The sequence below is a fragment of the Streptomyces sp. NPDC038213 genome, assembly GCF_055600495.1.
This window is the reverse complement of sequence record NZ_JBVJYM010000020.1, coordinates 1-57,671: the sequence shown is the minus strand read 5'-3', so window position 1 is coordinate 57,671 and position 57,671 is coordinate 1. Positions and strand designations below refer to the sequence as shown.

Below are 57,671 nucleotides of genomic sequence, written 5' to 3'. Positions count from 1 at the left end.
TGGAGAGCGCCGACACGGTGATCGTCCCGCCCACGCACGCCATGGACGAGCTGCTGGAGGGGGCTCCCGTGCCGCCCGTGCTGGCCGCGGCCCTGGCCCGGATCCGGCCGGGCACCCGCATGGTGTCGATCTGCACCGGCTCGCACGTGCTCGCCGCGGCCGGCCTGCTCGACGGGCGGCGGGCCACGACCCACTGGCACAAGGCCGCGGAGTTCCGGCGGGCCTTCCCGCGGGTGCTGCTCGACGAGGACGTGCTCTTCGTCGACGACGGGGACCTGCTCACCTCGGCCGGGGTGGCCTCGGGCGTGGACCTGTGCCTGCACCTGATCCGCCGCGACCACGGCACCCCCACCGCCAACCTCGCCGCCCGGCTGTGCGTCGTACCGCCCTGGCGCGACGGGGGACAGGCCCAGTACATCGAGCGGCCGGTCCCGGAGCCGACGGTGTCCACCACCGCGGGGACCCGGGCCTGGGCGCTGGAGCGGCTGCACGACCCGCTGAGCCTCGCGCAGCTGTCCGCGCACGCGCGCATGAGCCTGCGCACCTTCACCCGCCGCTTCCGCGAGGAGGTGGGGCTGACCCCGGGGCAGTGGCTGACCGCCCAGCGGCTCGAACTGGCCCGGGACCTGCTGGAGTCGAGCGACCTCCCGGTGGACCTGGTGGCGCACCGGGCGGGGTTCGGTTCGGCCAACTCGCTGCGCCAGCACATGCGTGCTTCGCTGGGGGTCTCGCCGCTCGCGTACCGGCGTACTTTCCAAGCAAGGGGCGCATTCTGACGGGTCGTCAGATTAGCTCGGGAGTCGAGCGGAGTCACTTCTTCCCCAAGTGTCGTATTCGGACACGTTGTTGAGAGCCCCACCCGACCGGGTGATACTGCCCCTTCCGGGGGGCGATCTCCGTTCCCCGCGCGATGACCTCTCAACCGGGGGATGAATTGCGTAAAGGCATGAAGAAGGCGGGCGCGGCCTCGGTCGCCGCAGCCGCAGCCGTGGCCCTCCTCGCGGGGCTGACCACCCCGTCCGCGGCCGCCGCGACGACGGCCGACAGCCCGGCAGGAGCCCTCGCGGCGCAGTCCGCCGCCAAGGCCAAGGGCACCACCCGCGTCACCCTGATCACCGGCGACCGCGTCGTGGTCGACGCCCAGGGCCGGCCCGTGGGCATCGAGCCCGCGCCCGGCCGCGACCGCATCCCGGTCTCCGTCCACCGCACCGACGGCCACTCCACCGTCGTCCCGTACGACGCACAGCGCCTGATAGCCGCCGGCCGCCTCGACGCCCGGCTCTTCGACGTCACCGAGCTGGCCAAGCCCGAGTACCGGGCCGCGCGCGGCGACCGCCTCCGCCTGATCGTCGCCTACCAGGGCGCCGCCCCGGCCGCCAAGGCCGCGCTGCGCTCCGCCGGCGCGGACACCGAGGTCCGGCGGACCTTCACCTCCCTCAACGCGGAGGCCGTCTCCGCCTCCCCGAAGGACGCCGCGGAGGTCTGGGAGGCCCTCACCGACCGGCAGGCCGCCACCGGCCGCCGCGCCGCCGCCGCGGGCATCGCGACGGTCTGGCTCGACGGGGTCCGCAAGGCCACTCTCGACAAGAGCACCCGCCAGATCGGCGCCCACAAGGCCTGGGCCGCGGGCTACGACGGCAAGGGCGTCAAGATCGCCGTCCTGGACACCGGCGTGGACGGCACCCACCCCGACCTGGCCGGCCAGGTGCTCGCGGACAAGAACTTCACCTCCGCGCCCGACGCGAAGGACCGCGTCGGCCACGGCACCCACGTCGCCTCCATCGCGGCGGGTACGGGCGCCAAGTCGGCCGGGAAGCTCAAGGGCGTGGCGCCGGGCGCCAAGGTCCTCAACGGCAAGGTCCTCGACGACAACGGCTTCGGCGACGACTCCGGCATCCTCGCCGGCATGGAGTGGGCCGTCGCCCAGGGCGCCCAGATCGTCAACCTGAGCCTCGGCGGCGGCGACACCCCGCAGATCGACCCGCTGGAAGCGGCCGTCAACAAGCTCACCGCCGAGAAGGGCGTGCTCTTCGCCATCGCGGCCGGCAACGGCGGGCCCCAGAGCATCGGCTCGCCGGGCAGTGCAGAGGCCGCGCTGACCGTCGGCGCCGTGGACGACGCCGACAAGCTCGCCGGCTTCTCCAGCACCGGCCCGCGCACCGGCGACGGCGGCCTCAAGCCCGATGTGACCGCGCCCGGCGTGGACACCACGGCCGCCGCCGCCCCCGGCAGCCTCATCGCCCGCGAGGTCGGCGAGAACCCGCCCGGCTACATGAGCATCTCGGGCACCTCGATGGCCACCCCGCACGTCGCGGGCGCAGCCGCCCTCCTCAAGCAGGCCCACCCGGGCTGGCGGGCCGAGGTCCTCAAGGGCGTCCTCGCGGGCTCCGCGAAGGGCGGCCCGTACAACCCCTTCGAGCAGGGCAGCGGCCGCATCGCCGTCGACAAGGCCCTCAAGCAGACCGTCATCGCCGAGCCGGGCTCGCTGGGCTTCGGCCTCCAGCAGTGGCCGCACCACGACGACAAGCCGGTCACCAAGGAGCTCGCGTACCGCAACCTCGGCAGCTCCCCGGTCACCCTCGACCTGGCCGCCGCCGCCACCGGCCCCGACGGCAAGCCCGCCCCCGCCGGGTTCTTCACCCTCTCGAAGAAGAAGCTGACGGTCCCCGCCAAGGGCCGGGCGAGCGTCAAGGTCACCGCCGACACCCGCCTCGGCGGCACCGTCGACGGGGCGTACGGCGCCTACGTGACCGCGACCGGAGGCGGCCAGACCGTCCGCACCGCGGCCGCCGTGGACCGCGAGACCGAGTCGTACGACGTGAAGATCAAGTACCTGGGCCGGGACGGAAAGCCGTCCAAGCTCCACGCCACGTTCCTCATGGGCGTCGCGGGCCCCGCCAAGGACAAGGTGTTCCCGCTCTTCGAGGAGCGCGAGTCCGACACCGTGCGCGCGCCCAAGGGCCGGTACCTGCTGGAGAGCTCGGTCTTCGTCGACGCGGAGGGCGGCGGCATCGACTGGATCGTCCAGCCCGTGCTGACGGTCAAGGGAGACACCACCCTGACGCTGGACGCCCGCACCGCCAGGCCCGTGGACGTCACGGTGCCCTCGGCGGACGCCGTCCCGTCCCTCGCGAACGTCGGGTTCTCCCTGCGCACCGGTGAGGACGGGATCGGCGTCGGCTGGTTCATGGAGTCGTTCAAGACCATCCGCACCGCCCACCGCGGGCCCGACGCCGCCCCCGGCGCCCTCGCCTACCAGTTCACCGGGCAGTGGACCCGGGGCGCGGACGCCCAGTACCACGCGGCCTTCGGCGGCCCGGGCAACCGCTTCCCGACGGGCTTCGTACAGCACGTGAAGAAGGGCGACCTCGCGACCCTGGTCACCGGGCTCGGCTCGCCCGCCCCGGGCAAGGAGGGCTCGGTCACCGCGTACGGCCTGGTGCCCGGCACCGACGGGGCCAGCGGCGTGACCACCGTGCGCAAGGTCCCCGCCACCGCCACGCTCTACCTCGCCGGGGCCCCCGGCGTGAAGTGGGAGACCGCCTTCGACCAGATCGGCGGCCGCGACGCCGACGGCTCCCCCCTCTTCGAGGCCGCGTACTACTCCGGCGGCGCCAAGGCTTACGCCCCCGGCAAGACGTACAAGGAGCGCTTCAACACCGGTGTCTTCAGCCCCAAGGTGGACGCCGGGCTCGGCCTCGGCATCTTCCGCCTCGGCAACGAGATCTCGCCCTTCGTGCCGCTCTTCTCGGACGGCACCGGCCGCGTCGGCTTCTCGCAGCACACGAAGGCCGAGACGGTGCTCTACCGCAACGGCGTCGTGGCGGGCCGCAACGCCGACCCGCTGAACGGCGAGATCTTCAAGGTCCCGGCCGGCGCCGCCGCGTACAAGCTGACCACCAGGGTCGACCGCAGCGACAAGCTCTCCAAGGTCTCCACCCGGATCCAGGGCAGCTGGTGGTTCCGCTCCGCCGAGACGGCCGAGCCCACCGCGCTGCCCGCCTACACCGTCCGCTTCAGCCCCGCGCTGGCGCTGGACAGCACCTCCCCGGCCGGCCGCACGGTCTCCGTACCGGTGACCGTCGAGGGCGCCGCCGCGGGCGCCGGGCAGCTGAAGTCCGTGACGGTGTACGCCTCGTACGACGGCGGGTACACCTGGAAGCAGCTCAAGGTGGCCGGCGGCAAGGTCTCCGTGAAGAACCCGGCCAAGGGCAAGGCGGTCTCGCTGCGCGCCGTGGTCGTGGACAAGAACGGGAACAAGTCCGACATCGCCGTCGTCAACGCGTACTGCGCGCGCTGACCCACGGCCGGGGCGTACGGGCACCCGCCCGTACGCCCCGCACCCCGCCGGGACCCGGGCCGCGCGCCCGGGTCCCGGCCCCGTTCGCCCGGGTCCCGGCCCCGTTCCGGCCCCGCGGGAGTGCGAGCATGGGACCCATGGCTACCCATCTGATCACCGGCGCCGGATCCGGCATCGGCGCCGCCGTCGCGCGCCGCCTCCACGAGCGGGGCGACGAGCTCGTCCTGCTGGCCCGCGACGCAGCCCGCGGCAAGGAGCTCACCGCCCGCTACCCCGGCTCCCGCGCCCTCGTGGCCGACCTCGCCGACCCCGACCGGATCTCCTGGTCCTTCTCCCACCAGGCCCTGCCCGACCGGCTCGACACCCTCCTGCACATCGCCGGGATCGTCGACCTCGGGCCCGTCGGGGAGCTGCGCCCCAAGACCTGGCACCAGCAGCTCAACGTCAACCTGATCGCCCCCGCCGAGCTGACCCGGCTGCTGCTGCCCAGCCTGCGCGCCGCCCGGGGCCACGTCCTGTACGTCAACTCCGGCGCCGGGCTCACCGCGCACGCCGACTGGAGCGCGTACGCCGCCTCCAAGCACGGCCTCAAGGCGCTCGCCGACTCGCTGCGCCACGAGGAGAAGCCGAACGGCGTCCGCGTCACCTCCGTCTACCCGGGCCGCACCGCCACCCCCATGCAGGCCAAGGTGCACTCCCAGGAGGGCCGGGAGTACGACCCCGCCGCCTGGATCGACGCCGAGTCCGTGGCCACCACCATCCTCATGGCCGTCGACCTGCCGCGCGACGCCGAGGTCAACGACCTCACCGTCAGGCCGGGGCGCTGAGCCCGTGACCGCCACCGGAGTCGGCTCGCTGCCCGGCGGGGACGCGCGCGAGGCCGCCAAGACCGTCACGGGCACCTTCGAGGACCTCCCGTACCTGCCCGAACTGCCCGCCCGCGGCCCCGGCGCCGACATGATCGGCCGCTCGCTGGGGCTGCTCGTCGACATGTACGCCCGCGTCGAGCCCAGCGGCTGGCGGCTGGGCGACCGCCCCGGCCGCGACACCCGCCGGGCCCGCTCCTGGCTCGGCGAGGACCTCGACGCCCTGGAGGAGTTCACCCAGGGCTACGAGGGCCGGCTCAAGGTCCAGGCCGTCGGGCCGTGGACCCTGGCCGCCGCGACCGAACTGCACGGCGGGGAGGCCCTCCTCAAGGACCCCGGCGCCTGCCGAGACCTGGCCGCCTCCCTCGCGGAGGGGCTGCGGGGACACCTCGCCGAGGTCCGCCGCCGCATCCCCGGGGCCGAGGTCCTGCTCCAGATCGACGAGCCCTCCCTCGGGGCCGTGCTGCGCGGGCAGGTCAAGACGGCCAGCCAGTACCGGACGCACCGGGCCGTGGACCGGCAGACCGTCGAGGCGGCCCTGCGGGAGCTGTTCGCCGTCCACGACGGGCAGGTCCTCGTCCACTCCTGCGCCCCCGGGGTGCCCTTCGCCCTGCTGCGCCGGGCCGGGGCCACGGGCGTGTCGTTCGATTTCTCCCTGCTCACCGAGCGCGAGGATGAGGCGGTCGGGGAGGCCGTGGAGAGCGGCACGACCCTCTACGCCGGAGTGGTGGCGGGCACCGACGGCCCGTTGTCGGACCCGGCCGGTAGCGTCATGGGTGTCAGGAAGCTCTGGCGCAGGCTGGGGCTGGCCCCGGGGACTCTGGCGGAGTCCGTCGTGGTCACCCCGTCCTGCGGTCTGGCCGGTGCCTCGCCCGCCTACGCGCGCGCGGTGCAGGCCCACTGCGTCAGGGCGGCGAGGTCGCTCGCCGACAACCCTGAGTGACGGAAACGGGAGGACGGGCATGGCAGCCGAACAGAAGCAGGGCAGTGTGGCACCGGCAGAGATCATGGAGCAGCACGCCCTGCTCGCGGAGCAGGTGGAGGAACACCGCTTCCGGTACTACGTGAACGACCAGCCGGTCGTCAGCGACGCCGAGTTCGACCGGCTGCTGCGCTCCCTTGAGGCGCTGGAGGAGCAGTACCCCGGCCTGCGCACCCCCGACTCGCCCACGCAGAAGGTCGCGGGCGCCTACCAGACCGACTTCGCCTCCGTCGAGCACCGCGAGCGCATGCTCTCCCTCGACAACGCCTTCGACGACGAGGAGCTGTCCGCCTGGGCCGACCGGGTGGCCCGGGACGTCGGCACCGCGGACTTCCACTACCTGTGCGAGCTCAAGGTCGACGGCCTCGCCGTGAACCTCACGTACGAGAAGGGGCGGCTGACCCGGGCCGCCACCCGCGGCGACGGCCGCACCGGCGAGGACATCACGCCCAACGTCCGCACCATCGCCGAGGTCCCCGACCGCCTCAGGGGCGACCGGATCCCGGAGCTGGTCGAGATCCGCGGCGAGGTCTTCTTCCCGATGGAGAAGTTCGAGGAGCTCAACGCCCGCCTCGTCGAGGCCGGGGACAAGCCCTTCGCCAACCCGCGCAACGCCGCCGCAGGATCGCTCCGCCAGAAGGACCCCAAGGTCACGGCGACCCGGCCGCTGCACATGGTCGTCCACGGCATCGGCGCCCGCGAGGGCTTCGACATCGACTGCCTGTCGCACGCGTACGAGCTGCTCCACGAGTGGGGCCTGCCCACGGCCCGGCACAACAGGGTCGTGGACTCGCTGGAGCAGGTCCGCGAGTTCGTCGCGTACTTCGGCGAGAACCGCCACTCGGTGGAGCACGAGATCGACGGCGTGGTCGTCAAGCTCGACGAGATCCCCCTCCAGGGCCGCCTGGGCTCCACGGCGCGCGCCCCGCGCTGGGCCATCGCGTGGAAGTACGCGCCGGAGGAGGTCAACACCCGGCTGATCGACATCAAGGTCGGCGTCGGGCGCACCGGCCGGGTCACGCCGTACGCGCAGGTGGAGCCGGTGACGGTGGCCGGCTCGGAGGTCGAGTTCGCGACCCTGCACAACCAGGACGTGGTCAAGGCCAAGGGCGTGCTGATCGGGGACACGGTGGTGCTCCGCAAGGCCGGGGACGTGATCCCGGAGATCCTCGGCCCGGTCGTGGACCTGCGGGACGGCACCGAGCGGGAGTTCGTCATGCCCGCGCAGTGCCCCGAGTGCGGGACCGCGCTGCGGCCGATGAAGGAGGGCGACATCGACCTCCGCTGCCCCAACGGGCAGACCTGCCCGGCCCAGCTGCGCGAGCGGCTCTTCTACCTCGCCGGCCGCCAGTGCCTGGACATCGAGAACTTCGGCTCGGTGGCCGCCGCGGCCCTCACACGGCCCCTGGAGCCCGCCGAGCCCCCGCTGCTCGACGAGGGCGGCCTCTTCGACCTGACGATCGAGGACCTCCTGCCCATCAAGGCGTACGTGCTCGACGCGGACAGCGGGCTGCCCAAGCGGGACCCGAAGACCGGCGAGGAGAAGATCGTCACGGTCTTCGCCAACCAGAAGGGCGAGCCGAAGAAGAACGCCCTCGCGATGCTGGAGAACATCGCCGCGGCCAAGGAGCGCCCCCTCGCCCGGATCATCAACGGCCTGTCGATCCGGCACGTGGGGCCCGTCGCCGCCGAGGCCCTGGCCCGGGAGTTCCGGTCCGTCGAGCGCATCGAGGCCGCCTCGGAGGAGGAGCTCGCCGCCACCGAGGGCGTCGGCCCCATCATCGCCGCCTCCCTCAAGGAGTGGTTCGCGGTCGACTGGCACCAGGAGATCCTGCGCCGCTGGCGGGCGGCCGGGGTCCGCATGGAGGAGGAGGGCGCCGACGAGGAGGCGGGCCCCCGCCCCCTGGAGGGGCTGACGGTCGTCGTCACCGGCACCCTCGCCGGGCACACCCGCGACGGGGCCAAGGAGGCCCTCCAGAGCCGCGGCGCGAAGGTGACCGGATCCGTCTCGAAGAAGACCTCGTTCGTGGTCGTCGGAGACAACCCCGGATCGAAGTACGACAAGGCGATGCAGCTGAAACTGGCCGTGCTCGACGAGGCGGGCTTCGCCGTCCTGTTGGAGCAGGGACCCGACGCGGCCCGCGGGGCCGCCCTCCCGGTGGAAGGGGAATAGCACCCGCAAGGCCCCGGCCGGGCACCGCTGACCTGTCGGATCATCGGATGGGTGACAAAGCGGTCCTGAAGCGATCTCACCCGTTCGGCGGATACCTTACTGATGAGGATGGCTGGGTCGCATTCGGGCAACCGCTGCCGACCGCTGCCCCTGGAAGCCTTCCGCGGCCTACTGTTGAGGGGTGCGCCCGTCGTGCGCGGCTGCATGGTGCAATGTCCAGCCGTGACGGCACGTCAACGGGCCATCACGAGGCATCGGCACCGCCGGCTGTGAGAGGGACGGGCATGAAACCCACCGAAAGCGCCGACCCGTCACCCGAATTCGGCGGGCAGCCCCCGGCCGCCCGGGGCGGACGGCTCGGCGTCCTGGGGTCCAGGGCCCCCGGCGCCCACCCGCTGGACACGGGGGCCGGGCGGCGCACCGTGCTGCCCGCCCTCGTCATCGCGGCCGCCGCGGCGGTCCTCGGCGCGGGCATCGTCCGCGCCGTGGACGCGGGGCACGCCCTCTTCCCCGGGTCCACGGTCGGCTGGTCCCTGGCCCTCCTCAGCGGCATCATCGTCGGCCACCTGGTCGCCCTGGGCCGCGACCGCTGGTGGGGCGGCACCGGCTCCGGCGCCGCCCTCACCCTCGGCGTGCTGCTCCTCTACGGCTGGGTGCCGGCCGGACTGGTCAGCCTCGCGGTGGTCTCCCTGGTCGGAGCCGCCCGCCGGCACCGCTGGCGGCAGGGCCTGCTGCACGGCTCCGTCGACGTCATCGGCATCGGCGCCGGCGCCCTCGTCCTGGCCGCCTTCGGCGACGAACCCACCGTCGAGCAGCCCTGGCGGCCCATGGACTGGGGCCTCGACGCCATCCCCGAAGTGGTGCTGGTCGCCGTCGCCTACCTGGCCGTCACCCGCGTGCTCCTGTGGTGCGCCCTCGCCCCCCGCGGCGGCGGACTGCCCACCGTCGCCCGCACGGCGATGGTCCGTCAGGTGCTCGTCGCCGTGGCCCTGCTCGGCATCGCCCCGCTGATCTGCGTGGTCGCCGTCGCCCTGCCCGTACTGCTCCCGCTGTTCGCCGTACCGCTCATCGCCCTCGACTCCACCCTGTGGATCGCCCGCGCCCGGGCCGAGGAGCAGCTGCGCGACCCGCTCACCGGACTGCCCAACCGGCAGTGGCTGCTGGAGCGCGCCTGGACCGCCCTCGACGAGGCTGAACGTATCGGCACCCGCTCCGCCCTCGTCCTGATCGACCTCGACCGCTTCCGCGCGGTCAACGACACCCTGGGCCACCTGGCCGGGGACCGGCTCCTGCTCCAGATCGCCGAACGCCTGCGCCTCGCCCTGCCCCGGCACGCCGAGGCCGCCCGCCTGGGCGGCGACGAGTTCGCCGTCCTCCTGCCCGTCGCCGACTCCACCACCAGCGCCCAGCGCATCGCCCGCCACCTGGTGGCCGAGCTCAGCTCCCCCCTGGACCTGGACGGGCTCACCCTGGTCCTGGAGGCCAGCGCCGGGCTCGCCGTCTTCCCCGACCACGCCCTCGACGCGGAGGGCCTGCTGCGCCGCGCCGACGTGGCGATGTACCAGGCCAAGCGGGACCGCACGGGCGTGGAGGTGTACGAGTCCAAGCGCGACAGCAACACCCCCGACCGGCTCGGGCTCCTCGGCGACCTGCGGCGCGCCCTCGACGCCGGCGAGGTGGAGCTGCACTACCAGCCCAAGGTCCGCTTCGACGGGCAGGTCGCGGGCCTGGAGGCGCTGGTGCGCTGGGTGCACCCGGAGCGCGGCCGGGTCCCCCCGGACGAGTTCATCGCCATCGCCGAGACCTCCGGGCTGATGCCGCACCTGACCGAGTACGTGCTGGAGACCGCCCTGGCCCAGGTGGCCCGCTGGCGGGCCCAGGGCCTGAAGGTGCCCGTGGCCGTCAACGTCTCCCCGCGCGACGTCCACACCCCCGGCTTCGCAGGGGCCGTGGCCGCCCGGCTGGCCCGGCACGGGGTGCCCGCGGGCGCCCTCCAGCTGGAGATCACCGAGCACGTGCTGCTGGAGGACCCGCAGCGGGCCGCCGACACCATGGCCGGGCTGACCGGCCACGGGGTGAAGATGTCCCTGGACGACTTCGGCACGGGCTACTCCTCGCTGGTGCACCTGCGCCGGCTCCCGGTCAGCGAGCTGAAGATCGACCGGTCCTTCGTGGCCCGGCTGGCCGTGGACGCCCAGGACGCGGAGATCGTCCGCTGCACGGTGGACCTCGCCCACTCCCTGGGCCTGCTCGTGGTCGCCGAGGGCGTCGAGGACGACGAGACCTGGGAGCGCCTGCGCGACCTGGGCTGCGACGCCGTCCAGGGCTGGCTGGTCGCCGCCGCCATGCCCCCGGCCGAGGCCACGGCCTGGCTGCTGGCCCGCGGCGAGCGCGGCTGGCGCCGCCCGTCCGACATCACGGCCGACCTCTCGGCGGTGACCTCCTCCGAGACGCCGTCGCCGTAGGCGGGGACCGCAAGCAGGGCGCCCCGGGCCTCCGGGGCGCCCTGCCGCGTCCACAGCCCCGGGAGAAAAAGAGCACCATCGGAAAAAGTGTTATCCGCACACCCCTGTGCAGGTCTCCTCTCCAGCCGGACACCCCGGCGCAGCAGAGAACGGAGTCCCATGCCCCCGCACGACGCCCGTCACCCGTCCGCCCCCGGAGTACCCGCCGACGCCCCCCGGGGCCGCCACCGCCGCTCCCGGGGACGCGTGACCGCGCTGTCCGTCGCCGCAGCCTCCGTCGCGGCCACCGCCGCCGCCTTCGCCTGGCCCGCGGCCGGACAGGCCACCACGGCGTCCGCGGGCCGCCCCGCCGCGCCCGCCCCCGCAGCGATACCCGGCGCCCAGTCCGGCGCCGGCAGCGCCCCCGCGGCGGCCCGGGAGGCCCGGGCCGCGGCCGCACCCGCCGCCCAGGCCGCCCCCGCGAGCCCCGCCGCCACCCGGGCCGCCACGTACGCGAAGCAGGTCGTCGCCCTGGTCAACAAGGAGCGGCGCCGGGCCGGCTGCGCCCCGCTGAAGGCCGACAAGCGGCTCATGAAGGCCGCCCAGTACCACGCCAACGACATGGCCAAGCGGAACTACTACTCCCACACCAGCCCCGAGGGCCGCAGCGCCGGCGACCGCATGACCAGGGCCGGCTACCCCTGGATGCGCTGGGGCGAGAACATCTACAAGAGCCCCCGCACCCCCGCGAAGGCCATGGCGGGCTGGATGGCCAGCCCGGGGCACCGCGCCAACATCCTGAACTGCGCGTTCAAGGACATCGGGGTGGGCGTGAACCTGAAGTCCAACGGCCCCTGGTGGGTGCAGAACTTCGCGGCCCGCCGCTGAGGGCGACGGCCCCGGCGGGGGCCGTGCCCCCGGCTCCCGCCAAACCGTTTCGTGGTGTGACGGCTGCGCCCCATAGGATTGGCCGCGAAACCTACACGCTCACCACCCCCAGAGGATCGCTGCATGCCTGGCATCACGCGCGAGGAGGTCGCCCACCTCGCTCGGCTGGCGCGTCTGGAGCTCAAGGCCGAAGAGCTGGATCACTTCGCCGGACAGCTCGACGACATCATCGGCGCGGTCGCCCGCGTTTCCGAGGTCGCCGACCAAGACGTCCCGCCGACCTCCCACCCGCTGCCGCTGACGAACGTCATGCGCGCGGACGAGGTCCGACCGTCGCTCACCCCCGAGCAGGCGCTCTCCGGAGCCCCCGCACAGGAGCAGCAGCGTTTCAAGGTGCCGCAGATCCTGGGGGAGGACTAAGCAGTCATGACCGACATCATCAAGCTCACCGCCGCCGAGATCGCCGGGAGGATCGCCTCCGGCGAGCTCACCGCGGTCGAGGTCACCGAGGCCCACCTGGCCCGGATCGAAGCCGTGGACGAGAAGGTCCACGCCTTCCTGCACGTCGACCGCGAGGGCGCGCTCGCGCAGGCCCGCGCCGTCGACGCCAAGCGCGCCGCGGGCGAGGAGCTCGGCCCGCTGGCCGGCGTACCGCTCGCGCTCAAGGACATCTTCACCACCAAGGGTGTGCCGACCACCGTCGGCTCGAAGATCCTCGAGGGCTGGATCCCGCCGTACGACGCCACCCTGACGCGCAAGCTCAAGGAAGCCGGCGTCGTCATCCTCGGCAAGACCAACATGGACGAGTTCGCCATGGGGTCCTCCACCGAGAACAGCGCCTACGGCCCCACCGGCAACCCCTGGGACCTCACCCGGATCCCCGGCGGCTCCGGCGGCGGCTCCTCGGCGGCCCTGGCCGCGTACGAGGCCCCCCTCGCGATCGGCACGGACACCGGCGGCTCCATCCGCCAGCCCGCGGCCGTCACCGCCACCGTCGGCGTCAAGCCCACGTACGGCGGCGTGTCCCGCTACGGCATGGTCGCCTTCTCGTCCTCCCTCGACCAGGGCGGCCCCTGCGCCCGCACGGTCCTGGACGCGGCCCTGCTGCACGAGGTCATCGCCGGGCACGACCCGCTGGACTCCACCTCCATCGACGCCCCGGTCCCGCCGGTCGTCGAGGCGGCGCGCAACGGCTCCGTCGCCGGGATGCGCGTCGGCGTGGTCAAGCAGTTCTCCGGCGAGGGCTACCAGGCCGGCGTCGTCCAGCGCTTCAACGAGTCCGTGGAGCTCCTCAAGGAGCTCGGCGCCGAGATCGTCGAGCTGGACTGCCCGTCCTTCGACCTGGCGCTGGCCGCGTACTACCTGATCGCGCCCTCCGAGTGCTCGTCCAACCTGGCCCGCTTCGACGCCATGCGCTACGGCCTGCGGGTCGGTGACGACGGCACGAGGTCCGCCGAGGACGTCACCGCCCTGACCCGCGAGGCCGGCTTCGGCGACGAGGTCAAGCGCCGTGTCATCCTGGGCACGTACGCGCTGAGCTCCGGCTACTACGACGCGTACTACGGCTCCGCCCAGAAGGTCCGCACGCTCATCACGCAGGACTTCGAGAAGTCCTTCGAGCAGGTCGACGTGATCGTCTCCCCGACCACCCCGACCACCGCCTTCCCGATCGGCGAGCGCGCCGACGACCCGATGGCGATGTACCTCGCGGACCTGTGCACCATCCCGACCAACCTGGCCGGCAACGCCGCCATGTCGCTGCCCTGCGGCCTGGCGCCCGAGGACGGTCTCCCGGTCGGTCTGCAGATCATCGCCCCGGCGATGAAGGACGACCGCCTCTACAAGGTCGGTGCCGCCGTCGAGGCCGCCTTCAACGCGCGCTGGGGCCACCCGCTGCTGGAGGAGGCTCCGTCCCTGTGAGTGCACTGACCAAGGCCAAGGGCTTCAAGAAGTCCAGGTCCGGTACGTACCTGTCGATCGGCACCACCGCCTTCGGTGCCATCAGCGTGATCAAGCAGGCCCGCAAGGCCCGCACCGAGCACGACACGCTGCAGCTGGTCGACGCCGTTGTGTCCGCCGCCGCCATCGTCACCGGCCTCGCGATCCTGTACCGCGAGCTGAAGCGCCTCGGCGACGACGACGTCCTGCTGGGCTGAGAGGGAAAGTTTCACCGTGACCGTCACCGAACTCCTGTCGTACGACGCGGCTCTCGCGGCGTACGACCCCGTCATGGGCCTCGAAGTCCATGTCGAGCTCGGCACCAAGACCAAGATGTTCTGCGGCTGCTCCACCGAACTGGGCGCCGAGCCCAACTCGCAGACCTGCCCGACCTGTCTCGGCCTGCCCGGCTCCCTCCCCGTCGTCAACGCGATCGGCGTGGAGTCCGCCATCAAGATCGGTCTCGCGCTGAACTGCGAGATCGCCGAATGGTGCCGCTTCGCCCGGAAGAACTACTTCTATCCGGACATGCCGAAGAACTTCCAGACCTCCCAGTACGACGAGCCCATCGCCTTCAACGGCTACCTGGACGTCCAGCTGGAGGACGGCGAGGTCTTCCGCGTGGAGATCGAGCGCGCCCACATGGAGGAGGACACCGGCAAGTCGACGCACGTCGGCGGTGCCACCGGCCGCATCCACGGCGCGTCCCACTCCCTGCTCGACTACAACCGGGCCGGCATCCCCCTCATCGAGATCGTCACCAAGCCGATCGAGGGCGCCGGCGAGCGGGCCCCCGAGGTCGCCAAGGCGTACGTGGCCGAGCTCCGCGAGGTCATCAAGTCCCTGGGCGTCTCCGAGGCCCGGATGGACAAGGGCCAGATGCGCTGCGACGTGAACCTGTCGCTGCGCCCGAACGGCACCACGGCCTTCGGCACCCGCAGCGAGACGAAGAACGTCAACTCGCTGCGCTCGGTCGAGCGCGCGGCGCGCTTCGAGATCCAGCGCCACGCGGCCGTCCTGCAGTCCGGCGGCTCGATCGTGCAGGAGACCCGTCACTTCCACGAGGACGACGGCTCCACCACCTCGGGCCGCATCAAGGACAACGCCGAGGACTACCGGTACTTCCCGGAGCCCGACCTCGTCCCCGTCGCCCCGGCCCGCACCTGGGTCGAGGAGCTGCGCGCGGGCCTGCCCGAGATGCCGCGTGCGCGCCGCAACCGGCTCCGCGAGGAGTGGGGCATCAGCGAGCACGACATGCAGTCCATCCTCAACGCGGGCGCGGTGGAGTCCATCGTCGCCACCGTCGAGGCGGGCGCCGACCCGGTTGCCGCGCGCAAGTGGTGGATGGGCGAGCTGGCCCGCAACGCCAACGAGCAGGGCGTCGGAGTCGACGAGCTGGCCATCACCCCGGCCGACGTGGCCCGGGTGGCCGCGCTGGTCGCCGACGGCTCGCTCAACGACAAGCTCGCCCGCCAGGTCCTCGAGGGCGTCCTCGCCGGCGAGGGCACCCCGGACGAGGTCGTCGACAAGCGCGGCCTGAAGGTCGTCTCGGACGAGGGCGCGCTCGGCGCGGCCGTGGACGAGGCCATCGCCGGGAACGCCGCCATCGCCGACAAGATCCGCGGCGGCAAGGTCGCGGCCGTGGGCGCCCTGGTGGGCGCGGTCATGAAGACCACCCGCGGCCAGGCCGACGCCGCCCGCGTCAAGGAGCTCATCCTGGAGCGCCTGGGCGTCAGCGAGGGCTGATCCCCGGCGGGCGCCGGTCCGCCCGCAGCGGTACGCGCGAGGGGCGGGACCCCGGACTTCGGTCCGGTGGTCCCGCCCCTCGCGCGTACCCGCCCGCCGTACGGCTCAGAAGCCCTTGTCGGAGGCCTTCAGGAAGGCCAGCCGGGCCGGCTTCGCGGGGAGGTAGACCTCCGGCAGGTCGATCTCCGGCAGCACCACCTCGGCGTCCAGGGTGAAGCCGAACCGCTCCATCAGGGCCACGGCCTTCGCGTTGCGGGAGTCCGGCTCGACCACCACGCGCGGGGTGCCGGAGGAGAACACGAACTGCGTGAACACCTCCAGCAGCGCGAAGGTGAAGCCGTGCTGCGCCCCGCCCACGGCCGGGCCGATCAGCAGGTGCACCCCGGTGTCCCCGGGCTGCACCTCGTAGCACTCGCTGACCCGGTCCTCGGCGGCCTCGTAGGTCTGGAAGAGGGCCACGGGCAGCCCGTCCCGGTGCACGAGGAACGCGTGGTGCGTGGTGCGGCGGTCCACGTCCGCGTAGATCTCCTCGACGAGCTCCACGCTCGCCCCGCCCATGCCCCAGAAGCGGGCCCGCTCCTCGGTCACCCAGGAGTGGATCAGGGGGGCGTCGACCGGCGGGTCGACGGGGGTGATGGTGACGGTCCCGAAGCCGGGCACGTCCTGGACGTGCACGGGCTCGCGGGTCGAGACGGCGGCGGGGGAGGGCAGGGTCATCGGGAGTCTTCCTTGGTGAGCCGGGACCAGTCGGTGACGACGGGTACGAGGGCGCCGCGCGCCCAGTGGGAGAGCTGGTCGCGGTGGTGCGGGGAACCGGTGACCCCGTCCGCGCCCAGCGGCACCACCCACAGGCTGTCCTCGCGGCGCGCGAGGTCCCAGACGTAGCGGGCCGAGGGGCCGCGGGCGGTGAGGTCGGTGTATCCGGGCACGCTGGAGGTGGCCAGCACGCAGTCGTGGTCGCCGCCCAGCCCGGGCCACTCGGCCTCCGGGTCGGGCAGGGCCTGCCAGGGGGCGAGGCGGTGCACCTCGGCCCACGGCGCGGGCTCGGCGCCCTGTGCCGCGAGCTCCTCCAGCGCGGCCCGCACCAGCCCCGGCCGGTCGAGTCCGGGCAGCAGCCCGGTGGTGAGGATCCCCTCCAGCGCGTAGCCGGTCTTGGGGACCAGGTACAGCCAGGGGTGGAAGACCCCGGGGGCGCGGGGGACGCCCGCCAGCGCCGCGAAGGCGGGGTCGGCGGCGATCTTCCGCACCACGGCGGTGCGCAGGGCCGAGAACAGCGTGGCGTCCGTGCTGTCGGCCTCCATCCGCCGGTCCCAGGCCAGCAGCCGGGCGCGCACGGCCTGCGCCTGCGGGGACAGGTCCGCCAGCGGGACGAGCACGTCGAGCAGGGCGGCGGCGGAGGCCAGGTGGGTGTCCGTGTGGATCGAGGCCATGCCGGCCGCGGTCCAGTCCGCGGAACCGCTGATGAGCTCGCGGATGCGGTCGGCGCGGTGCGGGGGAGCGAACTCGACGCCGTACGGGGAGGCGATCCCGCGGGCGTTGGCCATCACGGCGAAGCCCTGGACCGGCTCGGCGGCGGTCTGCGCCCAGCCCTCCCACGCGTGGCCGGGCTCCCAGGCGGGGACCAGGCGCAGCCGGTTGTCCCGGGAGCGCAGCGGTACGGCGCCCGCGACCCGGTGCAGCAGGCCGCCCGCGGTGTCCGCGGCGTGGACCACGTTCACGGGCTCGGCCCACAGGTCGAAGGCACGGTCGACGTCCTCGACCGTACGGGCGCGCAGGAGCGCGGGCAGGGCCGCGAAGCCGAGGTCGCGGCGGACCCGGGGCGGGTAGCGGAGGCTGACGCGCTCACCGCCCTCCTCGATCCCGGCGAGGTGGCCGGCGATCACCGGGCCGCGGGCGGTCTCCAGGACCTCCACGGTGACCGGCTCGGCCCCGCGGACCTCGACGGTCTCCGTGTGGCCGCTGACGGGCTCCCAGGAGCCGTCGGGGCCCAGGGCCTCGAAGGTCCCGCGGGGGGTCTCGCGCAGCCGCTCCCGGTACAGGTCCTGGTAGTCGGCCATGGCGTTGGTGATCGCCCAGGCGGCGCCGCCGGTGTGGCCGAAGTGGGCGATGCCGGGGACACCGGGGACGGCGAGGCCGACCACGTCGAACTCGGGGCAGGAGAGCCGGATCTGCTGGTAGACGCCCGGGTCCTCGATGAAGCGGTGCGGGTCGCCGGCGATCAGGGCGGCGCCGGTGGTGGTGCGGTCGCCGGGGATCAGCCAGCCGTTGCTGCCGGCGGTGCCGGGGCCGTCGGTGGCGAAGAGGGTGGCCGCCTCGTCGCCGAGGGCCCGGGCGACCTGCTCGCGCCAGATCTTGGTGGGGAAGCCGGCGAAGAGGATGTGCGTGGAGAGCCAGATGCCGAGCGGCACCCAGGGCTCCCAGGGGGCGGTGTCCAGGCCGGTGGCGGCGAACCGGTGGTCGCGGGCGGCGCCGGCGGCCATGCCCTCGTTGACCCCGTCGACGTAGGCGCGTACCCATGCGGCGGTCTGCGGGTCCAGGGCCTCGAAGCAGCGGCGTGCGGTGTCGTCGAGCCGGGACTGCCGGGCGAAGGTGTCCCACTCCACCGACTCCGGGCCGAGGAAGGCGGCGGTCGTCCCCTGCGCGCGGCGCCGCTCCACCTCCAGCTGCCAGGCGCGGTCGGCGGCGGTGACCCGCCCCTGGGCCCGGGCGAGCGCTCCGGCGTCGGATGCGCGAAGATGCGGGATGCCCCAGGCGTCCCGGTAGACCTCGATACTCACACTGCTCCCCGAGTGCATTAGGTTAGGCTGGCCTAAGTGTAATCACAGAGTGTGCGAGGAAAAGGGGCGGGCGTGGCTGGTCATGGCTGGGAGGGCGTGGTCCTCAAACTGCTGCGGGGCAAGGACTTCACCTTCACGGTGACGGGGGCGGAGCAGGTGACGGAGCACTACCGCCGCGTCCACCTCGAGGACGGCGGCCTGCTCGCCGCCGCCGGAGTGCACCCCACGATGTGGGTGCGCCTGTGGTTCGACGACGGGGGCAAGCCGCACCAGCGGGCGTACACCCTGGTCGACCCGGACCCCGAACGCGGCCTCTTCTCCCTCGAGTTCGCCCTGCACGACGGCATAGCCAGCGACTGGGCCCGGCACGCCGAGCCCGGCGACACCGTCGAGGCCACCGTCCAGGGCACCGGCTTCACGGCCCCCGAACCGGCCCCGGCCCGCCTGCTCGTCATCGGCGACCCGGCCTCCCTGCCAGCGGTCAACTCCCTGCTGGACGCGCACCCGCAGACCCCGGCGACGATCTGGTTCGAGACCCAGCACGACGAGGACGACGAGCTGCCGGTGCGCCTCGACCCCGACCGCCACGAGCTGCGCCGGGTCCGCCGCTGCGGCGACGCGCTGGCCGACGCGGTCCGCGCCGAGCTCCCGGAGCTGGTGGGCGACCCGGCGCAGGCGTACGTGTGGATGGCCTGCGAGGCGGGCACCACCCGCACCCTGACCGCGTACCTGCGCAAGACCCTGTCGGTCCCGAAGCACCGCATCAACGCGCTCGGCTACTGGCGCGCCTGACCGCCGGCTCCGGATCCCCTCCCGCCCCCGGCCCGGCGGGGGTCCGCGCCCGGGGGCGGGCCTCAGACGCCCACGGTGCCGTCTACGGCCTCGCGCAGCAGGTCCGCGTGGCCGTTGTGCCGGGCGTACTCGTGCGTGACGTGCAGCAGCACCGTGCGCAGCGAGACCTCCCGGCCCCAGCGGGGGGCGAACACGGCCTCGTCCAGCGAGGCCGCCCGCGCCTCGATGCGGCGCGCGTGCGCGGTCTCGGCCTCCCAGGCGGCGAGGGCCTCGGCGCCGCCGGCGCCCTCCGCCTCGTACGCCGCCTGGAAGTCGCCGTCGGGCGACCACACGAGCGGTACGTCCTCGCCGTCGACCGTGCGCCGGAACCAGGCCCGCTCCACCTCGGCCATGTGCCGCACCAGCCCCAGCAGGGACAGCGAGGAGGGGGCGCAGGCCCGCCGGCGCAGCTGCTCGTCGGTCAGGCCCGCGCACTTCAGCGCGAGCGTGGCTCGGTGGAACTCGAGGAAGGACCGCAGGGTCTCGCGTTCGCCCCCGGTCATCAGCGGCAGGGGGCGGCCGTCCCCCTCGGGCCCGGCGCTCACCGGGCCTCCCAGACGTACTCGGCGGTGCCGCCGAGCATCTCGAAGCCCAGCCGCTCGAGGATCGGGCGGCTCATGGGGGAGGCGTCGACCTGGAGGTACGGGATCCCGTGCGCGGCGGCGATCCGGGCGCGGTACGCGACCAGGGCGCGGTAGATGCCCCGGCCGCGCCACTCCTCGGCCGTGCCGCCGCCCCAGAGGCCGGCGAAGGGCTTGCCCGGGTTCATCTCCAGCCGGGCCGCGCTGACCGGCTCGTCGCCGGCCATCGCCACGACCGCGGCGATCTTGTCGGGCTCCTCGGTGATCCGGGTCAGGATCTGGTGGTGCAGATCGGGGCGGACCCGGCCGAAGGCCCGGGCGCTGGCCTGCATCATCAGGTCCACGCCCGCGGCGTCGGTGACCGGCACCAGGCGGATGCCCTCGGGCGCTTCGGTCTCCGCGGTGAGCCGGGAGACCTCGGCCACCATCAGGGCCTCCGGCTCGCCCGCCTCGAAACCGGCCGCGGCCAGGCGCTGGGCGAGATCGGCGGGGCCGTCGTGGAAGTAGAGCTTCCACTCCCAGCTGCGGGCGCCGTCGGGCAGCCCGGCGAAGTGCGCCACCTGCTCGGCGATGGCCGCGTCGGCCGTGGACGCGTCGAGCTGCGACCAGAGCACCCCGTTGAACCCGAGCGGCGGCGCGGTCTGCCGCACCACGCTCCCGCCCGGCCCCACCCGCTCCACCACGGCCCCCGGCCCGTCCGGCGGGGCCCCCAGCCGCATCTCCCGGTCGTACAGCGCGCGCACCAGTTCATGATCCATCCCCCCACCCCACCAGCCCCCGGCACCCCCGGCAACCGGATTTCCGCCCGCTACGCTCCCCTCCCATGACCCCATCCGACCCGCGCATCCACACGGGCAACGCCGGCAAGGACGCCCCGCTCGACCACGGCTGGCTCCTCGGCCACTTCAAACCCCCCGGCGACCCCCGCCACAGCAGCGCGGTGGAGATCAAGTGGGGGGTGCACCCCCGCGGCGACCGCCGCGCCCGCTGGGTGGAGGGCGAGGCGCGGACCGCGCTGCAGGTGCTGGTCAGCGGACGGTTCCGGGTGGAGTTCCCCGGGGGCGACGTGGTCCTGGCCGAGCAGGGGGACTACGTGGTCTGGGGGCGCGGGGTCGACCACTCCTGGTATGCGGAGGAGGACTCCGTCGTGCTCACCGTCCGCTGGCCCTCCGTACCCGGGTACCAGGTGCCCCCGCCCGGCCCGTCCTGAGGGTCCGCGCGAGGGCGGGTCCCTCCTGCTCCGGGGGCCCGGGGCGAAGGGCGCCTACCGGCGCGTAACGCCTGTGACGATGCGCACGAAAGGGGCCAACGATCACGAATCGCTGCGAAGGTGTCCTCAGGCCGCTTGACTCGGTCGCCAGGTACAGCGTTCTTTGCATCGGGCGTCTCCCGGTAAAGATCCGAACCACCAGGGAGCTCGTCCGTTGGCAGCAATCGCACGGTGGTGCATGCAGCACCGCCTCGTCGCCGTCCTGATCTGGCTGCTCGCCCTCGGCGGCACCGCGACCGCCGCCACCGCCGCCGGGACCGCGTACTCCAACAACTACGAGGTCCCCGGCACCGAGTCCGGCAGGGCCACCGCCCTCCTGCGCGCCGGCTTCCCCGGCCAGGGCGGGGACACCGACACCGTGGTCTGGCGCACCCCCGACGGCCAGAGCGCCCGCACCCCCGGGGTCGAACAGCGGATGAGCCGCGCGCTCGACCGCATCGCCGACCTGCCCGGCATCGGCTCCGTCACCAGCCCCTACAGCCCCGAGGGCGCGGCCCAGATCAGCCCCGACGGGCGCACCGCCTACGCCGTCGTCACCTTCGACAAGGCCGCCGACGAGGTCCCCAGGGCCCAGGCCGCCGCCGTGGTCGACGCGGCGAAGGACGCCGAGGAGGGCGCCGGCGGGCTCCAGGTCGAGCTCGGCGGCCGGGCCGTCGGCCTGACCGAGGCCCCCACCTCCCACCTCGCCGAGGCCATCGGCGTCGCCGTCGCCGGCGTGGTCCTCTTCCTCGCCTTCGGCTCCCTCGCGGCCAGCCTCCTCCCCATAGCCACCGCGCTCGTCAGCGTCGGCACCGCGTACTCCGGGATCGTCCTGCTCGGCCACGCCATGCCGGTCGCCGACTTCGCGCCCATGCTCGGCATGCTCGTCGGCCTCGGCGTCGGCATCGACTACGCGCTCTTCATCGTCACCAGGCACCGCAAGGGCCTCAAGCGCGGACTCCCCGTCGAAGAGGCCGCGCGCAACGCCGTCGCGACCACCGGCCGCGCCGTGGTCTTCGCCGGCGCCACCGTCTGCATCGCCCTCCTCGGCATGCTGATCCTGCGCCTGAACTTCCTCAACGGCGTCGCGATCGCCGCCTCCCTCACGGTCATCCTCACCGTCGCCGCGTCGGTGACCCTGCTCCCCGCCCTCCTCTCGTACATCGGGATGCGCGCCCTGTCCCGCCGCGAGCGCCGCAAGCTCGCCGCGGAGGGCCCCCAGGCGGAGGAGCCCACCACCTTCAGCGCCCGCTGGTCGGCCTTCGTCGAACGCCACCCCAAGCTCCTCGGCGCCGTGGCCGCCGTCGTCATGGTCGTCCTCGCCCTGCCCACGCTCTCCCTCCACCTCGGCACCTCCGACCAGGGCAACAACCCCGCCACCTCCACCACCCGCCAGGCCTACGACCTGCTGGCCGACGGGTTCGGACCCGGGGTCAACGGACCCCTGACGCTGGTCGCCCACCTCGACGCCGCCGGCGACCGGCTCGCCCTGGAGCGCCTCGCCGACAGCGTGCGCACCACCGAGGGCGTCGCCTCCGCCGGGCACCCGGTCCTCAACCGCAGCGCCGACACCGCCGTCCTGACCGTGGTCCCCGAGTCCTCCCCGCAGTCCCGGGACACCAGCGCCCTGGTGGACCGGCTCCGCGGCGAGGTCATCCCGGCCGCAGAGCAGGGCAGTACCCTCCAGGTCCACGTCGGCGGCGTGACCGCCGGCTACGACGACTTCGCCGACGTCATCGTCGGCAAGCTGCCGCTGTTCGTCGGCGTGGTCATCGCCCTCGGCTGCGCCCTCCTCCTGCTCGCCTTCCGGTCCCTCGGCATCCCCCTGAAGGCCGCCGCGATGAACGTGGCCGCCGTCGCCTCCTCCTTCGGGATCGTGGTCGCGGTCTTCCAGTGGGGCTGGGGGAGCGAGCTGATGGGCCTGGGCAGCGCCGGCCCCATCGAGCCCTTCCTGCCGGTGATCATGGTCTCCGTGCTCTTCGGGCTCTCCATGGACTACCAGGTCTTCCTGGTCAGCCGGATGTACGAGGAGTGGCTGGAGACCGGTGACAACCGCCGCGCCGTCCGCGTCGGCCTCGCCGAGACCAGCCGCGTGATCAACTCGGCCGCCGTCATCATGATCTCCGTCTTCCTCGCCTTCGTGCTCAGCGGAGACCGGCTGATCGCCATGTTCGGCATCGCGCTCGCCGCCGCCGTGGCCCTCGACGCCTTCGTCCTGCGCACCCTCCTCGTCCCGGCCCTCATGCACATGCTGGGCGGGGCCAACTGGTGGCTGCCCGCCTGGCTGGACCGCCGCCTGCCCCGGATCAGCATCGAGCCCCCGGACGGCGCCCGGCAGGTCGCCCTCCCGGGCCAGCGGAGCGGCGCGGCCGACGCCGAGCCCCCCGTCCGCACCCGCTGAGCCCCCGGGCGCGGCCCGCTCTCAGACCGCTCTCAGATTCGGCCCCTACGGTGCCCAGCATGAACACGACCAAGACCGACGGCACGGCCCCCGAGGGCCCCGGCACCCCCGACGGGCCGGAGGACCGGACCGTCCGGGCCGCCGCCGACTCCGCCGCGGACCGGGACCTCCTCGTCACGCTGGACTCCGACGACGACGAGCCCGCCCCCGTCGAACTGGGCGAGGAGCTGACCGACGCCGAACTCACCGACGACTTCGGCACCCGCCGGCCCCCGGGCGTGGCCGCCGCGGCCGCCGCCCTGACCGGCGCGGGCCTGGGCCTCGTCTCCCTCAGCGGCAGCTGGGTCTCGCGCATCCTCACCGAGCGCCAGACCCTGATCGGCCAGATCGAGTCCGCCGACGCGGCCTCCACCCGCGAGAAGATCGCCGCCCTGTACGGCGACCCCTGGCACACGACCGCGCTGGTCAACGGCTGCTTCGCCGCCCTGGCCCTGCTCATCGGCCTCTTCGTGCTGGCCCGCCCCGCCTTCGGCCCCGCCGACCGCACCCCGCCCCTGTGGGTCCGCGCCGCCTCCTGGACCGCCGTGGTCCTCGGCCTCCTCGGCCTGCTGATCTCGGGCGTCATGTACACCGACGTGCTCACCCCCCTCCCCAGCGCCCCCTGACCCGCGCAGCGCACCCCGGCCGGGTCTTGGGGGGCCGCCCCGACCTAGCCGGCCCGGGACCCGGCCGAAGGACCCCCGGCCCGTACGGATGCGGCAGTCTCCCGATGTGCCGCACCCCCCCGCTGACGGCCGCGCCGGAACCCGGCCCCGGCCCACCGCCTCAGGCTCTTCGCCCCGCCGGCCCCGCCGTCCCGGAGGGTATGAGCCCGGACCCCGGCCTCCGGAGCCCCGCGGGTACGCTGCGCCCGCGATCCGTGCGGGCGGGTGCGGTGAGCGGGCCGCCCCGCTGCCGGGCGCTCACCGGACCCTCAGGGACAGCACCCGGTCGTCGGCCGGCTCCGGCGCACCGCGGCCGTCCGTCTCGCTCGTGACCAGCAGTATCCGGTCCCCGCCCAGGGCGACCACCGTCCGCAGCCGCCCGTACTCCTCCGTCAGGAAGGCCTGCGGCTGCCCGGCGGTCCCGCCGCCGTCCAGCGGGATCCGCCACAGTCGCTCGCCCCGCAGCCCCGCCATCCAGATCGACCCCTGCGCCCAGGCGATCCCGCTCGGCGAGGCCTGGTCCGTGCGCCACTGGGCCACCGGGTCGCGGTACCCCTCCTTCCCGGCCCTGCCCTCCGCCTCCGGCCAGCCGTAGTTCCCGCCCGGCACGATCAGGTTGAGCTCGTCCCAGGTGTTCTGCCCGAACTCCGCCGCCCAGAGCCGCTTGCCGGAGTCCCAGGCCAGGCCCTGCACGTTCCGGTGGCCGGAGGAGTAGACGACCGAACCCGGTGTCGGATTGCCCTCCGCCGGTTCCCCGTCGGGGGTCATCCGCAGGATCTTGCCGCCCAGCGACCGGGGGTCCTGGGCCAGGCCGGTCTCGCCGGTCTCGCCCGTGCCCGCATACAGCATCCCGTCGGGGCCGAAGGCGATCCGGCCGCCGTTGTGCACCACACCCTTGGGGATGCCCCGGAACACCGTGTCCGGGGCGCCCAGCTGCTGGCCCGGCGGCTTCTGCTCCTCGTACCTCATCCGGGCGATGCGGTTGTCCGACTCCGTGGTGAAGTACGCGTACACCAGCTTGTCCGAGGCGTACGAAGGGGACAGGGCCAGGCCCAGCAGGCCGCCCTCGCCGCCCGGCGCCGCCCCGGGGACCTCGCCGATCTCCGTCACCCGGCCCGTGTCCCCGTCCACCCGGCTGATCGTGCCCCCGTCCCGGGAGCCGACCAGCAGGTCTCCGCCCGGCAGCGGAGCCACGCCCCACGGGCTCTTCAGCCCCTTCGCGAGCTCGCCCGCCACCGTCACGGACCCCTTCGCCGCAGGCGCCTCGCCCCCGCCGGGCGAGGCGCCGGGGCCGTCCGACGCCCGGGGTGACGCGGCCCCCGCTGAAGAGGACCCCGCCGAGCCGGCGGGGAGTCCCGCGCCGCCCCCGGAACACCCCGCGACCAGCAGCGCACCGCACCCTGCCAGTGCCGCGGCCGTCACCACACCCCTCGTGCGCCTGTCCATGCCCCCCGCTCCCTTCCGTCCGCCCAGACCAGCCCTGTCCCGCTCGTGCGCCCTGCCTGCCTTGCTGTCCTGCCTGCCTTGCCTGTCCTGCCTACACAAGGAACAACCGCCGCCGGGCCCCGCCGAGTTCCACCGGTCGTACACCCGATCGAGTGGTCCATCCGGAACCACGCCTACCGGAGCGCAGGCCTCCACAATTCCCCCGGCGCCTGCCCGCCCGCCCAGGCCTCAGTCCCAGGCTCCCACCGCGGCCGCCAGCCCCGCGATCTCCGCCAGGTCGGCGGCCGTCAGCAGCACCTCCGCCGCCCGCGCGTTCTCCACCGCCCACCGCTCCTGCTTGGTCCCCGGCACCGGGACCACGTGCGGCCCCTGCGCCAGCACCCAGGCCAGCGCCACCTGCCCCGGGGTCACCCCGGGCCCGTGCCGCCGCGCGATCCTGCGCAGCCCCGCCACCAGCGGCTGGTTCGCCGCCATCGCCTCCGCCGTGAACCGCGGATGGCGCGCCCGCGCGTCCTGCGGCTCGAAGCCCTCCCCGGGCGTCAGGGTCCCGGTCAGGAACCCCCGCCCCAGCGGCATCGCCGCCAGGAAGCCCACCCCGCGGGCCGCACACCACGGCAGCAGGCCCGCGAGCGCCCGGTCCGCCCACACCGACAGCTCGGCCTGCACCGCCGCCACCGGGAACACCTGCTGCACCCGCTCCAGCTGGCGAATCGTCACCTCGTGCGGGTCGTAAGGCCGCTGCCGCGGATCCCGGTACTCCCTGCCCTCCCGCAGCACCCCGCCGCCCCGCGCCCCCACCGCGCAGAACCCCAGCGCCCGCACCTTCCCCGCCGCCACCAGCTCGGCCATGGCGCCCCAGGTCTCCTCCACCGGCACGTCCGGATCGGGCCGGTGGAGCTGGTACAGGTCGATGACGTCCGTCTGCAGCCGGCGCAGCGAGGCGTCGCAGGCCCGCCGCACGTAGCCGGGGCGGCCGTTCGCCACGATGTGCTGGTCGCCCGCCTGCAGGCCCACCTTGGTGGACACGAAGGCGTCGGCCCGCCGCTCCTTGAGCACCCGCCCCAGCAGCAGCTCGTTCGTGAACGGCCCGTACACGTCCGCCGTGTCCAGCAGGGCCGCCCCCAGGTCCAGGGCCGCGTGCACCGCCCGCAGGGATTCCTCCCCGTGCCGCCTCGAAGGGGTGTAGGCCCAGCTCATCGGCATGCATCCGAGCCCGACGGCCCCGACGGCCAGGGCCGCCGAGCCGAGAGTCCTGCGCTCCACCTGGTGGTACCCCTCCCTCTCCCGCTCCCCAAACTAACCTCTGGCCCGGTGGCCGGTTCGCATAGCCTCCTGACCATGAGCAACGACACGACCGACACGACCGCCGCCCCGCGCGAGGTCTGGCTGCCGATACCGGCGGACGAGATCGAGGGGCTCCCCGCGGGCCTGACCTACCGCTTCTGGGACGGCGGTCCGGACTTCCCCGCCGACCCGGCGGACTGCGCCTTCTACGTCGTCCCCTACATGAAGGGGCCCGCCGTCGCCACGCGCCCGCTCGCGCAGATGGCCTCCGTCCGCGCGGTGCAGACCCTCTCCGCCGGTATCGACCACGTGGAGCCCGGGATCGGTTCCCTCCGCCCCGGCGTGTCCCTGTGCAACGCCCGCGGAGTCCACGAGGCCAGCACCGCCGAGCTCACGCTCGCCCTTGTCCTCGCCGCCCTGCGCGACCTCCCCGGCTTCGTGCGCGGCCAGGACCGCGAGGAGTGGCGGGCCGGGTTCTATCCCGCCCTCGCCGACAAGTCCGTCCTGATCGTCGGGTACGGGTCCATCGGCGCGGCCATCGAGGACCGGCTCCTCCCCTTCGAGTGCGCGCGGATCACGCGCGTGGCCCGCTCGGCCCGCACCGCCCCTCACGGTCCCGTGCACGCCCTGGCCGACCTGCCGGAGCTGCTGCCCGCCGCCGACGTGGTCATCCTCTCCACCCCGCTCACGGAGGACACCCGCGGCCTCGCCGGGGCCGGTTTCCTCGCCCGCATGAAGGACGGGGCCCTGCTCGTGAACGTGGCCCGCGGCCCGGTCGTGGACACCAAGGCGCTGCTGGCCGAGCTGGAGTCGGGCCGGCTGCGCGCCGCGCTGGACGTGACCGACCCGGAACCGCTGCCCCAGGGGCACCCGCTCTGGCATGCTCCCCATGTCCTGATCACGCCCCATGTCGGCGGCAGCACCTCGGCGTTCATGCCCCGCGCCAAGCGGCTGCTGGCGGCCCAGCTCACCCGTTTCGCGGCCGGCGAACCCCTGGAGAACACCGTTCTGGTCACGGAATAAGTCCGGTTGTGCACGCTCCGGAGCGCTTCTGGTGCACCCCGTGCCCACAACTCCGCGCCTGGTCACGCAGCGTAGAGATCCTATGTCCCTGAGTGACGAAACTGGTGTATCGTCCGGACCAAGGGGCTGCGCCGGGAACGTACGGCGCTGGGGAGTGATCGGACACTTTGGGGGGCGACGGGCGATGCACGGCCAATGGACGAAAAATCCGACGCGGCGAGGACGCCGGAAGCGGTGCACGCGCGCGCCGCTTCCGGCCCGGGGGCCCCGGTGAGTGCCCCCGGGGCGCTCCTGACCCGGCAGCCGGCCTCCGGCGGCGGGAAGGGTCTGGGCGCCCAGCTCCTCCTGGCAGTGGTGTGCGGCGGATACGCCGTCGGCGCCGCACTCGGCTGGGGATCGGAGCAACTCGCCCTGATCATGGGCGATTTCGGACTGAGTGCGGCCGGCCTGCTGGCCGCGGTCTCCTGCTACAGGTACGCCCGCTCCGAGGGGATCCGGGAGCGGCCCGCCTGGCTGCTGTTCTCCTTCTCCTCCCTCATGGGAGCGGGGGGCAACGCCGTCTGGGGCTGGTACGAGGTCCTGCTGGACGAGCCCGTCCCCAGCCCCTCCCTCGCCGACTTCTTCTTCCTGTGCTTCGCCCCGCCCGCCATCGTCGGCCTCCTCGTCCTCGCCAAGCGCCCGGTCAACCGCGCCGGCTGGGTCTGCCTCGCCCTCGACTCCTGGCTCATCGGCGGCTCCCTCCTCACCCTTTCCTGGAGCCTGGCCCTCGCGCACACGGCCGAGTCCGTGGCCTCCGGCGGCACCGGCAGCGTCCCCCGGGCCGCACTCTCCCTCGCGTACCCCATGCTGGACATCGCGCTCGTCTCGATCGTCCTCGTCCTGCACTTCCGGCGCTCCGCCGCGAACCGCTCCGCGATCAACACGGCCATCGCCGCCCTCGCCCTCACGGTCCTCAGCGACGCCCTGTTCACCTCCCCGCTGCTGCGCGCCAGCTACCAGTCCGGGCAGCTCCTCGACGCCGGCTGGTTCGCCGGCTCGCTGCTCCTCGCGTACGCCCCCTGGGGCGCGCGGCGCCTGTACGGGCCCGAGGCGGCCGTACCGCAGCGCGGGGCCCGCCAGCCCGGCGGCCCCATCAGCGGCTCCCTGCCCGCCCTCACCCCGTACCTCGCCGCCGCGGTGTGCACCCTCGGCATCCTGTACAACGTGGTCGACGGCCGCCGGGTGGACCGCGTGGTGGTCTTCACGGGCTGCGCCGTGGTCCTCGCCCTGGTGGTCCGGCAGGGCATCATGCTCCTCGACAACATCGCCCTCACCCAGGAACTGGCCCAGAAGGAGAACCACTTCCGCTCCCTGGTCCAGGGCTCCAGCGACGTCATCATGATCGCGGCGCCGAACGGCGTGCTCCGCTACGTCAGCCCCGCCGCGGCCGGGGTCTACGGCCGCGAGGCGGAGGAGCTGGTCGGCACCGAGCTGTCCGCGCTGATCCACCCCGACGACCTGGGCCGGGTGGTGCACGAGGTCCGCCGCTTCCTCGCCTCCCCCCTCGCCGGGGAGCCCACCACCCGCATCGAGTGCCGCTTCGAGTCCGGCAGCGGCGAGTGGCTCAACGTGGAGTCCACGGTCAACCGCCACCAGGGCGGCCTGATCCTCAACAGCCGCGACGTCACCGAGCGGGTCCGCCTCCAGGCCCAGCTCCAGCACAGCGCCGAGCACGACCCGCTCACCGACCTGCCCAACCGCGCCCTGTTCACGCGGCGCGTCCGCCAGGCCCTCGGCGGCCGCCGGGCCGGCGACCACAGCACCGCCGTGCTCTTCATCGACCTCGACGGCTTCAAGGCCGTCAACGACACCATCGGCCACCAGGCGGGCGACGAGCTCCTCGTCGAGGCCGCCCGCCGCCTCCAGGACTCCGTCCGCGCCGGGGACACGGCCGCCCGCCTCGGCGGGGACGAGTTCGCTGCCCTCATCCTCGGCGACGGCAGCCGCGACCGCTCCGCCCGCGAGTTCCTGGTCCGCGAGATCGCCGACCGGCTGCGGGTCACGCTGTCGCAGCCGTACCGCATCGGCGGCGCCGAGGTCCGGGTCGCCGCCAGCATCGGCGTCGCCTTCGCCGACCAGGGCACCACCCCCTCCGACCTGATGCGCAACGCCGACCTGGCCATGTACCGCGCCAAGGCCGGCGGCAAGGACCGCGTGGAGCTCTACGCCCCGCAGATGCAGGCCGAAGTGGTCCGCAAGGCCGAGCTCGCCGGGCGGCTGCGCAGCGCCCTGGAGGACGGCGAGTTCGCCCTGCTCCACCAGCCCGTGGTGGCCCTGGACACCGGGCAGGTCACGGCCGTGGCCGCCCAGGCCCGCTGGCGCTCCGCCCAGGGCATCCTCTTCACCCCCGCCGAGTTCCTGAGGACCGCGGCCCCGGCCGACCCGGCGGAGGGCGGCGCCGGGCGGGCCGGCGCGGCCCGCGCCGCCGAGCTGGGCCGGCGGCTGCTGGAGGAGGCCGTGGAGCAGGCCGCCGAGCGGCACCGCGCCGGGCACGGGGTGCCGGTGACCGTGCGCATCCCGGCGCAGCGGCTGCTCGACCAGCGGCAGCCCTCCGCCTCGGTGGAGGCCCTCCTGACCCGGCACGGGCTCCCCTCCGGGTCCCTGGTGGTCGAGCTGGCCGAGAGCGACCCCAGGGTGCCCCTCGACGAGCTGGAGCGCCGTCTGACGGCCCTGCGCAGGCTCGGGGTGCGGATCTCCCTCGACGGCTTCGGAAGCGGCTACGCGGCCGTGAGCGCCCTGCGCCGGCTGCCCGTGGACGTGCTCCGGCTGGACCGCGGGCTGGTCGAGGGGGTGGTGGAGTCCGCCCGGCTCCACAAGATCACCGCCGGCCTCTTGCGGATCGCAAACGATCTGGGAATGCAGTCCGTGGCGGACGGGGTCGACCTCCCCGAACAGGTCCTGGCCCTGCGCGCCATGGGGTGCACGCACGGGCAGGGGATGGCGTTTTCCGGCCCCCTCGACGAGTACCGGCTGCGCCGTGCGCTGGTCCGCGGTACGTTCGCAGTACCTGGAGGAAATGCCATGGCAGTCCTGGCAGGCGGTTCGCTGGGGGGCCGGAGGGGCTCACATAATGAGACGTCCATCCCACCTACTTGACATCAACCTCCTGACAGAGGGAGGGTCTGTGCCATGCGCACCCGAATTCTCGTACTTGGAAAGCGCGTCGGCTGAAGCTGGGCAACTCATGTGCCCGCTGATCGCACCCGACGCGCTCCCCTCGCTTGCCTTCCGGCACGAGGGGTTTTTTGTTGCACTGGCAAAACCCAAAGACTCGCTAAAACCCTCAGCTTCGAGAAGAGAATGCCGATGACCGAGCAGGCCACCGGGGCCCACCATCCGCAGCCGCGGGCCCGTACCGGAGGACAGCAGACCGCTGCGATCGAGCACGTCACGGGTGCGCAGTCCCTCATCCGATCTCTCGAAGAGGTGGGGTGCGACACCGTCTTCGGCATTCCGGGCGGCGCCATCCTCCCCGCGTACGACCCGATGATGGACTCCGAGCGGGTCCGCCACATCCTCGTCCGCCACGAGCAGGGGGCCGGCCACGCCGCCACCGGCTACGCCCAGGCCACCGGCCGGGTCGGCGTCTGTATGGCCACGTCCGGACCGGGCGCCACGAACCTCGTCACCCCGATCGCCGACGCGCACATGGACTCCGTCCCGCTCGTCGCGATCACCGGCCAGGTCTCCTCCAAGGCGATCGGCACGGACGCCTTCCAGGAGGCGGACATCGTCGGCATCACGATGCCGATCACCAAGCACAACTTCCTCGTCACCCGCGCCGAGGACATCCCGAAGACGATCGCCGAGGCCTTCCACATCGCCTCGACCGGCCGCCCCGGCCCGGTCCTGGTCGACATCGCCAAGGACGCCCTGCAGGCGCAGACCACCTTCTCGTGGCCGCCCACCCAGGAGCTGCCCGGCTACCGCCCGGTCACCAAGCCGCACGCGAAGCAGATCCGCGAGGCCGCGAAGCTGATCGCCCAGGCCAAGCGCCCGGTCCTGTACGTCGGCGGCGGCGTCATGAAGTCCGGTGCGACCGCCGAGCTGAAGGTCCTCGCCGAGCTGACCGGCATCCCGGTCACCACCACCCTGATGGCGCTGGGCTCCTTCCCCGACACCCACCCGCTGCACGTGGGCATGCCGGGCATGCACGGCGCGGTCACCGCCGTCACCGCCCTCCAGAAGGCCGACCTGCTGATCGCCCTGGGCACCCGCTTCGACGACCGCGTCACCGGCAAGCTCGACAGCTTCGCCCCCCTCGCCAAGGTCATCCACGCGGACATCGACCCGGCCGAGATCGGCAAGAACAAGCCCGTGGACGTCCCGATCGTCGGAGACGCCCGCGAGGTCATCGCCGACCTGGTCCAGGCCGTCCAGGCCGAGCACACCGAGGGCAACACCGGCGACTACGCCGCCTGGTGGGCCGACCTCAACCGCTGGCGCGACACCTACCCGCTCGGCTACGACCTGCCCGAGGACGGCATGCTCTCGCCGCAGCAGGTCATCCAGCGGATCGGCCAGCTCGCCCCCGAGGGCACCATCTACGCCGCGGGCGTCGGCCAGCACCAGATGTGGGCCTCGCACTTCATCGACTACGAGCAGCCCCGGACCTGGCTGAACTCCGGCGGCGCCGGGACCATGGGCTACGCGGTCCCCGCGGCCATGGGCGCCAAGGTCGGCGCCCCGGACCGCGCGGTCTGGGCGATCGACGGCGACGGCTGCTTCCAGATGACCAACCAGGAACTGGTCACCTGCGCGCTGAACAACATCCCCATCAAGGTCGCGATCATCAACAACGGCGCGCTGGGCATGGTCCGCCAGTGGCAGACGCTGTTCTACAACCAGCGGTACTCCAACACCGTGCTGCACGCGGACGAGACGGGCCACGGCACCGTCGGCTCCCAGCTCGGCGAGTCCACCGCCCCCCGCAAGGGCACCCGCGTCCCGGACTTCGTGAAGCTGTCCGAGGCCATGGGCTGCGTCGCCCTGCGCTGCGAGGACCCGGCCGACCTGGACAAGGTCATCGCCGAGGCCAACGCCATCAACGACCGTCCCGTCGTCGTCGACTTCATCGTCCACGAGGACGCCATGGTGTGGCCGATGGTCGCCGCCGGCACCTCGAACGACGAGGTCATGGCCGCCCGGGGCGTCCGCCCCGACTTCGGCGACAACGAAGACGACTGAGCGCAGAGCGCAGAGAGAGACCGACTCACATGTCCAAGCACACGCTCTCCGTCCTGGTCGAGAACACCCCCGGCATCCTGGCCCGGATCGCCGCCCTGTTCTCCCGCCGCGGGTTCAACATCGACTCCCTCGCGGTCGGCGTCACCGAACACCCCGACATCTCCCGCATCACCATCGTCGTGAACGTCGAGGACCTGCCGCTGGAGCAGGTGACCAAGCAGCTCAACAAGCTGGTCAACGTCCTCAAGATCGTCGAGCTCGAGCCCGCCGCTGCGATCCAGCGCGAACTCGTCCTGGTGAAGGTCCGCGCGGACAACGAGACCCGCTCGCAGATCGTCGAGATCGTCAAGCTGTTCCGCGCCAAGACGGTCGACGTCTCCCCGGAGGCCGTGACCATCGAGGCCACCGGCGGTGCCGACAAGCTGGAGGCCATGCTCAAGATGCTGGAGCCCTTCGGCATCAAGGAGCTCGTCCAGTCCGGCACGATCGCCATAGGGCGCGGCGGCCGGTCCATCACGGACCGCAGCCTGCGCGCGCTCGACCGCAGCGCCTGACCCGCCGCAGGCCCGGCGCGCCGCGCCGGGCCCGGCACCCGCTCGCATCGCGAGACCGCAAGACTTTCCTTCCGTCCCCCGCCGTACGGTGGGAGCAACATCAGCGCACCAAGGAGATATCCCAGTGGCCGAGCTGTTCTACGAGAACGACGCCGACCTGTCCATCATCCAGGGCCGCAAGGTCGCGGTCATCGGATACGGCAGCCAGGGCCACGCCCACGCGCTGTCGCTCCGCGACTCCGGCGTCGACGTCGTCGTCGGCCTGAAGGACGGTTCCAAGTCCAAGGCGAAGGCCGAGGAGCAGGGCCTGAAGGTCGTCCCGGTGGCCGAGGCCGCCGCGTGGGCGAACGTCATCATGATCCTGACCCCGGACCCGCTGCAGGCCGAGATCTACGAGGAGTCCATCAAGGAGCACCTCGAGGAGGGCGACGCGCTCTTCTTCGGCCACGGCTTCAACGTCCGGTACGGCTTCATCAAGCCCCCGGCCAACGTGGACGTCGCCCTGGTCGCCCCGAAGGGCCCGGGCCACCTGGTCCGCCGCCAGTACGAGGAGGGCCGCGGCGTTCCGTGCATCGCCGCCGTCGAGCAGGACTTCACCGGGTCCGCCTTCGCGCTCGCGCTCTCGTACGCGGCCGGCATCGGCGGCACCCGCGCCGGCGTCATCAAGACCACCTTCACCGAGGAGACCGAGACCGACCTGTTCGGTGAGCAGGCCGTCCTCTGCGGTGGCGCCTCCGCCCTGGTCAAGGCCGGTTTCGAGACCCTGACCGAGGCCGGCTACCAGCCGGAGATCGCCTACTTCGAGTGCCTCCACGAGCTGAAGCTCATCGTCGACCTCATGTACGAGGGCGGCCTGGAGAAGATGCGCTGGTCGGTTTCCGAGACCGCCGAGTGGGGCGACTACATCACCGGCCCGCGCGTCATCACCGACGCCACCAAGGCCGAGATGAAGAAGGTCCTCGCGGAGATCCAGAGCGGCGAGTTCGCCAACACCTGGATGGCCGAGTACAAGGCCGGCCTGCCGAAGTACAACGAGTACAAGAAGGCCGACGAGGAGCACCTGCTGGAGACCACCGGCAAGAAGCTGCGCAAGCTGATGAGCTGGGTCGACAGCGAGGAGAACTAGTCCTCCCGCGCGGGGGCCGGGACGCGCCGTCCCGGCCCCCGCGCGCACCGGCACCGGCCGCGGGTTGTCCACCCCGGCCAACCACGGACGGGTGATCCTTCCGTACAGGCGGAAAACCGGTCCGCCGCCGCCACTACACTGCTCAACACATACGCGTCAGGCCCACAGTGTCGTGCGTCTTCCACGCGGCTAGCCCCTCCACCGCATGCGGCCGTCGGGACGGCCGTCCGCACTGGATTTGTGAGGACCCACGTGACCTCGAAACCTGTCGTACTCATCGCCGAAGAGCTCTCGCCCGCCACGGTCGAGGCCCTCGGCCCCGACTTCGAGATCCGGCACTGCAACGGCGCCGACCGCGCGGAGCTGCTGCCCGCCATCGCCGACGTGGACGCGATCCTCGTCCGCTCCGCGACCAAGGTCGACGCGGAGGCCGTGGCCGCCGCCAGGAAGCTGAAGGTCGTCGCCCGCGCCGGCGTCGGCCTGGACAACGTCGACGTGTCCGCCGCCACCAAGGCCGGCGTGATGGTCGTCAACGCGCCGACGTCCAACATCGTGACCGCCGCCGAGCTGGCCTGCGGTCTGCTCATCGCCACCGCCCGCAACATCCCGCAGGCCAACACCGCCCTGAAGAACGGCGAGTGGAAGCGGAACAAGTACACGGGCGTCGAGCTGAGCGAGAAGACCCTCGGCGTCGTCGGCCTCGGCCGCATCGGCGTCCTGGTCGCCCAGCGCATGTCGGCCTTCGGCATGAAGGTCGTCGCGTACGACCCGTACGTACAGCCCGCGCGCGCCGCCCAGATGGGCGTCAAGATGCTCACGCTGGACGAGCTGCTCGAGGTCGCCGACTTCATCACGGTGCACCTGCCCAAGACCCCGGAGACCCTCGGTCTCATCGGCGACGAGGCCCTGCACAAGGTCAAGCCGTCCGTGCGCATCGTCAACGCCGCCCGCGGCGGGATCGTGGACGAGGCCGCGCTGTACTCCGCGCTCAAGGAGGGCCGCGTCGCCGGCGCCGGCCTCGACGTGTACGCGAAGGAGCCCTGCACCGACTCCCCGCTCTTCGAGCTCGACCAGGTCGTCTGCACCCCGCACCTCGGCGCCTCCACGGACGAGGCCCAGGAGAAGGCCGGCATCGCCGTCGCCAGGTCGGTGCGCCTCGCGCTCGCCGGCGAGCTGGTGCCGGACGCGGTCAACGTCCAGGGCGGGGTCATCGCCGAGGACGTGCGCCCCGGCCTGCCGCTCGCCGAGAAGCTCGGCCGCATCTTCACCGCCCTCGCGGGCGAGGTCGCGGTCCGCCTCGACGTCGAGGTCTGCGGCGAGATCACCCAGCACGACGTCAAGGTGCTCGAACTGTCCGCGCTCAAGGGCGTGTTCGAGGACGTCGTCGACGAGACGGTCTCCTACGTCAACGCCCCGCTGTTCGCGCAGGAGCGCGGTGTCGAGGTGCGCCTGACCACCAGCTCGGAGTCCCCGGACCACCGCAACGTGGTCACCGTCCGCGGCACCCTGTCGGACGGTCAGGAAGTCGCCGTCTCCGGCACCCTGGCGGGCCCCAAGCACCTCCAGAAGATCGTCGGCATCGGCGAGTACGACGTGGACCTCACGCTCGCCGACCACATGGTCGTCCTGCGCTACCAGGACCGCCCCGGTGTCGTCGGCACCGTCGGCCGGATCCTCGGCGAGGGCGGTCTGAACATCGCGGGCATGCAGGTCGCGCGCGCCGAGGAGCACGGCGAGGCCCTGGCCGTCCTGACCGTGGACGACACCGTCCCGGCGGGCGTGCTGGCGGAGATCTCCGAGGAGATCGGCGCCGCCTCGGCCCGCTCGGTCAACCTGGCCGGCTGAGGTCCGGCCGCCGCGCGGCGGCCGGTGGGACACGGGGAAGGGCCCGGGAGCGACTCCCGGGCCCTTCCGCGCGTCTGCTCCTCAGGGCCCCGGGGTGCCCAGCCGGGCCGCCTTCAGGGACATGTGCAGCAGGAGCCGGTCCTCGCCCTCGTCGAGGTCGAGGCCGGTGAGCTGCTCCACGCGCGAGAGCCGGTAGTAGAGGGTCTGGCGGTGGATGCCGAGGGCCGCCGCCGCCCGGCCCGCCTGCCCGGCGCAGTCGAGGAAGACCTCGGCCGTGCGGGCGAGTTCGGGGTGCGCGGGGGAGAGCAGCTCGCGGGCGGCCGGATCGTCGGCGCGGTCCGGGGGCAGGGCCGCCAGCATCCGGTACGGGCCGATGTCCGACCAGTGCGCGACCGGGCCCAGCCGGGGCTGGGCCGCCGCCGCGCGGGCCGCCGCAGCGGCCTCCGCCCAGGCGGCGCCCAGGTCGGCGAGGCCCCGGCGCGGGGTGGCGATCCCGCAGGTGCGGGCGGGGACGGGGGCCGTGCCGCCGCGGGGGCCGCCTCCGGCGCCCGTACCCGTCCCGGAGCCGGTACGGGCGCCCGTACCCGCGCCCGGGCTCCCGGGGCCGGTCGGGCGGCCGCCCGGTCCGCCGTCGCCCAGCAGGCGGGCCGCCGCCGTGGCGGCCGGGGCCGGGGCGTCCGCCGAGCGGAGCCGGACGAGGACCGCGAGGGCCTGCGGGCCCTCGGGGGACTCCGGGGACCCGGCGGGGCCGGGCCGCCACGGCGCCAGGCACACCGCCGCCGTGCCCGGCACCGACTGCGGGGGTTCCGTACGCCACGGGCCCGCGCACACCACGGTGTGCAGCCCGTCCGCGCCCTCGCCGAGGGCGGCCCGCAGGGCGGTCACCGCCATGTCCCGCTGCCAGCCGCGGCCCGCGGTCAGCACCGCCCGGAACTCCCGCGACAGGTCCGCGCCGGCCTGCGCCTCGCCGGCCATCAGGACCCCGATCCGGGCCGCGACCTCCATCGCCGCGTCCAGCTGCCCCGGCCCGGGGCCCGGCTCGCTGTCGAGCAGCCACACGTACCCCTGGACGATGCCGCGGTGGCGCACCGGCAGGCAGATCCGGCCGCGGAAGACCCCGGCGTCGGGGGCGGCCGGGATGCGGACCGGGCCCGTCGCCCGCGCGATGCCGAAGCCCTCGAACCAGCTGCGCACGGCCGCCGTGGACTGCCGGGTCATGATCGAGCGGGTGCGGACCGGGTCCAGGGCCAGTTCGCCGGACTCGCCCTCGCTGTCGTGGACCCCGAAGGCGATCAGGCGGAAGTCCCGGTTCTCCAGGGTCGCCGGGGCGCCCAGCAGGGCGGAGATCTCGTCGACCAGGTCCTGGTAATCGCCTTTCACGGCGCCATTCTCCCACCCCTTCAGACAACTGTCTGAGATCTCGGCCACGGATGCGTGACAGCTGTCGATGGCAGAGCATCGGAACGATCCTTAGGTTTCACGGTGGTTCTCCGTGTCGCGGCGGGATAAAGATGTTCCGTTCATCTCCATGACCTTTGCGACCTCTGCGGCCTTCTTCACCAGTCGTTCCGGTTTGTAGCTCTGCCACCCGTTGGAGGTGCCCCCGTGCTGGGTCCCGTGATCCTCGCCGCCTCGCGCAGCGACAAGATGCGCAAGATCGTCTCTGCTGCCCCCGTGACCAAGCCCGTGGTCGACCGGTTCATCCCCGGCGAGACGGTCGGCCAGGTCATGCCGATCGTCCGGGAGCTCACCGGCAGCGGCCTGGAGGTCACCCTCGACGTGGTGGGCGAGGACATCACCACCGTCGAGCAGTCCCACGCCGCGCGGGACGCCTACCTGGAGCTCATCGAGCACCTCGCGGAGCTGGAGCTCGGCGAGAGCGCCGAGATGTCCGTCAAGCTCTCCATGTTCGGGCAAGCGCTGGAGGGCGGCCACGAGCTCGCCCTCGCGAACGTCCGCCCCGTGGTCGAGGCCGCCGCCGCCATCGGCACCACCGTCACCCTGGACGCCGAGGACCACACCACCCTCGACTCGATGTTCGCCATCCACGAGGAGCTGCGGAAGGACTTCCCGCAGACCGGCTGCGTCATCCAGGCGTACCTCTTCCGCACCGAGGGCGACGCCCGCCGCCTGGCCGCCAACGGCAGCCGCGTGCGCATCGTCAAGGGCGCCTACAAGGAGCCCGCCTCCGTCGCGTACCAGGACAAGGCCGAGATCGACAAGGCGTACGTCCGCATCCTGAAGATCCTCATGGAGGGCCGCGGCTACCCGATGATCGGGTCCCACGACCCGCGCCTGATCGCGATCACCCAGGAGCTGGCCCGCACCGCCGGCCGCAAGCTCGACGAGTACGAGTTCCAGATGCTGTACGGCATCCGCAGCGAGGAGCACCACCGGCTCGCCGCCGAGGGCCACCGGATGCGCGTCTACACGGCGTACGGCACCGACTGGTACGGCTACTTCATGCGCCGCCTGGCCGAGAAGCCGGCGAACCTGCTCTTCTTCGTCCGATCCATGATCACCAAGAACTAGACGGCCCGGCCCAGGCCCGAGCACACCCGGCCGGCAGTACACCCCTCACCAAGGAGACCCCCCTCTCATGGACGCAGTGACCCAGGTCCCCGCCCCGGTCAACGAGCCGGTGCACTCCTACGCCCCGGGCAGCCCGGAGCGCGCGCGCCTCGAGGCCCAGCTCAAGCAGCTGGCCGAGAACCCGATCGAGCTGCCGATGACGATCGGCGGCGTGAAGCGGATGGGCGCCGGCGAGCGCTTCGACGTGGTGCAGCCCCACAACCACAAGGCCGTCATCGGCACCTACGCCAACGCCACGCAGCAGGACGCGCAGGAGGCCATCGACGCCGCCCTCGCCGCCGCCCCGGCCTGGCGGGCCTCCTCCTTCGACGACCGCGCCGCGATCATCCTGCGCGCCGCCGAGCTGCTGTCCGGCCCGTGGCGCGAGAAGCTGGCCGCCTCCACCATGCTCGGCCAGTCGAAGACCGCCCAGCAGGCCGAGATCGACACCCCGTGCGAGCTCGTCGACTTCTGGCGCTTCAACGTCCACTTCGCCCGCCAGATCCTGGCCGAGCAGCCCATGGCGAACTCCGCCGGCGTGTGGAACCGCAGCGACCACCGCCCGCTGGAGGGCTTCGTCTACGCGATCACGCCGTTCAACTTCACGGCCATCGCGGGCAACCTGCCCACCGCCCCCGCCCTGATGGGCAACGTCGTCGTCTGGAAGCCGTCCCCGACCCAGACCCACGCCGCCGTGCTGCTCATGGAGCTGCTGGAGGAGGCCGGGCTGCCCAAGGGCGTCATCAACCTGGTCACCGGCGACGGCATCGCCGTCTCCGAGGTCGCCCTGGAGCACCCGGAGCTCGCCGGCATCCACTTCACCGGCTCGACCAAGACCTTCCAGTACCTGTGGAAGACGGTCGGCAACAACATCGAGAAGTACAAGTCCTACCCGCGCCTGGTCGGCGAGACCGGCGGCAAGGACTTCGTCGTGGCGCACCCGTCCGCGGACCGCGCCATCCTGAAGACCGCCCTGACCCGCGGCTCCTTCGAGTTCCAGGGCCAGAAGTGCTCGGCCTCCTCCCGCGCCTACATCCCGGCCTCGATCTGGAACGACGGCTTCAAGGAGCAGTTCGCCGCCGAGGTCGACGGCATCACCATGGGTGACGTCACCGACCTGTCGAACTTCATCGGCGCCGTCATCGACGAGCGGTCCTTCGCCAAGAACAAGGCCGCCATCGACCGCGCCCAGGCCGACCCGACCTGCACGGTCGTCGCGGGCGGCACGTACGACGACTCGGAGGGCTACTTCGTCCGCCCGACCGTCATCGCGTGCACCGACCCGGAGAACGAGGTCTTCACGACCGAGTACTTCGGCCCGATCCTCGCCGTGTACGTCTACGAGGACGAGAAGTACGACGAGATGCTGGCCCAGATGGAGTCCGTCTCGGCGTACGCCCTGACCGGCTCCGTCATCGCGCAGGACCGCTACGCGGCCGCCGACACGATGGAGAAGCTCCGCTTCGCCGCGGGCAACTTCTACATCAACGACAAGTCGACCGGTGCCGTCGTCGGCCAGCAGCCCTTCGGCGGCGGCCGCGCCTCGGGTACGAACGACAAGGCCGGCGCCGCCTCCAACCTGCTGCGCTGGACCTCGACCCGCTCCATCAAGGAGACCCTGGTCCCGCCGACCGAGTACGGCTACCCGCACATGGGCTGACGCGCTCCGGGGCGGCCCGCACCCGCCCCGGGCCGCCCGGCCCCGCACGACCCCGCCCCCGCCCCGGTACCCCCAAGTCCGGAGCGGGGGCGGTCCCCTTTCCTGCGGGCTTCAGACCTCGACGAGCACCTGGTCCAGGGTCTTGCGCACCAGGTCCGGCACCTCGCAGTCGTCCGCGGGGTAGCCGACCGGGACCACCGCGAAGGCCTTCTCGTTCTCCGGGCGCCCCAGCACCTCCCCGAGGAAGCGCATCGGGCTCGGCGTGTGCACCAGCGCCGCCAGCCCGCTCAGGTGGAGCGCGGACAGCAGCATCCCCACCGCGATCCCGACCGACTCGTCCACGTAGTAGTGCTTGCGCTTCGTGCCGTCCGGGCCGAGCCAGTAGCGCTGCTGGAAGACCACCACCAGGGCCGGGGCGTCCGTCAGGTGGGTCTTCACCGCGTCCGTGCCCAGGGGGCGCAGGGCCGCGAGCCACTCCTCGCCGAGCCGGCCGTCGTAGGAGGTCCGCTCCTCCTCCTCGGCGGCCTCCCGGATCGCCCGCCGCACCTGCGGGTCCTTCACCAGGACGAAGGTCCAGGGCTGCTGGTGGGCCCCCGAGGGCGCGGTGGCGGCGCAGGCGATGGCGTCCCGCACCACCTGCTCGGGCACGGGGTCCGGGGAGAACTGCCGCACGGTGCGGCGCTCGTCCATCCGCGCGCGCAGCTCGGCGGCGCGGGCCAGGGACTCGGCCGCGGCGGGGCGGGCGGGGCGGTAGGCGACGGGGCGGTAGGGATCGCCGTGGGTGGGCGTCCACTGGTGGGTGCTGGTCGGCATGGGCCGAGTCTCGCGCCGCCGGTCCTGACCCGACCAGGCGCGCACCGGCCGTTTCCTGGCGCGAGGTCGCCGGATCCGCGGCCGCGGCGACCGCTGGGCGGACGGCCCCCGGCCCGCCCGCCCCCGCCCCGTCCGCCGCCGACCCGTTCGGCGGAGCACGGCGTGCCCGCGGACCGGGGGGTTCCTAGCGTGGCGGTGTGGAAGCAGCCGACGCAGCGCCGCCCGGGGCGGCTGCCGGGACCCCCCGCGCCGCGTACCTGAACCTGGCCGTGGTCACGGTCGGGTTCACGCTGACCTTCTGGGCCTGGGACCTGATCGCCCCGCTGGGCAGCGACTACCGGGACCGGCTCGGGCTGAGCTCCTTCGAGCAGTCGCTGCTGGTGGCGGTGCCGGTGATCGTCGGCTCGCTGGGCCGGGTCCCGGTCGGCGCGCTCACCGACCGCTACGGCGCCCGCCTGATGTTCCCGCTGGTCTCGGCGCTGACCGTGGTGCCCGTACTGCTGCTGGTCCCGACCAGGGACTCGTACGCGGGCACCCTGGCCGTCGGCTTCCTGCTGGGCATCGGCGGCACCACCTTCGCCATCGGAGTCCCGCTCGTGAACTCCTGGTTCCCGCCCGAGCGGCGGGGGTTCGGCCTCGGCGTGTTCGGCATGGGCATGGGCGGCGTGGCCCTGTCCGGGTACTTCACCCCGCGGATCGCCCGGCACGACGAGAACCTGCCCTTCTACGTGGTCGCCGCGGCCCTCGCGGCCTTCGCCCTGGTCGCCGTCCTGCTGATCCGCGACCGGCCGGACCGCGCCCTGCCCACCGCCCCCCTGACGGAGCGGCTCGCCGCGGCCGGGCGGCTGCGGGTCACCTGGGAGCTGTCCGCCCTCTACGCCATCGGCTTCGGCGGGATCGTCGCCTTCGGCGTGTACCTGCCGACGTACCTGAAGACCTGGTACGGGCTCTCTGCCACCGACGCCGGCACCAAGGCCGCCGGATTCGCCCTGCTCACCGTGGTCTTCCGGCCGCTGGGCGGCTGGCTGGCCGACCGGGTCCACCCCGCGGTGGTCACCTCCGCGGCCCTCGGCTCCGTCGCCGTCCTCGCCGTCGTGCAGGCCTTCGACCCGGGGCTGGACCCCGTCGGCACGGTCTGCCTGCTGTGCATCGCGGCCGGCCTGGGCACCGCCAGCGGCAGCGTGTTCACCCTGGTCTCGCAGGTCACCCCGCAGGCGCAGGTGGGCAGCGTGACCGGGATCGTGGGCGCGGTCGGCGGGCTCGGCGGCTTCGTGCCGCCGCTGGTCATGGGCGCCGTGTACAGCGCCGAGGACTCCTACTCGATCGGGTTCATGCTGCTCTCGGACCTGGCCCTGGCCGGCTGCGTGTACGCGTACGGGCGGATGCGCACGGCCGGCCGCGGGGGCCCGGCCTGATCCGATAAGGCGGCGGGTCAGATCCTGACCAGCATCTTCCCGGTGTTCTGCCCGGCCAGCATGCCGAGGAAGGCCTCCACGGTCCGGCCGAAGCCGTCGAGGACCGTGTCGTCCGAGACCACGGCTCCGCTGCGCAGGTGCGGGACGAGGAACTCCTCCAGCTCCTCCTGGAGCCCGGTGTGGTGGCGCACCAGCACCCCCTCCATGCGCAGCGACTTCTCCACCACCTCCAGCAGGTTGCGCGGCCCGGTCCCGAGTCCGCGCCCGTGGTACGAGGAGACGGCGCCCACCGCCGCGATCCGGCCGAACTCCCGCAGGTGGGCGAGGGCGCCCTCCAGGTGCTCGCCGCCCACGTTGTCGAGGTAGACGTCGATGCCGTCCGGGGCCGCCCGGCCGAGCTGCCCGGCCACCGGCCCGTCGTGGTAGTCGAAGGCCGCGTCGTAGCCCACGTGCGCGGTCAGGTGGGCGGCCTTCGCCGCGGAGCCGGTGCTGCCGACGATCCGGCGGGCCCCGAGCAGCCGGGCGATCCGCGCGGCGGCCGTGCCGACCCCGCCCGCCGCGGCCGAGACGAACAGGTCCTCGCCCGGGCGCAGGGCGGCGGTCCGGGTCAGGGCGGCGTACGCGGTCAGGCCCGTGCCGCCGAGGATCCCGAGGTGGGCGGCGAGCGGCACCCCCGCGTGCTCCCGGACCCTGCGGGCCCCCTCGGCGCCCGCCGTGACCAGGGCGTGGCTGCGCCAGCCCCGCCGGTGGAGGACGAGGTCGCCGGTGCGCAGCCCGGGGTCCGCGGAGTGCAGCACCCGGCCCAGGGCCCGGCCCTCCAGGGGCGAGTCCAGGGCGAAGCCGCCGTCGCCGCCGTCCATCATCTGCCGGTGGTACGGGTCCACGGAGAGGTAGAGGTTCTCGACGAGGGCGGTGCCGGGGGCGGGGTCGGGCACCGGAACCTCGACGGTGCGGAAGGCGTCCGCGGTGGGGAATCCGGTGGGGCGGGCGGTCAGGTGGACGGCGAGGCCGGTCTTCGTGGTCATGGCGCCGACGCTAGGAGGGAATCCGCGGGCCGGGCAGGGGGTTGGGCTCATGGCAGCATCCTGTGCATGAATCCCGCTCATAGAACGAGGTGAGAGGCCTGATGACCGATCTCGCTCCCCAGGAACTGCGGATCCTGGTGGCCGTCGCGGAGGAGGGCGGCTTCTCCGCCGCCGGGGCCGCGCTGGGCCTGACCCAGTCGGCCGTCTCGCACTCCGTGCGCACCGCCGAGGGGAAGGTCGGCGCGGTGCTCTTCGAGCGCGGCCGGCGCGGGGCCCGGCCCACCGCGGCGGGGGAGCGGGCGGTGGCGCACGCCCGGCGGATCCTGCGGCTGCTGGGCACCCTGGCGGCCGAGGCGCGCGGCGCGGGCCGGCCCGCCGCGGGGCCGCTGCGGATCGCGGCCTTCCGCAGTGCGGCCCTGCACCTGCTGCCCCCGGTGCTGGAGCGCCTCACCGCCCGGTACCCGGAGATCGAGCCGGAGGTCCGGGTGGTCCGGGAGCTGGGTGACGGTACGGCGGGGGAGGTGCGGGCGGGCCGGGCCGACCTGGGCATCGCCACCCTCGGCGGGGCCCAGGGGACCCCGGCGGGGCTGGTGGCCGGGGTGCTGCTGGAGGAGCCGTACAGCCTGGTGCACCCGGCGGGGCACCCCGATCCGCGGGGGCTGCCGCTGCTGGACTGGGACGAGAACTGCGGCGCGTACACGCGGGACTGGTGGCGGGCGCAGGACTGGATCCCGCGGGCGACGGTCAAGGCCGAGGACGACGCGATGGTGGTGACGATGGTCGAGCGGGGGCTGGGCATGGCGATCATGCCGGAGCTGTCGCTGCGCGGGGCGCCGGCCGGGGTGGCCCGTACCGACCTGGGGCCGGACCGGCCGACCCGCGCGGTGGGGTACGTCACCACCCCCGAACTGGCCGCCGCCCTGTCCGTGCAGGCCCTGGTCCGGGAGCTGCGGGCGCTGCGGGAGCGGCCCGCCGGGTGAGCCCCGTCTCAGATGCTAGGAAGTCCGACTAATTGCGGAGACAGACAGCGGAACGTGCCCTAGCGTTGTAGGAGCCGAACGACCCGCTGATCCAGCGAACGGCGGTCGAGAGCGCGCGCCCCCTCGCAGGCAACCCCTGCCGCGCCCGCCTCCCGCCCCTTCCGGCGCCTTGGAGAAACCCCTCAATGCGGCTGTGCCGCGCCGTGACCTCAAGGAGTCGACATGTCCCAGACCCCCTCCCCCCGCCGTGTCCGCCAGACCCCCCGCTCCGCCGCCGACCGCAGGAACGCCGCGGCCGCCCTGCAGCGGGCCCTCGACCGCCGCGACAACGGCGGCGAGACCGGTCACTGACCCTTCCGTTTGCGTTCCGCAGACACACCGCTGTCCGGATAATGGACGCCACGTGTCAATGAGTGGGACAGAGAGTACGGTTCCGTCATGGCGACCAGCATCAATCTCGCAGTGATCCCCGGTGACGGCATCGGCAAGGAAGTCGTGGCACAGGGCCTCAAGGTCCTCAGCGCGGTCCTGCCCCAGGACGTGAAGCTGGAGACCAAGGAGTACGACCTCGGGGCCCAGCGCTGGCACCGCACCGGAGAGACCCTCCCGGACGCGGAGCTGGAGGCCCTGCGCCACCACGACGCGATCCTGCTGGGCGCCATCGGCGACCCGTCGGTCCCGTCCGGCGTGCTGGAGCGCGGGCTGCTGCTCAAGCTCCGCTTCGCCTTCGACCACTTCATCAACCTGCGCCCGTCGAAGCTCTTCCCCAATACGGCCACCCCGCTCGCCGGCCGTCCGGAGATCGACTTCGTCGTGGTCCGCGAGGGCACCGAGGGCCCGTACACCGGCAACGGCGGCTCGCTGCGCACCGGCACCCCCGCCGAGGTGGCCACCGAGGTCAGCATCAACACCGCGTACGGCGTCGAGCGCGTGGTCCGCGACGCGTACGAGCGGGCCAACGCCCGCCCGCGCAAGAAGCTGACCCTCGTGCACAAGAACAACGTGCTCGTGTACGCCGGCCACCTGTGGAAGAACATCTTCGACCGGGTCGGCCAGGAGTACCCCGGGGTCACCACCGACTACCTGCACGTCGACGCCGCGACGATCTTCTTCGTCACCCAGCCCGAGCGCTTCGACGTCATCGTCACCGACAACCTCTTCGGCGACATCCTGACCGACCTGGCCGCGGCCGTGACCGGGGGCATCGGCCTGGCCGCCTCCGGCAACGTCAACCCGACCGGCGCCTTCCCGTCCATGTTCGAGCCCGTCCACGGCTCGGCCCCGGACATCGCGGGCACCGGCAAGGCCGACCCGACGGCGACCGTCCTGTCCGTCGCCCTCCTGCTGCGCCACCTCGGCTACGAGGCCGAGGCCGCGCGCATCGAGGAGGCCGTCTCCGCCGACCTGGCCGAGCGCGACGGCACCTTCCGGAGCACGGACCGGATCGGCGACGCACTCGCCGCGCGAGTAGCCGGCTGACCCCGGCGCGCTCCCCGTTCCACGAGAAGCCGCCGGCTCCGCCCTCCCACGGGCATCCGGCGGCTTCTCCTGTACGGCCCCCGGGTGCCACCATCTCCCCTGGGCCGCAACACCACCCCGTTTCTCCGCACGCCCGCCCCGCGCGATAATCGAACGCGGGGCCGCGGAATGCGGGGCAAGCTCGGACGTCCTGGTACGCAGTGAGCGCGGTCCACTCCACACAACCGGTGAAGGACATGCACCCATGACGACGCCCACGATCGAGCTCAAGCCCTCCTCGCACCCGCTGTCCGACGCGGAGCGCGAGGCGATCCTGGCCAGCCCCGGATTCGGCCGCCACTTCACCGACCACATGGTGACCATCAAGTGGACCGAGGGGCGCGGCTGGCACGACGCCGAGCTGGTCCCGTACGCGCCGCTCTCCATCGACCCGGCGAACATGACCCTGCACTACGCGCAGACGATCTTCGAGGGCCTGAAGGCCTACGCCCAGCCCGACGGTACGGTCGCCACCTTCCGCCCCGGGGCCAACGCCGCCCGCTTCCGGGCCTCCGCCCGCCGCATGGCGATGCCCGAGCTGCCGGACGAGCTGTTCATCGCCGCCTGCGACGCCCTCATCCAGCAGGACCGGGCCTGGGTGCCCTCGTCCGGCGAGGCCTCGCTCTACCTGCGGCCGTTCATGTTCGCCACCGAGGTCGGCCTCGGCGTGCGCCCGGCCAACGAGTTCCTGTTCATGGTGATCGCCTCCCCGGCCGGCGCCTACTTCCCCGGCGGGGTCAAGCCCGTCTCGGTGTGGCTGTCCGAGGACTACGTCCGCGCCGTCAAGGGCGGTACGGGCGCCGCGAAGACCGGCGGCAACTACGCCGCCTCCCTCGTGGCCCAGGCCGAGGCCGCCGGCCACGGCTGCGACCAGGTGGTCTGGCTCGACGCCGTCGAGCACCGCTGGGTCGAGGAGATGGGCGGCATGAACCTGTACTTCGTGTACGGCGACCGCATCGTCACCCCCGAGCTCACCGGCTCGCTGCTGCCGGGCATCACCCGCGACTCCCTCCTGACCATCGCCCGCGACCTCGGCTACACCGCCGAGGAGGGCCGGATCAGCACGGAGGACTGGAAGCGCGACACCGAGAACGGCACCCTGACCGAGGTCTTCGCCTGCGGCACCGCCGCCGTGATCACCCCCGTCGGCTCGGTGAAGTCCGCGGGCGCGAACTGGACCCAGGGCGACGGCGAGCCCGGCGAGGTCACCATGAAGCTCCGCAGGGCGCTCCTGGACCTCCAGACCGGCAACGCCGCCGACGCCCACGGCTGGATGCACCCGCTGGGCTGAGCGCGCACGCCCCCGGGGCGCGTACGACAGGGGAGGGCCCCGCCGGAATCCGGCGGGGCCCTCCCCTTCGTGCGCATCAGGCCGCGGACGGTCCGCCGTCCTGCCCGTCCCCGGGCCGGCCGTCCTTCGCCCCGTCGTCCGCGCCGTCCTTGCGCTCGTCCTTCGCGCGGGAGGACGAGCCGTGCTCCGAGGCCGCGGCCACCGCGACGTCCCCGACGGCGTAGGCCAGGCCGGCCACCCCCTTGGCGACCTTGACCGCCACCTTGCCGACCACTTCCACGAGCTCTTCCACGGCGTTCCCCTCGCTCGGCGCCTCGTGCGCCGTCGTGCTAGTCCGCTGCGGCGACCGCCGCCGCGGCCCGGACCGCTTCGGTCCGGGAGGTCAGCGCCAGGTACACCAGCCCGCCCGACAGCCCCGACAGGACGAAGCTGAGGTCCACCCCGCCGGTCAGGGCCAGCAGGGGGCCCTCGTACAGCGGTGTGGACACGGCGGCCAGGCCCACGGCCGCGCCCAGCGCCCAGGACGCCGTGGCGCGGACGTTCCACCCGGCGCTGTACCAGTAGACGCCGCCGCGGGCCCGGCGGTTGAACACCTGGAGCGCCTCCTCGTCGTACCGCCCGCCGCAGCGCGCGTACCCGACCAGGGTGATCACCGCCCAGGGGGTGCCGACGGCCGTGAGCAGCAGGACGAAGGAGGTCATGGCCGACTGGGCGTCCCAGGCGAAGGAGCCGAGGAAGACGAAGGCGGTGGCGGCGGCCGCGGCGATCACGGTGGCCCGGGTGCGGGTGGCCCGCGGCAGGATCGCGTCGAGGTCGAGGCCCATGGAGTAGAGCATCAGGCCCGCGTTGCCGACGGAGCCGGCGGTGGCGGCGGCCAGCAGCGGCAGCAGGTACCAGCCGGGGGAGGCGGCGACCAGCGGGCCCGCGTAGTCCAGTGAGGCCCGGGCGGCCAGCGCGGTGTACGTGCCGAAGAGCTGGGGGACGAGCAGGCCCGCGAGCAGGCCGAGGAAGGTGGTCCAGTACACCGAGCGGGGGCTGTGGCGGCGCGGGGAGACGTAGCGGGTGTAGTCGCCGAGCAGGGTGATGAAGGCGATCGGGCCGCTCAGCCCGGCGGCCACGGCGGCCAGGACCCAGGTCGGCCAGAAGGAGCCGAGCAGGTACGGGGTGTCCGGCGGGGCGGCGGTGGTGAAGTCGCCCGCGTACGCGAACACGCCCGCCGCGAGCAGGACCGCCATGACCACGGCGAGCACCTTGCTCATCCGCAGCAGCAGCCGGTAGCCGTACACCGCCGCGCCCACGGTGCACACGGCCAGGACGGCGTACATCGCGGCCCGGAGGCCGCCGCTGTCCGGCAGGCCCGTCAGCCGGGACAGGACCCCGGCCATCACGTCCCCGCCGATCCACAGGGTCAGGGCGGTGTAGCCGAGGGACAGGAGCAGGCCGACGACCGAGCCGACGAGCCGGCCCCGGACGCCGAACTGGGCCCCGCTGGAGGTGGAGAGGTTCGTGGCCGTGCGCAGGGAGACGAGGGCCAGCGGCGCGGTGAACGCGATTCCGACGAGGGTTCCCGCCACGATCGCGGTGACCGAGGGCCACAGGCCGAGTCCGAACGACGGGGGCAGCCAGCCGAAGACGATCACGCCCAGGCAGAGGTTGGACCCGAGGAGGATCGCGGCCAGGTCGCGGGGACCGCTGGTGCGCTCCTCCTCCGGGATGGTGTCGACACCGCGCTGCTCTATGGGCATGGGGACTCCCTGGGGACGGGGGTGAGGGGCGGGGAGAGTTTGAGCGACATTCAATGTGGCCTAGACCCGCCACCCCGGTCAATGGTTCCCCGCAAGGAAACAAAGAGTTAGAGTGATGCTCTAACAAGCCGAACGGAAGAGTGGCGGATCCTCGCGCGGCCGGCCCCCGAAAACGCCGCCGACCCCCGCCCCCACCTGCGCTAAGGACCCCCGCCATGAGCACCAGCACCCCCGCCGCCGACGGATTCCGGATGCCCCCCGAGTGGGCCCCCCACGAGCGGACCTGGATGGCCTGGCCCAGCCCCAACCCCACCTTCACCGACGCGCAGGAGCTCGCCGGGGCCCGCGCGGCCTGGGGGGCCGTGGCCCGCGCGGTGCGCACCTTCGAGCCGGTCACCCTGGTCGTCGCCCCCGGCGACGCCGCGGAGGCCCGGGAGATCGCCGGAGCCGGGGAGGGCCACCCCCTGACCGTGGTCGAGCGCGAGCTCGACGACGCCTGGATGCGCGATATCGGCCCGACCTTCGTCACCGACGGCCGGGGCGCGCTCGCCGCCGTCGACTGGACCTTCAACGGCTGGGGCGCCCAGGAGTGGGCCCGCTGGGACAACGACTCCAAGATCGCCCGGCACGTCTCCGACCTCGCCGGCACCCGCACGTACAGCACCGCGCTCGTCAACGAGGGCGGCGCGATCCACGTGGACGGCGAGGGCACCGTGCTGCTCACCGACACCGTGCAGCTCGGCGAGGGCCGCAACCCCGGCTGGACCCGCGAGCAGGTCGAGGCCGAGGTCCACGCCCACCTCGGCACCACCAAGGCGATCTGGCTGCCGTACGGCCTCGCCGGCGACTACGGCACCTACGGCACGCAGGGCCACGTGGACATCGTCGCGGCCTTCGCCCGCCCCGGCGTGGTGATGGTCCACACCCAGCCCGACCCGGCCCACCCGGACCACGAGCGCTGCAAGCTCATCGCCGCCCTCCTGCGCGCCGCCACCGACGCGCAGGGCCGGCAGCTGGAGGTCGTGGAGGTCCCGGCGCCCACCGTGCTCGAAGAGGACGGCGAGTGGGTGGACTACTCCTACATCAACCACTACCTGTGCAACGGCGGGGTCGTGCTCTGCTCCTTCGACGACCCCCGCGACGAGGAGGCCGCCGAGATCTTCCGCGGGCTCTTCCCGGACCGCACGGTCACCCTGGTCGACGCACGTACGATCTTTGCCGGGGGTGGCGGCATCCACTGCATCACCCAGCAGCAGCCGAAGGTCTGACACGGGCCTTCGCGACACCGCGAGGAGAGGCCATGACGGCAGGGGCACGGGCGCGCAGGAACGCACCCCCGCGCGAGGACGTGCTCGCCGCCGCCATGGCCACCATCGCCGAGCGCGGCCTGGACGGGCTCACCATGGCCGGCCTGGGCCGCGAGGTCGGCATGAGCAGCGGCCACCTCCTCTACTACTTCCGCAGCAAGGACGAGCTCCTGCTGCAGACCCTGGAGTGGAGCGAGGGCCGGCTCGGCGCCGAGCGCGGCGCCCTGCTCTCCCGCCGGGCCCCGGTGCGCGAGCGGCTGGAGGCGTACGTCGACCTCTACGTGCCCGACGGCCCCCGCGACCCGCACTGGACCCTGTGGCTGGAGGTCTGGAACCGCTCGCAGAACGCCGGGCCCGAGGAGCGCGACCGCCAGTCCGCCATCGAGGGCGCCTGGCACCGCGACCTGGTCGCCCTGCTCGCCGAGGGCATCTCCCGCGGAGAGCTGCGGCCGGTGGACGCCGACCGCTCCGCCACCCGGATACGGGCCCTGCTGGACGGGTTCAGCATCCAGCTCGCCGTCGGCCTGCCCGGTACCGACCGGGCCGCGATCCTCGGCCACGCCAGGGAGTTCCTCGCCGAGTCCCTGGCCTGATCCGCGATACGCCCGGACCGCATCGTGAGACGGCTCCTGCCCGCCGCAGGGGGTGTGGCAGACTGCGGACCGTGCATGTTTCCGTGATGATTATGGGAAGCAGCGCGCCGGTCCGCAGTGGCCGCTGAACCGTGGACGACCCCCGCGGGCGGCGGCCACCGTGCCCCAGACCCGCGCGCAGACCTCTCGCACCCGCGAGGGGTTTTTTCGTTTCCCGGCCCACTCCAGCCGGGCGCCGGATGCGCGCGATGATGAGGGCAGGTGGATCCCGGGCACCCGGAGCCACTCATCCGACAGGAGTCAGATCAGCATGACGACAGAGGTCATCGACGACAGCTTCCATGTCTTCGACACCACGCTGCGCGACGGCGCCCAGCGCGAAGGCATCAACCTCACGGTCGCGGACAAGCTGACGATCGCCCGTCACCTGGACGACTTCGGGGTCGGCTTCATCGAGGGCGGCTGGCCCGGCGCCAACCCCCGCGACACCGAGTTCTTCGCCCGCGCCCGCACCGAGATCCAGTTCAAGCACGCCCAGCTGGTCGCCTTCGGAGCCACCCGCCGGGCCGGCGGCACCGCCGCCGAGGACCCGCAGGTCAAGGCCCTCCTCGACTCCGGCGCCCCGGTGATCACCCTGGTCGCCAAATCCCACGACCGGCACGTGGAACTCGCCCTGCGCACCACCCTCGAAGAGAACCTGGAGATGGTCCGGGACACCGTCTCCCACCTCGTCGCCCAGGGCCGCCGGGTCTTCGTGGACTGCGAGCACTTCTTCGACGGCTACCGCGCCGACTCGGAGTACGCCAAGTCCGTGGTCCGCACCGCCCACGAGGCCGGCGCCGACGTGGTCATCCTCTGCGACACCAACGGCGGCATGCTCCCCGCCCAGATCTCCGCCGTGGTCGCCACCGTCCTCGCCGACACCGGGGCCCGCCTCGGCATCCACGCCCAGGACGACACCGGCTGCGCGGTCGCCAACACCCTCGCCGCCGTGGACGCCGGGGCCACCCACGTCCAGTGCACCGCCAACGGCTACGGCGAGCGGGTCGGCAACGCCAACCTCTTCCCCGTCGTCGCCGCCCTGGAGATCAAGTACGGCCGCAAGGTGCTCCCCGCCGGGGCCCTCGCCGAGATGACCCGCATCTCCCACGCCATCGCCGAGGTCGTCAACCTCACCCCCTCCACCCACCAGCCGTACGTCGGCGTCTCCGCCTTCGCCCACAAGGCCGGACTCCACGCCTCCGCCATCAAGGTCGACCCCGACCTGTACCAGCACATCGACCCCGAGCGGGTCGGCAACACCATGCGGATGCTCGTCTCCGACATGGCCGGGCGCGCCTCCATCGAGCTCAAGGGCAAGGAGCTCGGCGTGGACCTCGGCGGGGACCGCGCCCTGGTCTCCCGGGTGGTCGAGCGGGTGAAGGAGCGCGAGCTCAAGGGCTACACGTACGAGGCCGCGGACGCCTCCTTCGAACTGCTGCTGCGCGCCGAGGTCGACGGCCGCGCCCGCCGCCACTTCCGCACCGAGTCCTGGCGCTCCATCGCCGAGACCCGCCCCGACGGCACCCACGCCAACGAGGCCACGGTCAAGCTCTGGGTCAAGGGGGAGCGGATCGTCGCCACCGCCGAGGGCATCGGCCCCGTCAACGCCCTCGACCGGGCCCTGCGCACCGCCCTCGACCGCTTCTACCCGCAGCTCGCCAAGTTCGAGCTGGTGGACTACCGGGTCCGCATCCTGGAGGGCACGCACGGCACGGAGTCCACGACCCGCGTCCTGGTCTCCACCAGCGACGGCAACCGCGAATGGGCCACCGTCGGCGTGGCCACCAACGTGATCGCGGCCTCCTGGGAGGCCCTCGTGGACGCCTTCACGTACGGGCTGCTGCACGCGGGGGTCCAGCCCACCGAGTAGCGGGCGGACCGCCACCGGGCCCGGGGCGGTCCCCGCCGTACCCGCCCCACCGCCCAGCCCTTATGTCCGACTTACACAGGAATTACATCGTTCGGGTAATTTCTAAGCATGAGGACCAGGCTGATATCCGTACTGTCCGGTCTGCTGCTGGCCCTGTCGGCCGCCGCCCTCGGGGCGGCGCCGCAGGCGCAGGCGGCCACCGGACCCGCCGCCGTGGCCGAGGCCCTCAAGATGGGCCCGGTCTACGTGGACCCGCGCGCCGCCGCGCAGCTGCCCCCGGCGCAGGCCGAGGCCCTCGCGGAGAAGATCCGGGCCGCGGACCGGCCGGTGTTCGTCGCCGTGCTGCCCGAGGGCTCCGAGTTCCCGGCGGCGAGCGTGCTGCGCACCGTACGCGCCGAGACCGGGATCACCGGCCTCTACGCCATCCGGCTCGGCGAGGGCTTCAACGCCGGCGCCGACCGGGCCGTCATGCCCGCCGACGCCGTCCGCAACCTCACCGACGCCGTCAAGGCGGGCGGGCCCGTGGACGCCGGGACACAGCTGGACAACTTCGTCGACCAGGCGCTGGCACAGGCCCGGGGCCGCGCCCCGGCCTCCTGGGACACCGGCGGCGCGGGCGGCGGCGGGGTGCCCGTGGGCGGACTGGTGGCGATCGGCGCCCTCCTGGCGCTGGGCGGCGGCGGGGCGTACGCGCTGACGCGCCGCAGCCGCCGCCGCAGGGAGGAGGCCGAGCGGGCGGCCGTCGAGAAGCTGCGCGTGGTCGTCGACGAGGACATCACGGCCTTCGGCGAGGAGCTGGAGCGCCTGGACTTCCACCCGGCCGAGGCGGGTGCCGACGAGGCGATGCGGGCCGACTACGAGCACGCGCTGGACGCGTACGAGAAGGCCAAGCAGATCATGGCCGGGGTGCGGCGCCCGGACGAGGTCCGGGGGGTGACGCAGGCGCTGGAGGACGGCCGCTTCTCGCTGGCGGTCCTGGCCGCCCGGCGCGGGGGGCGGGCCCTGCCCGAGCGGCGCCCGCCCTGCTTCTTCGACCCGCGGCACGGCCCCAGCACGCAGGACGCGGACTGGGCCCCGGCCGGCGGGAGCGCGCGGCGGGTGCCGGTGTGCGCGGCGGACGCGGTGCGGCTGGCGGAGGGCGGGGACCCGGTGGTCCGCACGGTCGACACCGAGCGCGGCCCGCGCCCGTACTACGACGCAGGGCCCGCGTACGGGCCCTGGGCGGGCGGCTACTTCGGCGGCGGCATCCTGCCCGGCCTGCTGGTGGGCACGATGCTCGGCTCGGTGATGGCCGGGCCGGCGTACGCGGCGGACTACGGCGGCGGGTACGAGGGCGGGGACTTCTCCGGCGCCGACTTCGACTCCTCCGGATTCGGGGGAGGGGACTCCGGGGGCTTCGGCGGCGGGGACTTCGGGGGCGGCGGCGGCTTCGACGGCGGGGGCGGCTTCTGATCCTGCGCCGCCGCCCCCGTCCGGGCCGTCACCGGCCGCTCACTTGCGGATGGCGGAGATGTCGAAGGTCAGCTTCACCTTGTCGCTGACCATCACGCCGCCGGCCTCCAGGGCGGCGTTCCAGGTCAGGCCCCAGTCGGAGCGCAGGATCTGGGTGCTGCCCTCGAAGCCCACGCGCTCGTTGCCGTAGACGTCGGTCGCGGAGCCGTTGAACTCCAGGTCGATGGAGAGCGGGCGCGTGACGTCCTTGATGGTCAGGTCGCCGGTGATGCGGTAGGTGTCCTCGGAGATCCGGGCCGCGGCGGTGGAGCGGAAGCTCATCAGCGGGAAGGCGGCGGCGTCGAAGAAGTCCTCGCCGCGCAGGTGGCCGTCGCGGTCGCCGATCCCGGTGTCCACGGACTCGGTGCGGATGTCGATGACGGCGGTGGAGCGGGCCGGGTCGGAGCCGTCGAGGTGCAGGGCGCCCTCGTAGGAGTCGAAGGAGCCGCGGACGTTGGTGACCATGGCGTGCCGGACCGTGAAGCCGATGCTGCTGTGGGCCGGGTCGATGGTGTAGTCGCCGGTCAGGGCGGCGAGGGCGGGGTCGGCTTCGAGGGTGGCGACCGAGGCGCCGGCGGCGGGGGCCGCCTCGAAGGCGGTGGTGGCGGTCTCGCGGGTGCGGCGGCCGAAGATTCCCATGACGTCCTCCAGTGGAAGTTCAACATTCAACGATGTGGTGACGAGAACGACTGTAGACCCATGTTGTTCGGATTTCAACTTCTTCACTCGTTCGGTGGAGTTTTGTAGGACACGCACAAAGGACCCAGGCCCCAACTGGTGAGTCACTTGCCCGCCCCGGCCGTTCTGTCCGGGCCGCACAGCGGATGGGGCCGGAGACTGTGCGGATTCGACGGAGGGTTTTGCTTGGGGGTCTTCGTAAGGTCGGTACATGACCGTTGTGGACGAGACCCCCGGCGAGCCGACGGACGCTCGCGGCCGTGTGGCCGAGCTGCTGGACCTGCGCGAGCAGGCCCGGCGCGGACCCAGCGAGCGCGCCACCGAGGCGCAGCACGCCAAGGGCAAGCTCACCGCCCGCGAGCGCATCGAGCTGCTGCTCGACGCCGGCTCCTTCCGCGAGGTCGAGCAGCTGCGCCGGCACCGCGCCACCGGCTTCGGTCTGGAGTCCCGCAAGCCCTACACCGACGGTGTCATCACGGGCTGGGGCACGGTCGAGGGCCGCACGGTCTTCGTCTACGCGCACGACTTCCGCATCTTCGGCGGCGCGCTGGGCGAGGCCCACGCCCAGAAGATCCACAAGATCATGGACATGGCCATCGCGGCCGGTGCCCCTCTGGTCTCCCTCAACGACGGCGCGGGCGCCCGCATCCAGGAGGGCGTCTCCGCCCTCGCCGGCTACGGCGGCATCTTCCAGCGCAACACCCGGGCCTCCGGGGTCATCCCCCAGATCTCCGTCATGCTCGGCCCCTGCGCCGGCGGCGCGGCCTACTCCCCGGCCCTGACCGACTTCGTGTTCATGGTCCGCGAGACCTCGCAGATGTTCATCACCGGCCCGGACGTGGTCCGCGCGGTGACCGGCGAGGAGATCACCCAGAACGGCCTCGGCGGCGCGGACGTCCACGCCGAGACCTCCGGCGTCGCGCACTTCGCCTACGACGACGAGGAGACCTGTATCGCCGAGGTGCGGTACCTGATCTCCATGCTCCCGTCCAACAACCGGGAGAACCCGCCGGTCCACGCCACCGACGACCCCGCCGACCGGCGCGGCGACGCCCTCCTGGACCTGGTCCCGGCCGACGGCAACCGCCCGTACGACATGCACAAGGTCATCGAGGAGCTCGTCGACGACGGCGACGTCCTGGAGATCCACGAGCGCTGGGCGCGCAACATCATCTGCGCCCTCGCCCGCATGGACGGCCAGGTCGTCGGCATCGTCGCCAACCAGCCGCAGTCGCTGGCCGGCGTCCTCGACATCGAGGCCTCCGAGAAGGCCGCGCGCTTCGTCCAGATGTGCGACGCCTTCAACATCCCGATCATCACGCTGCTGGACGTCCCCGGCTTCCTGCCGGGCGTCGACCAGGAGCACGGCGGCATCATCCGCCACGGGGCCAAGCTCCTGTACGCCTACTGCAACGCCACCGTCCCGCGGATCTCCCTGATCCTGCGCAAGGCCTACGGCGGCGCCTACATCGTCATGGACTCCCAGTCCATCGGCGCCGACCTCACCTTCGCCTGGCCGACCAACGAGATCGCGGTCATGGGGGCCGAGGGCGCCGCCAACGTCATCTTCCGCAAGCAGATCGCCGAGGCCGAGGACCCCGAGGCCATGCGCACCCGCATGGTCAAGGAGTACAAGGCCGAGCTCATGCACCCGTACTACGCCGCCGAGCGCGGCCTGGTCGACGACGTGATCGACCCCGCAGAGACCCGCGCGGTGCTCATCAGCTCCCTCGCGATGCTCCGCAACAAGCACGCAGACCTCCCGTCCCGCAAGCACGGCAACCCGCCGCAGTAAGGAGACCCGCCACCACATGAGCACTCCCGCTGACGCCCTGCTCCGCGTAGAGAAGGGCCATGCCGAGCCCGAGGAACTGGCCGCGATCACCGCGATCCTGCTGGCCCGCGCCGCCGGCTCCCCCGAGCCCGCCCCGCACACCGCCCGCCGCTCCACCGCCGGCTGGCGCCGCCTGGAGCGCACCCCGGGCTTCCGGGCCCCGCACAGCTGGCAGGGCTGAGCCCGTACGCAGCCCGGCCCGCCGAGAGGCCCCGTACCCGCAAGGGTCCGGGGCCTCGGCCGTGCCGCGGGACCGCACACACACCCGCGGCATGCCGAAGGCCCCCGCAACTCCGAGGAGTTGCGGGGGCCTTCGGCGTACGGGCGACCGGACCGCTGGGCCGGGCGGCTCCTACCGGAGCCGTGCCATGAGTGCGTGTTCGACGAGGGTGATGAGGGCGCTCTTGGCGTCGGCGCGGTGGCGGGCGTCGGTGGTGATGATGGGGGCGTCGGG

Annotated in this window: 46 protein-coding genes and 1 pseudogene (1 of these 47 running past the window's edge); 34 read left to right on the top strand and 13 right to left on the bottom strand. The window is 73.3% G+C overall.

Features of this window, described 5'->3' with window-relative positions; translation table 11 throughout:
* From ACZ7JZ_RS24570 to gatB, 11 genes are all read left to right on the top strand, one after another.
* On the top strand, nt 1–776 hold the 3' portion of the coding sequence (locus tag ACZ7JZ_RS24570; RefSeq protein WP_470942883.1) for a GlxA family transcriptional regulator. It extends 202 nt beyond the left edge of the window; only the last 776 of its 978 coding nucleotides appear in the window; its start codon lies off the left edge, out of view; its stop codon occupies nt 774–776.
* Between the two features lie 170 nt (nt 777–946).
* The gene (locus ACZ7JZ_RS24565) at nt 947–4,300 is read left to right on the top strand and encodes a S8 family peptidase (RefSeq protein WP_470942882.1); all 3,354 of its coding nucleotides are present in this window, start codon (nt 947–949) and stop codon (nt 4,298–4,300) included.
* Nucleotides 4,301–4,437: 137 nt separating this feature from the next.
* Nucleotides 4,438–5,127: an SDR family oxidoreductase gene (locus ACZ7JZ_RS24560; RefSeq protein WP_470942880.1), complete on the top strand. Its 690-nt coding sequence runs from the start codon at nt 4,438–4,440 to the stop codon at nt 5,125–5,127.
* A gap of 4 nt (nt 5,128–5,131) precedes the next feature.
* On the top strand, nt 5,132–6,109 hold the full coding sequence (locus ACZ7JZ_RS24555) for a methionine synthase (protein WP_470942878.1): 978 nt from the start codon (nt 5,132–5,134) through the stop codon (nt 6,107–6,109).
* A 19-nt stretch (nt 6,110–6,128) separates the two neighbouring features.
* Nucleotides 6,129–8,321: an NAD-dependent DNA ligase LigA gene (gene ligA, locus ACZ7JZ_RS24550; RefSeq protein ID WP_470942877.1), complete on the top strand. Its 2,193-nt coding sequence runs from the start codon at nt 6,129–6,131 to the stop codon at nt 8,319–8,321.
* Nucleotides 8,322–8,605: 284 nt separating this feature from the next.
* On the top strand, nt 8,606–10,786 hold the full coding sequence (locus ACZ7JZ_RS24545; protein ID WP_470942875.1) for a putative bifunctional diguanylate cyclase/phosphodiesterase: 2,181 nt from the start codon (nt 8,606–8,608) through the stop codon (nt 10,784–10,786).
* 246 nt (nt 10,787–11,032) lie between these two features.
* Nucleotides 11,033–11,653 (top strand): CAP domain-containing protein, encoded by a 621-nt coding sequence (locus tag ACZ7JZ_RS24540; protein ID WP_470942873.1) that lies wholly within the window; start codon nt 11,033–11,035, stop codon nt 11,651–11,653.
* A gap of 123 nt (nt 11,654–11,776) precedes the next feature.
* A complete protein-coding gene (gene gatC, locus ACZ7JZ_RS24535; protein ID WP_010984178.1) occupies nt 11,777–12,073 on the top strand; it encodes an Asp-tRNA(Asn)/Glu-tRNA(Gln) amidotransferase subunit GatC in 297 nt (98 codons plus the stop codon).
* Between the two features lie 6 nt (nt 12,074–12,079).
* Nucleotides 12,080–13,573 carry an Asp-tRNA(Asn)/Glu-tRNA(Gln) amidotransferase subunit GatA gene (gene gatA, locus ACZ7JZ_RS24530; RefSeq protein WP_470942872.1) on the top strand — a complete coding sequence of 498 codons (1,494 nt, stop codon included), beginning with the start codon at nt 12,080–12,082 and terminating at the stop codon, nt 13,571–13,573.
* Nucleotides 13,570–13,809 carry a hypothetical protein gene (locus tag ACZ7JZ_RS24525; protein WP_470942871.1) on the top strand — a complete coding sequence of 80 codons (240 nt, stop codon included), beginning with the start codon at nt 13,570–13,572 and terminating at the stop codon, nt 13,807–13,809. Before gatA ends, ACZ7JZ_RS24525 begins: the two co-directional genes overlap by 4 nt.
* A gap of 16 nt (nt 13,810–13,825) precedes the next feature.
* Nucleotides 13,826–15,337 carry an Asp-tRNA(Asn)/Glu-tRNA(Gln) amidotransferase subunit GatB gene (gene gatB / locus ACZ7JZ_RS24520; protein WP_470942869.1) on the top strand — a complete coding sequence of 504 codons (1,512 nt, stop codon included), beginning with the start codon at nt 13,826–13,828 and terminating at the stop codon, nt 15,335–15,337.
* Between the two features lie 105 nt (nt 15,338–15,442).
* Here gatB and ACZ7JZ_RS24515 read toward each other — a convergent pair whose 3' ends face one another.
* Both ACZ7JZ_RS24515 and ACZ7JZ_RS24510 read right to left on the bottom strand, forming a co-directional pair.
* Entirely contained in the window at nt 15,443–16,054 is a 612-nt protein-coding gene (locus tag ACZ7JZ_RS24515; RefSeq protein ID WP_470942868.1) for a GNAT family N-acetyltransferase, read from the bottom strand.
* Nucleotides 16,051–18,114 (bottom strand): penicillin acylase family protein, encoded by a 2,064-nt coding sequence (locus ACZ7JZ_RS24510; RefSeq protein ID WP_470942866.1) that lies wholly within the window; start codon nt 18,112–18,114, stop codon nt 16,051–16,053. The genes ACZ7JZ_RS24515 and ACZ7JZ_RS24510 overlap by 4 nt, the downstream gene beginning before the upstream one ends.
* Before the next feature lie 72 nt (nt 18,115–18,186).
* Between ACZ7JZ_RS24510 and ACZ7JZ_RS24505 the strand changes: the two genes are divergently transcribed.
* A complete protein-coding gene (locus ACZ7JZ_RS24505) occupies nt 18,187–18,906 on the top strand; it encodes a siderophore-interacting protein (RefSeq protein WP_470942864.1) in 720 nt (239 codons plus the stop codon).
* Nucleotides 18,907–18,968: 62 nt separating this feature from the next.
* On the opposite strand, the gene ACZ7JZ_RS24500 is transcribed toward ACZ7JZ_RS24505, so the two are convergent.
* Nucleotides 18,969–19,448: a DinB family protein gene (locus tag ACZ7JZ_RS24500; RefSeq protein WP_470942975.1), complete on the bottom strand. Its 480-nt coding sequence runs from the start codon at nt 19,446–19,448 to the stop codon at nt 18,969–18,971.
* 38 nt (nt 19,449–19,486) lie between these two features.
* Nucleotides 19,487–20,284 (bottom strand): GNAT family N-acetyltransferase, encoded by a 798-nt coding sequence (locus ACZ7JZ_RS24495; RefSeq protein ID WP_470942862.1) that lies wholly within the window; start codon nt 20,282–20,284, stop codon nt 19,487–19,489.
* Nucleotides 20,285–20,349: 65 nt separating this feature from the next.
* Between ACZ7JZ_RS24495 and ACZ7JZ_RS24490 the strand changes: the two genes are divergently transcribed.
* From ACZ7JZ_RS24490 to ACZ7JZ_RS24480, 3 genes are all read left to right on the top strand, one after another.
* Nucleotides 20,350–20,736 (top strand): cupin domain-containing protein, encoded by a 387-nt coding sequence (locus ACZ7JZ_RS24490; RefSeq protein WP_470942860.1) that lies wholly within the window; start codon nt 20,350–20,352, stop codon nt 20,734–20,736.
* A 214-nt stretch (nt 20,737–20,950) separates the two neighbouring features.
* Nucleotides 20,951–23,176 carry an MMPL family transporter gene (locus tag ACZ7JZ_RS24485; RefSeq protein ID WP_470942858.1) on the top strand — a complete coding sequence of 742 codons (2,226 nt, stop codon included), beginning with the start codon at nt 20,951–20,953 and terminating at the stop codon, nt 23,174–23,176.
* Nucleotides 23,177–23,235: 59 nt separating this feature from the next.
* Nucleotides 23,236–23,841 (top strand): hypothetical protein, encoded by a 606-nt coding sequence (locus tag ACZ7JZ_RS24480; RefSeq protein ID WP_470942856.1) that lies wholly within the window; start codon nt 23,236–23,238, stop codon nt 23,839–23,841.
* Nucleotides 23,842–24,138: 297 nt separating this feature from the next.
* Here ACZ7JZ_RS24480 and ACZ7JZ_RS24475 read toward each other — a convergent pair whose 3' ends face one another.
* Entirely contained in the window at nt 24,139–25,326 is a 1,188-nt protein-coding gene (locus tag ACZ7JZ_RS24475; protein WP_470942854.1) for a PQQ-dependent sugar dehydrogenase, read from the bottom strand.
* A gap of 228 nt (nt 25,327–25,554) precedes the next feature.
* Nucleotides 25,555–26,589 (bottom strand): aldo/keto reductase, encoded by a 1,035-nt coding sequence (locus ACZ7JZ_RS24470; RefSeq protein WP_470942852.1) that lies wholly within the window; start codon nt 26,587–26,589, stop codon nt 25,555–25,557.
* A gap of 75 nt (nt 26,590–26,664) precedes the next feature.
* On the opposite strand from ACZ7JZ_RS24470, the gene ACZ7JZ_RS24465 reads away from it, so the two are divergent.
* From ACZ7JZ_RS24465 to serA, 6 genes are all read left to right on the top strand, one after another.
* Nucleotides 26,665–27,633, top strand: a complete 969-nt coding sequence (locus tag ACZ7JZ_RS24465; protein WP_470942851.1) for a 2-hydroxyacid dehydrogenase — start codon at nt 26,665–26,667, stop codon at nt 27,631–27,633.
* A gap of 270 nt (nt 27,634–27,903) precedes the next feature.
* Entirely contained in the window at nt 27,904–30,768 is a 2,865-nt protein-coding gene (locus ACZ7JZ_RS24460) for a putative bifunctional diguanylate cyclase/phosphodiesterase (protein WP_470942849.1), read from the top strand.
* A gap of 204 nt (nt 30,769–30,972) precedes the next feature.
* Complete coding sequence (locus tag ACZ7JZ_RS24455; RefSeq protein WP_470942848.1) at nt 30,973–32,859, top strand: acetolactate synthase large subunit; 1,887 nt, start codon at nt 30,973–30,975, stop codon at nt 32,857–32,859.
* Nucleotides 32,860–32,888: 29 nt separating this feature from the next.
* A complete protein-coding gene (gene ilvN, locus ACZ7JZ_RS24450; RefSeq protein WP_470942846.1) occupies nt 32,889–33,413 on the top strand; it encodes an acetolactate synthase small subunit in 525 nt (174 codons plus the stop codon).
* Nucleotides 33,414–33,537: 124 nt separating this feature from the next.
* Nucleotides 33,538–34,539 carry a ketol-acid reductoisomerase gene (gene ilvC, locus ACZ7JZ_RS24445; protein WP_470942845.1) on the top strand — a complete coding sequence of 334 codons (1,002 nt, stop codon included), beginning with the start codon at nt 33,538–33,540 and terminating at the stop codon, nt 34,537–34,539.
* A 252-nt stretch (nt 34,540–34,791) separates the two neighbouring features.
* Nucleotides 34,792–36,384, top strand: coding sequence for a phosphoglycerate dehydrogenase (gene serA / locus ACZ7JZ_RS24440; RefSeq protein ID WP_470942843.1), 1,593 nt, complete (start codon nt 34,792–34,794; stop codon nt 36,382–36,384).
* Nucleotides 36,385–36,465: 81 nt separating this feature from the next.
* Here the strand turns inward: serA and ACZ7JZ_RS24435 are convergent, their stop codons facing one another.
* The gene (locus ACZ7JZ_RS24435) at nt 36,466–37,764 is read right to left on the bottom strand and encodes a PucR family transcriptional regulator (RefSeq protein WP_470942842.1); all 1,299 of its coding nucleotides are present in this window, start codon (nt 37,762–37,764) and stop codon (nt 36,466–36,468) included.
* A gap of 225 nt (nt 37,765–37,989) precedes the next feature.
* On the opposite strand from ACZ7JZ_RS24435, the gene ACZ7JZ_RS24430 reads away from it, so the two are divergent.
* Together ACZ7JZ_RS24430 and pruA are read left to right on the top strand one after the other, a co-directional pair.
* Nucleotides 37,990–38,916: a proline dehydrogenase family protein gene (locus ACZ7JZ_RS24430; protein ID WP_470942840.1), complete on the top strand. Its 927-nt coding sequence runs from the start codon at nt 37,990–37,992 to the stop codon at nt 38,914–38,916.
* A gap of 67 nt (nt 38,917–38,983) precedes the next feature.
* Complete coding sequence (gene pruA, locus ACZ7JZ_RS24425; RefSeq protein ID WP_470942839.1) at nt 38,984–40,615, top strand: L-glutamate gamma-semialdehyde dehydrogenase; 1,632 nt, start codon at nt 38,984–38,986, stop codon at nt 40,613–40,615.
* A 111-nt stretch (nt 40,616–40,726) separates the two neighbouring features.
* On the opposite strand, the gene ACZ7JZ_RS24420 is transcribed toward pruA, so the two are convergent.
* Nucleotides 40,727–41,428, bottom strand: a complete 702-nt coding sequence (locus tag ACZ7JZ_RS24420) for a nitroreductase family protein (RefSeq protein ID WP_470942837.1) — start codon at nt 41,426–41,428, stop codon at nt 40,727–40,729.
* Between the two features lie 197 nt (nt 41,429–41,625).
* Between ACZ7JZ_RS24420 and ACZ7JZ_RS24415 the strand changes: the two genes are divergently transcribed.
* A complete protein-coding gene (locus tag ACZ7JZ_RS24415) occupies nt 41,626–42,843 on the top strand; it encodes an MFS transporter (RefSeq protein ID WP_470942835.1) in 1,218 nt (405 codons plus the stop codon).
* A gap of 17 nt (nt 42,844–42,860) precedes the next feature.
* Here the strand turns inward: ACZ7JZ_RS24415 and ACZ7JZ_RS24410 are convergent, their stop codons facing one another.
* Nucleotides 42,861–43,868: a zinc-binding dehydrogenase gene (locus ACZ7JZ_RS24410; protein ID WP_470942833.1), complete on the bottom strand. Its 1,008-nt coding sequence runs from the start codon at nt 43,866–43,868 to the stop codon at nt 42,861–42,863.
* A 101-nt stretch (nt 43,869–43,969) separates the two neighbouring features.
* On the opposite strand from ACZ7JZ_RS24410, the gene ACZ7JZ_RS24405 reads away from it, so the two are divergent.
* From ACZ7JZ_RS24405 to ACZ7JZ_RS24390, 4 genes are all read left to right on the top strand, one after another.
* Entirely contained in the window at nt 43,970–44,848 is an 879-nt protein-coding gene (locus tag ACZ7JZ_RS24405; RefSeq protein WP_470942831.1) for a LysR family transcriptional regulator, read from the top strand.
* A gap of 222 nt (nt 44,849–45,070) precedes the next feature.
* On the top strand, nt 45,071–45,199 hold the full coding sequence (locus ACZ7JZ_RS24400) for a hypothetical protein (RefSeq protein ID WP_470942829.1): 129 nt from the start codon (nt 45,071–45,073) through the stop codon (nt 45,197–45,199).
* Nucleotides 45,200–45,286: 87 nt separating this feature from the next.
* A complete protein-coding gene (locus ACZ7JZ_RS24395) occupies nt 45,287–46,327 on the top strand; it encodes a 3-isopropylmalate dehydrogenase (protein ID WP_470942827.1) in 1,041 nt (346 codons plus the stop codon).
* A 244-nt stretch (nt 46,328–46,571) separates the two neighbouring features.
* Nucleotides 46,572–47,657 (top strand): branched-chain amino acid aminotransferase, encoded by a 1,086-nt coding sequence (locus ACZ7JZ_RS24390; protein ID WP_470942825.1) that lies wholly within the window; start codon nt 46,572–46,574, stop codon nt 47,655–47,657.
* 76 nt (nt 47,658–47,733) lie between these two features.
* Here the strand turns inward: ACZ7JZ_RS24390 and ACZ7JZ_RS24385 are convergent, their stop codons facing one another.
* Nucleotides 47,734–47,949 carry a hypothetical protein gene (locus ACZ7JZ_RS24385; RefSeq protein ID WP_470942824.1) on the bottom strand — a complete coding sequence of 72 codons (216 nt, stop codon included), beginning with the start codon at nt 47,947–47,949 and terminating at the stop codon, nt 47,734–47,736.
* Between the two features lie 37 nt (nt 47,950–47,986).
* Complete coding sequence (locus ACZ7JZ_RS24380) at nt 47,987–49,402, bottom strand: cytosine permease (RefSeq protein WP_470942822.1); 1,416 nt, start codon at nt 49,400–49,402, stop codon at nt 47,987–47,989.
* A gap of 215 nt (nt 49,403–49,617) precedes the next feature.
* On the opposite strand from ACZ7JZ_RS24380, the gene ACZ7JZ_RS24375 reads away from it, so the two are divergent.
* From ACZ7JZ_RS24375 to ACZ7JZ_RS24360, 4 genes are all read left to right on the top strand, one after another.
* Nucleotides 49,618–50,670, top strand: a complete 1,053-nt coding sequence (locus ACZ7JZ_RS24375; protein WP_470942821.1) for an agmatine deiminase family protein — start codon at nt 49,618–49,620, stop codon at nt 50,668–50,670.
* A 32-nt stretch (nt 50,671–50,702) separates the two neighbouring features.
* The gene (locus ACZ7JZ_RS24370) at nt 50,703–51,302 is read left to right on the top strand and encodes a TetR/AcrR family transcriptional regulator (protein WP_470942819.1); all 600 of its coding nucleotides are present in this window, start codon (nt 50,703–50,705) and stop codon (nt 51,300–51,302) included.
* A 310-nt stretch (nt 51,303–51,612) separates the two neighbouring features.
* The gene (gene cimA, locus ACZ7JZ_RS24365; protein ID WP_470942818.1) at nt 51,613–53,214 is read left to right on the top strand and encodes a citramalate synthase; all 1,602 of its coding nucleotides are present in this window, start codon (nt 51,613–51,615) and stop codon (nt 53,212–53,214) included.
* A 108-nt stretch (nt 53,215–53,322) separates the two neighbouring features.
* A complete protein-coding gene (locus tag ACZ7JZ_RS24360) occupies nt 53,323–54,666 on the top strand; it encodes a hypothetical protein (protein WP_470942817.1) in 1,344 nt (447 codons plus the stop codon).
* A 39-nt stretch (nt 54,667–54,705) separates the two neighbouring features.
* On the opposite strand, the gene ACZ7JZ_RS24355 is transcribed toward ACZ7JZ_RS24360, so the two are convergent.
* Nucleotides 54,706–55,344, bottom strand: a complete 639-nt coding sequence (locus tag ACZ7JZ_RS24355) for a YceI family protein (protein ID WP_470942815.1) — start codon at nt 55,342–55,344, stop codon at nt 54,706–54,708.
* Between the two features lie 250 nt (nt 55,345–55,594).
* On the opposite strand from ACZ7JZ_RS24355, the gene ACZ7JZ_RS24350 reads away from it, so the two are divergent.
* Together ACZ7JZ_RS24350 and ACZ7JZ_RS24345 are read left to right on the top strand one after the other, a co-directional pair.
* Nucleotides 55,595–57,178 carry an acyl-CoA carboxylase subunit beta gene (locus tag ACZ7JZ_RS24350; RefSeq protein ID WP_470942814.1) on the top strand — a complete coding sequence of 528 codons (1,584 nt, stop codon included), beginning with the start codon at nt 55,595–55,597 and terminating at the stop codon, nt 57,176–57,178.
* Between the two features lie 16 nt (nt 57,179–57,194).
* Complete coding sequence (locus ACZ7JZ_RS24345) at nt 57,195–57,398, top strand: acyl-CoA carboxylase subunit epsilon (RefSeq protein ID WP_470942813.1); 204 nt, start codon at nt 57,195–57,197, stop codon at nt 57,396–57,398.
* 171 nt (nt 57,399–57,569) lie between these two features.
* Here ACZ7JZ_RS24345 and ACZ7JZ_RS24340 read toward each other — a convergent pair.
* A pseudogene (locus tag ACZ7JZ_RS24340) lies at nt 57,570–57,671 on the bottom strand (ATP-binding protein); the annotation flags it as partial.

Coding starts and splice junctions, on each gene's coding strand:
- ACZ7JZ_RS24370 (WP_470942819.1), top strand. CDS start 50,703: ATGACGGCAGGGGCACGGGCGCGCAGGAACGCACCCCCGCGCGAGGAC.
- ACZ7JZ_RS24565 (WP_470942882.1), top strand. CDS start 947: ATGAAGAAGGCGGGCGCGGCCTCGGTCGCCGCAGCCGCAGCCGTGGCC.
- ACZ7JZ_RS24420 (WP_470942837.1), bottom strand. CDS start 41,428: ATGCCGACCAGCACCCACCAGTGGACGCCCACCCACGGCGATCCCTAC.
- ACZ7JZ_RS24355 (WP_470942815.1), bottom strand. CDS start 55,344: ATGGGAATCTTCGGCCGCCGCACCCGCGAGACCGCCACCACCGCCTTC.
- ACZ7JZ_RS24490 (WP_470942860.1), top strand. CDS start 20,350: ATGACCCCATCCGACCCGCGCATCCACACGGGCAACGCCGGCAAGGAC.
- ACZ7JZ_RS24515 (WP_470942868.1), bottom strand. CDS start 16,054: ATGACCCTGCCCTCCCCCGCCGCCGTCTCGACCCGCGAGCCCGTGCAC.
- ACZ7JZ_RS24410 (WP_470942833.1), bottom strand. CDS start 43,868: ATGACCACGAAGACCGGCCTCGCCGTCCACCTGACCGCCCGCCCCACC.
- ACZ7JZ_RS24390 (WP_470942825.1), top strand. CDS start 46,572: ATGACGACGCCCACGATCGAGCTCAAGCCCTCCTCGCACCCGCTGTCC.
- ACZ7JZ_RS24480 (WP_470942856.1), top strand. CDS start 23,236: ATGAACACGACCAAGACCGACGGCACGGCCCCCGAGGGCCCCGGCACC.
- pruA (WP_470942839.1), top strand. CDS start 38,984: ATGGACGCAGTGACCCAGGTCCCCGCCCCGGTCAACGAGCCGGTGCAC.
- gatC (WP_010984178.1), top strand. CDS start 11,777: ATGCCTGGCATCACGCGCGAGGAGGTCGCCCACCTCGCTCGGCTGGCG.
- ACZ7JZ_RS24455 (WP_470942848.1), top strand. CDS start 30,973: ATGCCGATGACCGAGCAGGCCACCGGGGCCCACCATCCGCAGCCGCGG.
- ACZ7JZ_RS24380 (WP_470942822.1), bottom strand. CDS start 49,402: ATGCCCATAGAGCAGCGCGGTGTCGACACCATCCCGGAGGAGGAGCGC.
- ACZ7JZ_RS24350 (WP_470942814.1), top strand. CDS start 55,595: ATGACCGTTGTGGACGAGACCCCCGGCGAGCCGACGGACGCTCGCGGC.
- ACZ7JZ_RS24405 (WP_470942831.1), top strand. CDS start 43,970: ATGACCGATCTCGCTCCCCAGGAACTGCGGATCCTGGTGGCCGTCGCG.
- cimA (WP_470942818.1), top strand. CDS start 51,613: ATGACGACAGAGGTCATCGACGACAGCTTCCATGTCTTCGACACCACG.
- ACZ7JZ_RS24545 (WP_470942875.1), top strand. CDS start 8,606: ATGAAACCCACCGAAAGCGCCGACCCGTCACCCGAATTCGGCGGGCAG.
- gatA (WP_470942872.1), top strand. CDS start 12,080: ATGACCGACATCATCAAGCTCACCGCCGCCGAGATCGCCGGGAGGATC.
- ilvN (WP_470942846.1), top strand. CDS start 32,889: ATGTCCAAGCACACGCTCTCCGTCCTGGTCGAGAACACCCCCGGCATC.
- ACZ7JZ_RS24495 (WP_470942862.1), bottom strand. CDS start 20,284: ATGGATCATGAACTGGTGCGCGCGCTGTACGACCGGGAGATGCGGCTG.
- ACZ7JZ_RS24475 (WP_470942854.1), bottom strand. CDS start 25,326: ATGGACAGGCGCACGAGGGGTGTGGTGACGGCCGCGGCACTGGCAGGG.
- ACZ7JZ_RS24500 (WP_470942975.1), bottom strand. CDS start 19,448: ATGACCGGGGGCGAACGCGAGACCCTGCGGTCCTTCCTCGAGTTCCAC.
- ACZ7JZ_RS24360 (WP_470942817.1), top strand. CDS start 53,323: ATGAGGACCAGGCTGATATCCGTACTGTCCGGTCTGCTGCTGGCCCTG.
- ligA (WP_470942877.1), top strand. CDS start 6,129: ATGGCAGCCGAACAGAAGCAGGGCAGTGTGGCACCGGCAGAGATCATG.
- ACZ7JZ_RS24375 (WP_470942821.1), top strand. CDS start 49,618: ATGAGCACCAGCACCCCCGCCGCCGACGGATTCCGGATGCCCCCCGAG.
- ACZ7JZ_RS24345 (WP_470942813.1), top strand. CDS start 57,195: ATGAGCACTCCCGCTGACGCCCTGCTCCGCGTAGAGAAGGGCCATGCC.
- ACZ7JZ_RS24465 (WP_470942851.1), top strand. CDS start 26,665: ATGAGCAACGACACGACCGACACGACCGCCGCCCCGCGCGAGGTCTGG.
- ACZ7JZ_RS24560 (WP_470942880.1), top strand. CDS start 4,438: ATGGCTACCCATCTGATCACCGGCGCCGGATCCGGCATCGGCGCCGCC.
- ACZ7JZ_RS24395 (WP_470942827.1), top strand. CDS start 45,287: ATGGCGACCAGCATCAATCTCGCAGTGATCCCCGGTGACGGCATCGGC.
- ACZ7JZ_RS24400 (WP_470942829.1), top strand. CDS start 45,071: ATGTCCCAGACCCCCTCCCCCCGCCGTGTCCGCCAGACCCCCCGCTCC.